Origin of the sequence: Kineosporia sp. R_H_3, from assembly GCF_002198675.1 — a bacterium.
GTDB lineage: Bacteria > Actinomycetota > Actinomycetes > Actinomycetales > Kineosporiaceae > R-H-3.
Genome location: NZ_MWLL01000125.1, coordinates 1 through 42,532 on the forward strand (window position 1 = coordinate 1; position 42,532 = coordinate 42,532).

The 42,532-nt window shown below is 74.2% G+C and carries 40 protein-coding genes and 2 tRNA genes; 30 read left to right on the plus strand and 12 right to left on the minus strand.

The annotated features are described in order from the left end of the window. Positions 1-173: 173 nt before the first annotated feature. Positions 174-947, minus strand: a complete 774-nt coding sequence (locus tag ECOMGDLI_RS12370) for a DUF4142 domain-containing protein (protein ID WP_088317141.1) — start codon at positions 945-947, stop codon at positions 174-176. 354 nt (positions 948-1,301) lie between these two features. On the opposite strand from ECOMGDLI_RS12370, the gene ECOMGDLI_RS12375 reads away from it, so the two are divergent. From ECOMGDLI_RS12375 to ECOMGDLI_RS12405, 7 genes are all read left to right on the plus strand, one after another. Further along, positions 1,302-2,249 carry a ferredoxin gene (locus ECOMGDLI_RS12375; RefSeq protein WP_088317142.1) on the plus strand — a complete coding sequence of 316 codons (948 nt, stop codon included), beginning with the start codon at positions 1,302-1,304 and terminating at the stop codon, positions 2,247-2,249. Continuing rightward, complete coding sequence (locus tag ECOMGDLI_RS12380; protein WP_088317143.1) at positions 2,246-3,547, plus strand: NAD(P)/FAD-dependent oxidoreductase; 1,302 nt, start codon at positions 2,246-2,248, stop codon at positions 3,545-3,547. Before ECOMGDLI_RS12375 ends, ECOMGDLI_RS12380 begins: the two co-directional genes overlap by 4 nt. A gap of 61 nt (positions 3,548-3,608) precedes the next feature. Beyond that, a complete protein-coding gene (locus ECOMGDLI_RS12385) occupies positions 3,609-4,322 on the plus strand; it encodes a response regulator transcription factor (protein ID WP_233153427.1) in 714 nt (237 codons plus the stop codon). Then, positions 4,319-5,629 (plus strand): hypothetical protein, encoded by a 1,311-nt coding sequence (locus ECOMGDLI_RS12390; protein ID WP_088317144.1) that lies wholly within the window; start codon positions 4,319-4,321, stop codon positions 5,627-5,629. The genes ECOMGDLI_RS12385 and ECOMGDLI_RS12390 overlap by 4 nt, the downstream gene beginning before the upstream one ends. A gap of 45 nt (positions 5,630-5,674) precedes the next feature. After that, positions 5,675-6,250, plus strand: a complete 576-nt coding sequence (locus tag ECOMGDLI_RS12395) for an AAA family ATPase (RefSeq protein WP_088317145.1) — start codon at positions 5,675-5,677, stop codon at positions 6,248-6,250. Positions 6,251-6,279: 29 nt separating this feature from the next. Then, entirely contained in the window at positions 6,280-6,819 is a 540-nt protein-coding gene (locus ECOMGDLI_RS12400; protein WP_088317146.1) for a DUF1697 domain-containing protein, read from the plus strand. 100 nt (positions 6,820-6,919) lie between these two features. Further along, entirely contained in the window at positions 6,920-7,180 is a 261-nt protein-coding gene (locus ECOMGDLI_RS12405; protein ID WP_088317147.1) for a hypothetical protein, read from the plus strand. A gap of 6 nt (positions 7,181-7,186) precedes the next feature. Here ECOMGDLI_RS12405 and ECOMGDLI_RS12410 read toward each other — a convergent pair whose 3' ends face one another. After that, on the minus strand, positions 7,187-7,702 hold the full coding sequence (locus tag ECOMGDLI_RS12410) for an HIT family protein (protein WP_088317148.1): 516 nt from the start codon (positions 7,700-7,702) through the stop codon (positions 7,187-7,189). Positions 7,703-7,962: 260 nt separating this feature from the next. On the opposite strand from ECOMGDLI_RS12410, the gene ECOMGDLI_RS12415 reads away from it, so the two are divergent. Then, positions 7,963-8,766 carry a phosphotransferase family protein gene (locus tag ECOMGDLI_RS12415; RefSeq protein ID WP_158220990.1) on the plus strand — a complete coding sequence of 268 codons (804 nt, stop codon included), beginning with the start codon at positions 7,963-7,965 and terminating at the stop codon, positions 8,764-8,766. Positions 8,767-9,027: 261 nt separating this feature from the next. Here the strand turns inward: ECOMGDLI_RS12415 and ECOMGDLI_RS12420 are convergent. After that, positions 9,028-9,098 (minus strand) — tRNA-Gly (locus ECOMGDLI_RS12420). Positions 9,099-9,265: 167 nt separating this feature from the next. Here ECOMGDLI_RS12420 and ECOMGDLI_RS12425 point away from each other — a divergent pair. The 6 genes from ECOMGDLI_RS12425 to clpX all read left to right on the plus strand — a co-directional run bounded on the left by ECOMGDLI_RS12425 (position 9,266) and on the right by clpX (position 14,466). Then, positions 9,266-9,339 (plus strand) — tRNA-Pro (locus ECOMGDLI_RS12425). Between the two features lie 41 nt (positions 9,340-9,380). Next, on the plus strand, positions 9,381-9,788 hold the full coding sequence (locus ECOMGDLI_RS12430) for a VOC family protein (RefSeq protein WP_088317150.1): 408 nt from the start codon (positions 9,381-9,383) through the stop codon (positions 9,786-9,788). Between the two features lie 122 nt (positions 9,789-9,910). Then, positions 9,911-11,347 (plus strand): trigger factor, encoded by a 1,437-nt coding sequence (gene tig, locus ECOMGDLI_RS12435; RefSeq protein WP_088317151.1) that lies wholly within the window; start codon positions 9,911-9,913, stop codon positions 11,345-11,347. A gap of 374 nt (positions 11,348-11,721) precedes the next feature. Further along, the gene (locus tag ECOMGDLI_RS12440) at positions 11,722-12,300 is read left to right on the plus strand and encodes an ATP-dependent Clp protease proteolytic subunit (protein ID WP_088282811.1); all 579 of its coding nucleotides are present in this window, start codon (positions 11,722-11,724) and stop codon (positions 12,298-12,300) included. A gap of 79 nt (positions 12,301-12,379) precedes the next feature. Continuing rightward, complete coding sequence (locus tag ECOMGDLI_RS12445; protein ID WP_088317152.1) at positions 12,380-13,054, plus strand: ATP-dependent Clp protease proteolytic subunit; 675 nt, start codon at positions 12,380-12,382, stop codon at positions 13,052-13,054. Between the two features lie 131 nt (positions 13,055-13,185). Continuing rightward, positions 13,186-14,466 carry an ATP-dependent Clp protease ATP-binding subunit ClpX gene (clpX, locus tag ECOMGDLI_RS12450; protein WP_088317153.1) on the plus strand — a complete coding sequence of 427 codons (1,281 nt, stop codon included), beginning with the start codon at positions 13,186-13,188 and terminating at the stop codon, positions 14,464-14,466. 69 nt (positions 14,467-14,535) lie between these two features. Here clpX and ECOMGDLI_RS12455 read toward each other — a convergent pair whose 3' ends face one another. After that, positions 14,536-15,597 (minus strand): hypothetical protein, encoded by a 1,062-nt coding sequence (locus ECOMGDLI_RS12455; RefSeq protein ID WP_088317154.1) that lies wholly within the window; start codon positions 15,595-15,597, stop codon positions 14,536-14,538. A gap of 110 nt (positions 15,598-15,707) precedes the next feature. On the opposite strand from ECOMGDLI_RS12455, the gene ECOMGDLI_RS12460 reads away from it, so the two are divergent. The 3 genes from ECOMGDLI_RS12460 to ECOMGDLI_RS12470 all read left to right on the plus strand — a co-directional run bounded on the left by ECOMGDLI_RS12460 (position 15,708) and on the right by ECOMGDLI_RS12470 (position 19,652). After that, positions 15,708-18,359 (plus strand): valine--tRNA ligase, encoded by a 2,652-nt coding sequence (locus ECOMGDLI_RS12460; RefSeq protein WP_088317155.1) that lies wholly within the window; start codon positions 15,708-15,710, stop codon positions 18,357-18,359. A gap of 116 nt (positions 18,360-18,475) precedes the next feature. Continuing rightward, on the plus strand, positions 18,476-18,997 hold the full coding sequence (locus tag ECOMGDLI_RS12465; protein ID WP_088317156.1) for a SigE family RNA polymerase sigma factor: 522 nt from the start codon (positions 18,476-18,478) through the stop codon (positions 18,995-18,997). 133 nt (positions 18,998-19,130) lie between these two features. Beyond that, positions 19,131-19,652, plus strand: a complete 522-nt coding sequence (locus ECOMGDLI_RS12470; protein ID WP_088317157.1) for a hypothetical protein — start codon at positions 19,131-19,133, stop codon at positions 19,650-19,652. A gap of 41 nt (positions 19,653-19,693) precedes the next feature. Here ECOMGDLI_RS12470 and ECOMGDLI_RS12475 read toward each other — a convergent pair whose 3' ends face one another. From ECOMGDLI_RS12475 to ECOMGDLI_RS12485, 3 genes are all read right to left on the minus strand, one after another. Further along, complete coding sequence (locus tag ECOMGDLI_RS12475) at positions 19,694-20,116, minus strand: VOC family protein (protein ID WP_088317158.1); 423 nt, start codon at positions 20,114-20,116, stop codon at positions 19,694-19,696. An 86-nt stretch (positions 20,117-20,202) separates the two neighbouring features. Beyond that, complete coding sequence (locus ECOMGDLI_RS12480) at positions 20,203-20,652, minus strand: AraC family transcriptional regulator (protein WP_088317159.1); 450 nt, start codon at positions 20,650-20,652, stop codon at positions 20,203-20,205. A gap of 17 nt (positions 20,653-20,669) precedes the next feature. Then, positions 20,670-21,866 (minus strand): MFS transporter, encoded by a 1,197-nt coding sequence (locus ECOMGDLI_RS12485; protein WP_088317160.1) that lies wholly within the window; start codon positions 21,864-21,866, stop codon positions 20,670-20,672. A gap of 349 nt (positions 21,867-22,215) precedes the next feature. Between ECOMGDLI_RS12485 and ileS the strand changes: the two genes are divergently transcribed. The 3 genes from ileS to ECOMGDLI_RS12500 are packed head-to-tail and all read left to right on the plus strand — an operon-like array spanning position 22,216 to position 27,131. Further along, positions 22,216-25,401, plus strand: coding sequence for an isoleucine--tRNA ligase (ileS, locus tag ECOMGDLI_RS12490; protein ID WP_088317176.1), 3,186 nt, complete (start codon positions 22,216-22,218; stop codon positions 25,399-25,401). Next, positions 25,398-26,744, plus strand: coding sequence for a folylpolyglutamate synthase/dihydrofolate synthase family protein (locus ECOMGDLI_RS12495; protein ID WP_198954798.1), 1,347 nt, complete (start codon positions 25,398-25,400; stop codon positions 26,742-26,744). Before ileS ends, ECOMGDLI_RS12495 begins: the two co-directional genes overlap by 4 nt. 9 nt (positions 26,745-26,753) lie before the next feature. Beyond that, positions 26,754-27,131, plus strand: coding sequence for a DUF4233 domain-containing protein (locus ECOMGDLI_RS12500; RefSeq protein ID WP_088317162.1), 378 nt, complete (start codon positions 26,754-26,756; stop codon positions 27,129-27,131). Positions 27,132-27,143: 12 nt separating this feature from the next. Here the strand turns inward: ECOMGDLI_RS12500 and ECOMGDLI_RS33810 are convergent, their stop codons facing one another. Both ECOMGDLI_RS33810 and ECOMGDLI_RS12510 read right to left on the minus strand, forming a co-directional pair. After that, entirely contained in the window at positions 27,144-28,388 is a 1,245-nt protein-coding gene (locus ECOMGDLI_RS33810) for a GGDEF domain-containing protein (RefSeq protein WP_143447678.1), read from the minus strand. 40 nt (positions 28,389-28,428) lie between these two features. Beyond that, entirely contained in the window at positions 28,429-28,608 is a 180-nt protein-coding gene (locus tag ECOMGDLI_RS12510) for a hypothetical protein (RefSeq protein ID WP_088317163.1), read from the minus strand. 249 nt (positions 28,609-28,857) lie between these two features. Here ECOMGDLI_RS12510 and ndk (ECOMGDLI_RS12515) point away from each other — a divergent pair, with 249 nt between their 5' ends. Further along, positions 28,858-29,283 (plus strand): nucleoside-diphosphate kinase, encoded by a 426-nt coding sequence (gene ndk / locus ECOMGDLI_RS12515; RefSeq protein ID WP_088317164.1) that lies wholly within the window; start codon positions 28,858-28,860, stop codon positions 29,281-29,283. A gap of 50 nt (positions 29,284-29,333) precedes the next feature. On the opposite strand, the gene ECOMGDLI_RS12520 is transcribed toward ndk (ECOMGDLI_RS12515), so the two are convergent. Beyond that, entirely contained in the window at positions 29,334-29,840 is a 507-nt protein-coding gene (locus ECOMGDLI_RS12520; protein ID WP_088317165.1) for a MarR family winged helix-turn-helix transcriptional regulator, read from the minus strand. A 104-nt stretch (positions 29,841-29,944) separates the two neighbouring features. On the opposite strand from ECOMGDLI_RS12520, the gene ECOMGDLI_RS12525 reads away from it, so the two are divergent. From ECOMGDLI_RS12525 to zwf, 3 genes are all read left to right on the plus strand, one after another. Continuing rightward, positions 29,945-32,101, plus strand: coding sequence for an MMPL family transporter (locus ECOMGDLI_RS12525; protein ID WP_088317166.1), 2,157 nt, complete (start codon positions 29,945-29,947; stop codon positions 32,099-32,101). An 85-nt stretch (positions 32,102-32,186) separates the two neighbouring features. Then, the gene (ndk, locus tag ECOMGDLI_RS12530; protein WP_088317167.1) at positions 32,187-32,630 is read left to right on the plus strand and encodes a nucleoside-diphosphate kinase; all 444 of its coding nucleotides are present in this window, start codon (positions 32,187-32,189) and stop codon (positions 32,628-32,630) included. 83 nt (positions 32,631-32,713) lie between these two features. After that, a complete protein-coding gene (gene zwf / locus ECOMGDLI_RS12535) occupies positions 32,714-34,213 on the plus strand; it encodes a glucose-6-phosphate dehydrogenase (protein WP_198954799.1) in 1,500 nt (499 codons plus the stop codon). Here the strand turns inward: zwf and ECOMGDLI_RS12540 are convergent. Then, on the minus strand, positions 34,155-35,120 hold the full coding sequence (locus ECOMGDLI_RS12540) for an AraC family transcriptional regulator (protein WP_088317178.1): 966 nt from the start codon (positions 35,118-35,120) through the stop codon (positions 34,155-34,157). The genes zwf and ECOMGDLI_RS12540 overlap by 59 nt on opposite strands. Before the next feature lie 115 nt (positions 35,121-35,235). On the opposite strand from ECOMGDLI_RS12540, the gene ECOMGDLI_RS12545 reads away from it, so the two are divergent. Both ECOMGDLI_RS12545 and ECOMGDLI_RS12550 read left to right on the plus strand, forming a co-directional pair. Further along, entirely contained in the window at positions 35,236-35,724 is a 489-nt protein-coding gene (locus ECOMGDLI_RS12545) for a DUF1772 domain-containing protein (RefSeq protein ID WP_088317169.1), read from the plus strand. A gap of 403 nt (positions 35,725-36,127) precedes the next feature. Then, on the plus strand, positions 36,128-38,083 hold the full coding sequence (locus tag ECOMGDLI_RS12550) for a TIGR03960 family B12-binding radical SAM protein (RefSeq protein WP_088317170.1): 1,956 nt from the start codon (positions 36,128-36,130) through the stop codon (positions 38,081-38,083). Positions 38,084-38,145: 62 nt separating this feature from the next. On the opposite strand, the gene ECOMGDLI_RS12555 is transcribed toward ECOMGDLI_RS12550, so the two are convergent. Then, on the minus strand, positions 38,146-39,453 hold the full coding sequence (locus ECOMGDLI_RS12555; RefSeq protein ID WP_088317171.1) for a hypothetical protein: 1,308 nt from the start codon (positions 39,451-39,453) through the stop codon (positions 38,146-38,148). A 305-nt stretch (positions 39,454-39,758) separates the two neighbouring features. Between ECOMGDLI_RS12555 and ECOMGDLI_RS12560 the strand changes: the two genes are divergently transcribed. From ECOMGDLI_RS12560 to ECOMGDLI_RS34615, 4 genes are all read left to right on the plus strand, one after another. Continuing rightward, complete coding sequence (locus ECOMGDLI_RS12560) at positions 39,759-40,607, plus strand: DUF4397 domain-containing protein (protein ID WP_158220991.1); 849 nt, start codon at positions 39,759-39,761, stop codon at positions 40,605-40,607. Between the two features lie 12 nt (positions 40,608-40,619). Next, positions 40,620-41,318 (plus strand): class F sortase, encoded by a 699-nt coding sequence (locus tag ECOMGDLI_RS12565; protein WP_088317173.1) that lies wholly within the window; start codon positions 40,620-40,622, stop codon positions 41,316-41,318. 50 nt (positions 41,319-41,368) lie between these two features. Further along, positions 41,369-42,151 (plus strand): TIGR03936 family radical SAM-associated protein, encoded by a 783-nt coding sequence (locus ECOMGDLI_RS12570; RefSeq protein WP_198954800.1) that lies wholly within the window; start codon positions 41,369-41,371, stop codon positions 42,149-42,151. Positions 42,152-42,302: 151 nt separating this feature from the next. Beyond that, positions 42,303-42,515, plus strand: coding sequence for a hypothetical protein (locus tag ECOMGDLI_RS34615; protein ID WP_088317174.1), 213 nt, complete (start codon positions 42,303-42,305; stop codon positions 42,513-42,515). Positions 42,516-42,532 lie beyond the last annotated feature (17 nt).

The window sequence follows — 42,532 nt, forward strand, 5'->3', positions numbered from 1 at the left end:
CACCTCCCTGCGCACCGCCGCCCTCGTGGCGCTCGGCGTAGGCCTGGGCGTCGGGGACGACGCATGGTTGCAACCTTCTTCGGTGTCGGTGCTCGGATGGTGCGGATGGCTCGAGGCCCGGAAGGCTCGATGGCTCTGACGCACGAGGTGGTGCCACGAGGCACGAGGTGGTGCTACTGCCGTCGGTGCGGCGGTGACGCCGGCTCCGGCGGCCGGACGACCCGGGTGCCCCGGGCCGGGAAGAGCACCCGGATCCCGAGGACGAGCGCGAGCAGCGCGGCGAGGCCGCCGGTGAGACCGACGAGCGCCTGCCGGACCTGCTCGTCGGTGCCGTCCCGGCCGGGGTGCCGGGGGTCGCCGAGGAGCACGAACCGGTGCTCCTCGGCCGCCGGTCCGGTGAGCGGCGGGAGGTGCCCGTAGTCGACGGCGCCGGTGCTGTCGAGCAGGTCGAGGTGGGTCTTGACGAAGTCGTTCGCGTCGTTGGCGAGCTCGCGGACGACGGGGTCCCGGGTGCCGGCCCGCACTGCCGCGATGGCGGGGAAGATCCGGCCGTGCGCCTCCCGCAGACGCTGCGCGAAGACCCGGTCGAACGTCGGCCCGGAGGCCGCCCGCATCTCGCGCAGCCAGTACGCCTGCTCCGGCGTCGGCTCGTCGGGCAGCTCGATGCCCAGCCGGCGTGCGGCGGTGACGGCGAGCTTGTCCAGGGCGATGTGCTGCGCCGAGATGAGCTTGCCGACCTCGCGGACCCGGGCCGTGGAGCCCTTGGTCTCGGCCATGTCACCGGCCGGGATCTCCCAGAGGCCGGCGAGCCGGACCCGGACGACGAGGTCCCGGTCGGCGGCGGTCAGCGAGGGTGCCTGGTCCGCCGCGGCCGGGCCGGTGCCGGCCCCGACGAGGGTGGCCATCGCGAGCAGAAACGCTGCGGCGCAGCGGGTCCGTCGGTTCATCGCGTCGGTCCTCCTCTCTGTCGCCGTCACCGTGCGTTGCCTTTCGGACCGCGCTCATTCAAGGAAGGCCGGGAGGTGGCGTCAACGCGCAGAGGTGCCGTTTAACGATTCCCTAACGTCTCGCTATGGTCACGGGGCAAAGATCGAGGTCTACTGTCGCCCCATGACAACCTCCGCCAACGCCTTGTCAGGGCTGGCGTTTCAGCGCAGGCCTCCAGGTCGCGGCCGGGATGCGACATCCTCCGGCCGCCGGGCGTCGCGAAGACTGCCCTTGAGACGCCACCGCACCGGGAGCCATCCGGCAGCCGGTCCACCGGTGTCGACCCGCACTCACGCTGCGTAGCAGGGCCGTCGATGATTTCGGGGATCACGACGGCACTGACCAGCACCGCGGCTCTCGCCGCACCGCCCGACAACGGTGTCCACGTCGTCGCCGCGTCGGCCGGGTTCGCCTCCTACCTGCTCGTCTGGGCAGCGGTCATGTGGGGCATGTTCCTGCGCAACGGCTGGGCGTCCACCCGCGTCCGGCACTCCACCCTGTACTCCACGCACATGGGGCTAGGGCTCACCGGGCTCTGCCTGGGCCTCGTCCACGGCGCCGCCCAGGCCGCGGCGCCCGTGACAGCGACCGGCCTGCTCGACGTGTTCCTGCCGTTCCGCAACCTCGACCACCCGGCCTGGGGCGACCTGCCGCGGCTCGTCCGGCTCGGGGAGGGCGTCGGGACGCTCGCCTTCGAGCTCATGGTCGCCGCGACGCTCGCGACCGCGGTGCGGCACCGGCTCGGCCAGAACCGCTGGCGGGCGCTGCACATGCTCAACTACGTCGGCTACCTGCTCATGGTCACCCACGTGCTCGTGAGCGGCAGCGACGCCGGCCGGCCCTGGGCCTGGGGCACGGTCGTCGGCACGACCCTCGTCACCGCGGTGACGTGGGCCTGGACGACGCGCTGGGCGACCGCCGCCCGGCGCCGCGGCGAGCGCACCCTGAGCATCAGCCGGCCCGGCAGCCGGCTGGAGATCGAGGTCGACGCCTCGCTGTGCCTGCGCTTCGGCTTCTGCGAGCACGAGGCGCCCGGGGTGTTCCAGCTCAGCGGTGACGGCCGGCTCACCTACGACGCGTCCGTCCCCGTGGACGCCGCGGACTCCGTCGTCCGGGCGGCCCGGGTCTGCCCGGCGCGTGCCATCCGGCTCGGCCAGGGCGCCACCGAGGTCGTCATGGCGGCACCCCCCACACCCCCGCACGGGTCGGTCGTCCCGCCGCCCGTGCCCATCGACCGTGCGAGCAGAAAGGTCCGGACATGACAGCGAGCCGCCAGCGGGCGGTCGTCGTGGGCGCCGGCCGCGCCGGGACGGCTGCCGTCGAGCAGCTGCGCGCCGCCGGGTTCGACGGCGAGGTCGTCGTCCTCCACGACGAGACGACACCCCCCTACGACCGGACGGCGTGCGCCAAGGGCGTCCTGTCCGGCAAGCAGCGTCCGGCCGACGTGGCGCTGCCGATGGACCCGCGGCTCGACGTGACGTGGCGGCTCGGCCGCCGGGCCGCGGCGCTCGACCCGTGGGCCAAGGTGCTGACGACCGACGAGGGCGAGGAGATCGGCTACGACGGGCTCGTCGTCGCGACCGGCGCCGCGCCCGTCGTCCCGCCCGGGTGGCCGGTCGGGCAGCCGGGCTTCCACGTCCTCTACACGCTCGCGGACGCCTGGCGGCTGCGCGGCGAGCTGCGGACGGCGTCCGTCGTCGCCGTCGTCGGCGGCGGGCTCACCGGGTGCGAGGTCGCGTCGTTCGTCTGCTCGAGCGGCCGCACGTGCATCCTCGTCGACCCGTCGGACCGCGTGCTCGGCCGTCCGCTGGGGCCGATGGCCGGGGCACTCGTCACCGACGAGCTCGCCCGGCAGCGGGTCGACCTGCGGCTCGGGCGCCGCGTCCGGCGGGTGGAGCCGGTCCGGCGGGGCTGGCTGCTGCTGCTCGACGACGGCACCGAGGTCGTCGCGGACGCCGTCGTCGCGACGGTCGGCGAGCGTCCCGACACGGGCTGGCTGGACGGCGTCCCCGGCCTGGACACCAGCGACGGCCTGCTGTGCGACGAGCGGCTGCGCGTCGTGGGCGCCCCGGACGTCGTCGCCGCCGGCACGGTGGCCCGCTGGCCGAACCTGCAGTACTCGCCCCGGCCCGTCCGGCTCGGGCAGTGGATCACCGCCTGGGAGCACGGCCGGGCGGCCGCGGCGACCCTGCTCGGCGGGGAGCCGCCGGGCGGCGCGGTGACGCACGTGCCGCGGTTCTGGTCCGAGCAGTTCGGGCTCCGGATCCAGGTGATCGGCATGCTGCCGTCGGACGGCGAGGTGCGGGTGACGTACCTGCGGCCCGGGCGCCGCGACGTCGCCCGCGGCGGCGTCCTCATCAGCCACTACGGCAGCACCGGCCTCGAAGGGGTCGTGGCGGTCAACGCCACCCGGGCCTTCACCTCCATGGCCCGCGGCCTGCTCGCGACGTCCGGCGCGGCGATCCACGCCGTGGCCGAGATCCAGGCACCGACCCACGCACCGATCCACGCAGGGATCCAGACACCGATCGAGGCACCGCGGCTGGCGGCCGTCGGCTGACGCGAGAGGCCCGGCCGCGGGACGACGAGGTCCCGCGGGCCGGGCCGAAGGAACCGGAGGCATGTCGGCGATGGCCCGACTGCTCGTGATCCACCAAGACATCGACGCACGTGCGTCGCTCATCCACCGGCTCACGGACGCCGGCCACACGGTCCGCAGCGTCCCGCGGGTCCGGGACTCGCTCGAGGAGCTCGTCTCGAACCCGCCCGACGTCGTGGTCATCGGCTTCGACGCGACCGACGAGGAGAGCGTCGAGTCCCTCGAGGCGGTCCGCCGGGTCACGTCCGCGGCGGTGCTCGCGGTGACCCGGCGCAGCGACGAGGCCGGCGCGACCCGGCTGCTGCGCGGTGGTGCGGACAGCGTGCTGCCCCGGCCCTGGGCGGCACCGCTGCTGCTGGCGCGGGTCCGCGCGCTGCTGCGCCGGACGAGGACCGTCGCCGCCCCGGACGCCGTCGTCGTCGGCGGCCTGCGGGTCGAGCCCCGGCGCCGGGTCGCCGTCGTCGACGGCCGCACGCTCTGCCTGACCCCGCGCGAGTTCGAGCTGCTGCTCTACCTCGCGCGCCGGCCCCGGCAGGTCGTCTCCCGGCGGACGATCCTCGCCGAGGTCTGGGAGAGCGCGTACGTCGACCCGCAGACGGTCGACGTCCACCTCTCGTGCCTTCGCCGCAAGCTCGGGGAGTCGGCGTCGCGCCCGCGGTACCTCTGGACGGTGCGCGGGGTCGGCGTCCGGCTCGAGCCCCCGGAGGACGACGCGCTCGCCGTGGGGACGTCGTGACCGCGCCGTCCGGCGGCCCGGTCCTCGCGACCCCGGCCGGCGGGGTCGGCGTGGGCCCGGGCGCCGTGCCCGGCGCGTGGACCCAGGGGACCGCCGTCGTCGACGCGCTGCGGGCGCTGCGGCCCGAGCACCGGCAGGTCCTCGCCGACACGTGGCTGCGCGGCCGCGGCGTCGTCGAGGCCGCGGCGGCGGCCGGCGTCCCCGCGGCGGTGCTCACCCAGCGGCTGCACGAGGCGCTGCGCGCGCTGGCCGCCGGCCAGGGCGGCCGGCGGGACTGGGCCGCCGGGGCGCACGTCGGGGTCGGGGCGTACCTGCTCCGGCTGCTCGACGCCGACGCCGAGCGGGTCTTCAGCGAGCACATGACGTCGTGCCCGGGGTGCCGCGCCGAGCTCGCCGGGCTGGCTCCGGTCGTCGTCATGCTCACCCGCGCCAGGACGCAGACCGACCAGGCCCGGAGCGGGCCGCGGGTGGCCCGGGCGATGGCGCCCGGCGCCGACGTCACGCCGCCCGTCGGCTTCCCGCGGCCGGACGGCGTCGCCGCCGTGCGCAGCCCTCCCGCCGGTGGTCCGGTGGTCGGCGCCCGGTCGTCGCCGGTGCCTGCGCACGTCGCACGGGGCGACGTCCGGGCCGTCGACGGCGTCGCCGGCGTCGCCGGCACCCGGCGCACGGCGCGGGCCGGGCTCCGGGCCCGCCGGGCGGGCCGCCCGAGGCTGCTCCTGCCGCTCGCGGCGACCGTCGCCCTGCTCGCCGCCGGCGGTGTCGCCGGTGCCGACGAGCTCGGGCTCGCCCCGGCGCCGGTCGTCGTGCCGCGGACGTCGGAGAGCGCGCCCGGACCTGCGTCCGGTCCGGCCTCCGACCAGCCGTCCGACGAGCCGTCCGACCAGTCGTACGACGAGCCGCCCGACAAGCCGTCGAGCGGGTCGTCGAGCGGGTCGTCGGGCGGGTCGTCGGGCGGGTCGTCGGGCGACGGCGTCCGGCGGGCCGACGCCGCCGACCCGAAGACCGGGGTGGCGGCCGAGGTCGAGGTCACGCCCGCACCGCCGGGCACACCGGGCTCTCGGGTGTCGCTGTCGCTGACGGGCCTGACGGGGCCGCGGTCGTGCCGGCTCGTCGCCCTGCGCGGCGACGGCGCGACGCAGGTGCTCGCGACCTGGCAGGTCCCGGCGTCCGGGTTCGGGACGTCCGGGCAGCCCGACCCGTTCACGCTCTCGGTCAGCGCGGCGGCCCCGGCCGCCGACCTCACCGGGCTGCGGGTCGAGTCGGTCGACCCGTCGGGCGGCGGCGTGCTGGTCCGGGTCCGGCTCTGAGCCCGGCGCGGGCGGGCTGTCCCCGCCGGGCGGCAGGATCGGACCGTGACCTCAGCGCAGCCCGCCGTGCCGCCGCGGCTCGTCCTGCTCAACGGCCTGCCGGGCAGCGGGAAGTCGACGCTCGCCGGGCGCTGGGCCGCGGAGCACCCGCCCGCGGTCGTCGTCGACGTGGACGTCGTCCGCGCCGGCCTCGACCATCCCGACCCGGCGGACGTCGACGCGGGCCTGCTCGCCCGCGAGGTCGCCGTCGAGCAGGCCCGGGGGCTGCTGCTGGCGGGCCGCGACGTCCTCGTGCCGCAGTTCCTCGCGCGGACGCCGTTCGTGGAGACCCTGGCCGCGCTCGCGGCGGGCACCGGCGCCCGGTTCGTCGAGGTCTGCCTCGACGTCGACCTGCCCGTGGCCGCCGCCCGGCTCGCCGTCCGCGCCGGTCGCGCCGAGCGGCCCGAGCACACGCTCGCGGCCGAGCTCCTCGCCCGGGCCGGCGGCCCGCAGGCGTTGGTGGACAAGCACTCCCGGATGCTGGACCTCGTCCGGTCCCGGCCCGGCACGCACGTCGTCCGCACCGTCGACGGCGACCCGGACGCCGGGTACCAGGTGCTGCTCGCGTTGCTGGCGGGCTGACCGCGCGACCGGGCGGATACCCTGCGGTCATGCCGGTCTGGGTGTCCCTGCTGCGCGCCGTGAACCTCGGTGCCCGCAACAAGGTGAACATGCCGCGGCTGCGGGAGGTGCTGTCGGACAACGGGTTCCGCGACGTCCGAAGCTACGTCCAGAGCGGCAACGTCATCACGACGTCCGGTCACCGTTCGCCGGAGCGGGTCGCCGCGACGGTCCGCGCCGTCGTCCGCGAGCACTTCGGTGTCGACACGCCCGTCGTCGTCCGGTCGCCCGCAGACCTGAGGGCGGTGCACGGCTGGTGCCCGTTCCCGGAGGCCGCTTCCGCCCCCACGCGGGTCCACGTCGTCCACCTCACGGCCGAGCCCGATCCGGACAGGCTCGCGGCGTTGCTCGCGGTCGAGCGGGGGCAGGACGGGCTGGCGGCCCGCGGCCGCGAGATCGTCGTCCGGTACGCGTCGTCGATCGACGGGAGCCGGCTCCAGCACGCGATGCTGCTCAGGCGGCTGGGCGTCGACGGCACCGCCCGGAACTGGCGCACCCTCACCGCCCTCGTCGACCTCACGAGCGGCTGATCCGGCCCGGATCGGCAGGCGCTCCGCGGCGGATCGCGGCGTACTCTCGAAGAGGGCGACGAGGCCCCCGGAGCGCCTCGTCGGCCACGGGGAGGCCCCCATGGACCTACGGCACCGCGTCGTCCTTCTGCGTGCGCACCTCGTCGTCGCACGGGCCGAGCGGCGGTGGCGCCGCGACCTGGCCCGCAGCCTCGGCGCCTACGCGACGCAGCGCGAGCGGGACGACCTGCTCGCGACCCTCGACCGTTACCCGGACGCCGAGACCCGGGTGTACCGGGAGGTTCTCATGCGCCCGGCGTCGCCGTCGTGGCCGGACCGCTGGCCCGCGACGGGCCGCGACGTCGCCGGCCGCCGCCCCTGACCCGGCTCACCGGGAGGCGCCCGCCCTGAGGCGCTCGAGGACCGCGCCGATCCGCTCCGCGAGGGCGTCCCGGTCCGCCTCGGTGACGTGCGCGGCCGGGTCCCCGCCGTGGTAGCCGAACACGTACGGACCCCTACGGTCGTCGGGGAGGTCCGCCGCTCGCGGCACGACATGGAAGTGCAGGTGCGCGAACCCCTCCGCCTCGGAGAACTGCATGACGTACGTCTTGACGCAGCCGACCGTCTCGCGGAGCGCGATCGACAGCGTCCGCAGCAGCTCTCCGAGCTCGCAGGCCTCGTCCGCGGTGAGGTCGGCGATCGTCGTCACGTGCCGTTCGGGGACGATGACGAGCCAGCCCGGCAGCGACGTCTGGAAGTCGTGGACGACGCGCCAGCGCGGGGTGCGGACGATGCGCTGCCAGCGGGGCAACGCCGCCGCAGCGGTGCGGTCGCAGACGTAGCACCCGGGCTCGAGCGCCCGGTCCTCGGTGGTGGGAGCGGTCGGGTCGTCGTCGGCGGCCATCCGTGGAGTCTCGTGCACCGGCCCCTGACCGTGCTGCCGCACCCATGCTCTGCTCTGCCCGCAGCAGCGAGCCAGAGCACCGGCCGGCGATCGATGCAGTGATCGATGCGCGGTTTCCGGGGTGATGACCCCGCGGACCGCACATCGATGCCTGCATCGATCGTGGCGACCGCGCGCGGACGGCGGGACGTCTACGGTCGGGGACCGGGATGCCCGGGACACGGCTCCGGTCATCGGTCGACGGTGGGAGGTGGGCGCGCGTGGAGTCGCCGCAGGACGGTCTCCGGGAGCGGGCCGCCGCTGCGGTCCGCCGCGTCGAGCCGGGCGCCACCGCACGGTCGCTCGACGTCCTCGGGTCCGGGCTCGACCACACCGCCTTCCGGCACGGCGACCTCGTCGTCAGGGTCGGCGCGTTCCCGGCGTGGGAGCCGGCGCTGCTCGTGCTGCTCCGCGAACGGCTCGGCTGGCCGGCCCCCGTACCGCGGCACGTCGAGGACGGCGCCATGGTCCTGGACCTCCTCCCCGGCGAGCCGCTCCTCGGTCGGCGGCCGCCGGCCGGTCTCGCTGCCGGTCTCGCCGCCCTGCTCACGGACCTGCACGCCGCGGACGGCGGGCTGCTCGAGGAGTTCGAGGCGCTGCTGCCGGACGACGACGCGGAGCCGGGGGAGTGGCTCGACGGTCTCGACGGCCCCGCCGACCTGCTCGCCGTCGTGCGGCGCGACGTCCCGCCTGCCGCGCCGGTGCGGGTGCCGGTCCACAACGACCTCGGGGCGGAGCACCTGCTCGTCGAGGGCGACCGGCTGACCGGCGTCCTCGACTGGTCCGACGCAGCGCTCGCCGACCCTGCCGTCGACGTGTCGCGGCTCCTGCGGGACCTCGGGCCGGGGTTCGTCGCCGGGCTCATGGCGCGGTACCGGGGACCGGTCGACCCCGGGTTCGACGACCGCGTGCTGTTCTACGCGCGGTGCGCCGCGCTCGAGGATCTCGCGTTCGGTGCGGAGACCGGGCGGCGGGAGTATGTCGAGAACGCCGTGCGTGCGGTGGGGTGGTTGTTCCCTGGGTGACGGGGCCCGCTCGTTCCTCGCGGGCCCGCTGCGCTCCGCCCGATCCCCGGCAGCGCTCCTGGTCCGGTCGTCGAAGGGGCGGGCCCGAAAAGCGTGGGCCCGCCCCTTCGACGACCAGAGCGGGTGACGGGATCCGTCGCTCCGCGGGCTCGCTCGTTCCTCGCGAGCCCGCTCCGCTCCTCCCGATTCCCGGCATGACCATTGGTCGTTGCGCGAGGAGGGCGCCCCCGAAAAGCGTGGGGGCGCCCTCCTCGCGCAACGAGCGGGTGACGGGAATCGAACCCGCATGACCAGCTTGGAAGGCTGGGGCTCTGCCATTGAGCTACACCCGCGCGATGGTCGGCAGCGGGGCGGAATGCGTGCCCGGCGTCGACCTCGCACGTCGTAGCCTAGTGCCTGCCGCCCGCTGGACGGGTGGCCGAACGGTTCCCGGCGGTGCCCCGGCCGTCGTCCTGGGCAGAGGCCACGGACGGTGCGCGGGGAGTGCGCCGGGCAGCCACGGGGTATGGCGCAGCTTGGTAGCGCGTCCGCTTTGGGAGCGGAAGGCCGCCGGTTCGAATCCGGCTACCCCGACCGGCAGGAGAAGCCCGCGACGCGGGTGCGGGAGGTACGGCATGCCGCTGCGGACGCGGTCCACCTGGTTCGGGGTCGTCCTCGACTCCACCGATGCCCGGGCCCTGGCCCGGTTCTACGCCGACCTGCTCGGCTGGCAGATCTTCAACGAGAGCGACACGTGGGTCGACCTCGCCCCGTCCGAGGACGCCGGCTACAACTTCGCCTTCGCGACCGACCCGCTGTACGTCCCGCCGGTCTGGCCGACGGTCGAGGGCCGCCCGCAGATGTCGATGCACCTCGACCTCGAGGTCGACGACCTCGCCGAGGGGGTCGCGCACGCCCTCGCGGTCGGGGCCCGGCTCGCGGACGTGCAGCCCCAGGACGACGTCCGCGTGCTGCTCGACCCGGCGGGTCACCCGTTCTGCCTCTACACGGACAGCCAGGGCGGGTCCGCCGCCGACGCCTGATTCGGACGCCCGCACGCAGACGGCTACGATGACGGGCGGCGCCGTCGCCGTCCGGGCGATGCGCACGCGTTCCGAGCGCGCGGTGCCTGACCCACGCCATCCATCCGCAGGAGAAGCCCGCAGTGAAGAGCGCCGTCGAGACCCTCAACCCGACCCGGGTGAAGCTCACCGTCGAGGTGCCGTTCGACGAGCTCAAGCCGAGCCTCGACGCGGCCTACAAGTCCATCGCGAGCCAGGTGAACATCCCCGGGTTCCGCAAGGGCAAGGTCCCGCCGCGCATCATCGACCAGCGGATCGGCAAGGGCGCGGTCCTCGAGGAGGCCGTCAACGACGCCCTCCCGAAGTTCTACGCCCAGGCGGTCGAGGAGAGCGACGTCCGCCCCCTCGGCCAGCCGACCGTCGACGTCACCGACGTCCCGGACCCGACCGCCGGTGGTGACCTCAAGTTCACCGCCGAGGTCGACGTCCGCCCGCAGATCGACCTGCCGGAGCTCGAGGGCATCGTCGTGACGGTCGACGACATCGAGGTCAGCGACGAGGACGTCGACACCCGCGTCGAGAGCCTGCGCGAGCGGTTCGGCACCCTGACGACCGTCGAGCGCGCGATCGCCGAGAACGACTTCGTCTCCATCGACATCACCGCGTCGATCGACGGCGAGGAGATCGACGCCGCGAACAACGTCTCGTACCAGCTCGGCAGCGGCACGATGCTCGAGGGCATGGACGACGCCCTCGCCGGCCTGCAGGCGGGGGAGACGACGACGTTCGTCTCCAAGCTCGCTGGCGGCGACCGCGCCGGCCAGGACGCGACGATCACGCTGACCGTCCAGGCCGTCAAGGAGCGCCAGCTCCCCGACCTCGACGACGACTTCGCCCAGCTCGCGAGCGAGTTCGACACCCTCGCCGAGCTGCGCGACGACCTGCGCGAGAAGACGGCCGAGAGCAAGAAGTTCGAGCAGGGCCTGCAGGCCCGCGAGCGGCTCCTCGACCACCTCACGGAGAGCGTCGAGGTCGCCGTCCCGGACGGCGTCGTCACCGAGGAGGTCAACCGCCACCTCGAGAACGAGGGGCGCCTCGAGGACGACGAGCACCGCGCCGAGGTCGAGGAGGAGACCCGCAAGGGCGTCCGCATGCAGCTCCTGCTCGACGCGATCGCCGAGAAGGTCCAGGTCTCGGTCGGCCAGAACGACCTGCTCCAGTACCTCGTGTCCTCCGCGCAGCAGTACGGCATGGACCCGAACGAGTTCATCCGCATGGTCGACCAGTCGGGCCAGATCCCGGCGATGGTCGGCGAGGTCGCCCGCCGCAAGGCGCTCGCCGCCGTCCTCGAGAAGGCCGTGGTGAACGACGCGTCCGGCAACGTCGTCGACCTCCAGGCGCTCTTCGCGCAGGACGAGGACGGGGACGACGGCATCCAGCTCATCTCCCCGGACGACGCGCAGGCCGAGGCCGGCGTCGAGGAGGCCGTCCCGGCCGCCGCGCCGTCCGCCGCCGACCCGACGGCGATCACCGTCTCCGACATCGGCGGCTTCGAGCCCGCCGAGGACCCGAAGAGCTGACCGCCCGCACCACCCGCACCACCCGTCCCGTCCGTCGCGCCGTCCGGAGCTCCGCCCCGGGCGGCGCGACGACTTTGTTCGCGCACGGCGCAGCCGTTCGGCGGGCCCGCGTGCGCCGTCAGCGAACATCGGTCGGGCCGGGAGCAAGACCTGCCGTAGTGGGCGTTAGGGTCGCTCGTAACGACGCCCCGCGCGTCGGCCGTCAGAGCTCGTGTGACACGCTCTGTCGACCGCCGCGACCAGCGTCACCGAAGACGTCGTCATCGCCGTCCGAGATCACCGGGAGTGCCATCGTGAGCCAGCTGATCGTGCCGGGGACGCCTTCCTTCGGCGAGCTCGCCGAGGGTCCGACCGCCCGCGGCCCGCAGCCCGGGATGGGTCTGGACGACCACATCTACAACCGGCTCCTCCGCGACCGGATCCTGTTCCTGGGGTCCGAGGTCCGCGACGAGAACGCCAACGCCATCTGCGCGCAGCTGCTGCTGCTCGCGGCGGAGGACCCCACCAAGGACATCTACCTCTACATCAACTCGCCCGGCGGCTCGGTCACGGCCGGCATGGCCATCTACGACACGATGCAGTTCGTCCAGCCGGACGTCGCGACGGTCGCCATGGGTCTGGCCGCGTCGATGGGGCAGTTCCTGCTCTCCGCCGGTGCAAAGGGCAAGCGCTACGCCCTGCCGCACGCGCGGGTCATGATGCACCAGCCGCTCGGCGGCATCAGCGGCACGGCCAGCGACATCAAGATCCAGGCCGAGCTGATCCTCCACATGAAGCGCCAGATGGCCGAGCTCATCGCCGAGCAGACCGGCCAGACGCCCGAGACGATCGCCCGTGACTCCGACCGCGACCGCTGGTTCACCGCGGAGCAGGCGCTCGAGTACGGCCTCGTCGACCACGTCGTCCGCTCGGCCGGTCAGGTCAGCGGCGGCGGCGGCACGACGGCGTCCTGACGCCCGACCAGCCCGCTGCGCGAGCCCTCACGGGTGCCGCGCCGACCGCAGCCACCAGACTCGTCCCCGGAGGACAGACATGAACGTGAACCCGCTCCGCGGCGGCCAGCAGATGCCGCAGATGCCCAGCAGCCGCTACATCCTGCCGAACTTCGAAGAGCGCACCGCCTACGGCTTCAAGCGGATGGACCCGTACACGAAGCTGTTCGAGGACCGCATCATCTTCCTCGGCGTCCAGGTCGACGACGCGTCGGCGGACGACATCATGGCCCAGCTCATCGTCCTGGAGAGCCAGGACCCGGAGCGGGACATCATCATGTACATCAACTCGCCCGGCGGCTCCTTCACGGCGCTCACGGCGATCTACGACACGATGCAGTACGTCAAGCCCGACATCTCCACGGTCTGCCTCGGGCAGGCCGCGTCGGCCGCTGCCGTCCTGCTCGGCGCCGGGGCCAAGGGCAAGCGCCTGGCCCTGCCGAACGCACGCGTCCTCATCCACCAGCCGGCGATGTCCGGCGGTGACTACGGCCAGGCGAGCGACATCGAGATCCAGGCCAACGAGGTGCAGCGCATGCGTGGTTGGCTCGAGGAGACGCTCGCCCGGCACTGCGGGCGGGACGTCGAGAAGGTGCGAACCGACATCGAGCGGGACAAGATCCTCACCGCCGAGCAGGCGGTGGAGTACGGTCTCGTGGACGTCGTGCTCGGGAGCCGGAAGACGGACACCCCCGCGTACGGCACCGAGAACTGACACGCCGATCCGTCAGGGTCATCCGCTGACAGGGGGGCTCGGGTGGCGTTCAATGGATACGGGGCCGTTCCACGCACGAGACGCCGCCCGTATCTCGCGACACACCCGGCCCCCAGGAGGAAGGACACCTCGTGGCACGCATCGGTGACGGCCCCGATCTGCTGAAGTGCTCGTTCTGCGGCAAGAGCCAGAAGCAGGTCAAGAAGCTCATCGCCGGGCCGGGCGTCTACATCTGCGACGAGTGCATCGACCTCTGCAACGAGATCATCGAGGAAGAGCTCGCCGAGGCGAGCGAGCTGGGCCTGGTCGAGCTTCCCAAGCCCAAGGAGATCTTCGAGTTCCTCGAGCAGTACGTGGTCGGGCAGGAGTCGGCGAAGAAGAGCCTCGCCGTCGCGGTCTACAACCACTACAAGCGCATCCAGGCCGGCGAGCCGGCGCGCCGTGGTGAGGACCCGGTCGAGATCTCGAAGTCGAACATCCTGCTCATCGGCCCGACGGGCTGCGGCAAGACGTACCTCGCGCAGACGCTCGCCAAGATGCTCAACGTGCCCTTCGCGATCGCGGACGCCACCGCGCTCACCGAGGCCGGCTACGTCGGCGAGGACGTCGAGAACATCCTGCTCAAGCTCATCCAGGCCGCGGACTACGACGTCAAGAAGGCCGAGACGGGCATCATCTACATCGACGAGGTCGACAAGATCGCCCGCAAGAGCGAGAACCCGTCGATCACGCGCGACGTCTCCGGCGAGGGTGTCCAGCAGGCGCTGCTGAAGATCCTCGAGGGGACGACGGCGTCGGTGCCCCCGCAGGGCGGCCGCAAGCACCCGCACCAGGAGTTCATCCAGATCGACACGACGAACGTGCTGTTCATCGTGGGCGGGGCCTTCGCCGGCCTCGAGCAGATCATCCAGTCCCGGGTGGGCAAGCGCGGCATCGGCTTCGGCGCGACGCTGCACAGCCCGCGCGCGGACGCGGACTCCTACGGCGACGTCATGCCCGAGGACCTGCTGAAGTTCGGGCTCATCCCCGAGTTCATCGGCCGGCTCCCGGTCATCACCACGGTGACGAACCTGGACCGCGAGGCCCTCGTCTCGATCCTCACCGCGCCGAAGAACGCCCTGGTCAAGCAGTACCAGCGGATGTTCGAGATCGACGGCGTCGAGCTCGAGTTCACCGAGGACGCCCTCGAGGCGGTCGCCGACCAGGCGATCCTTCGCGGCACCGGCGCCCGTGGCCTGCGGGCGATCATGGAGGAGGTCCTCCTCCCCGTGATGTTCGACGTCCCGAGCCGGGACGACGTGGCGCGCGTCGTCGTCAACCGCGAGGTCGTGCTCAACAACGTGAACCCGACGCTCGTCCCGCGCGAGGCCCCGACCCGCAAGCCGCGCGAGCGGCGCGAGAAGTCGGCCTAGCACCCGGTCCACCGAGACGACGGGCCGCCCTGCAGACGCAGGGCGGCCCGTCGGCGTTCGTGGACCCGGCTACGGCGTGGCGCGCAGCTCCACCGCGGCCCGGGCCTCCCGGGCGAGCGTGAGCGCCGAGCCGCCCGTCGCGGTCACCGTGACGCTCACGACGGCGCCCGCGTCGACGGCGAGGCACATCGTCGTGCGGCCCTTGTGGACGCCGCAGCCGAACCAGCCGCCGAGCTCGCCGGGGTCGCGTTCGGTGAGGACGACGCCCGACTCCGCGACGGCGCGGGTGAAGCCGGCCCGCACGAGCTCGCGCTCGTCCGCCTCGAGCGGGTGCTGCGGGCGGCCGACGACGACGACCACCCGGGTGCCGGCCTTGCCGCCGTAGACGGCGAGGTCGGTGATCATCTGCCCGGCGCCGGAGCCGAGCAGCCCGGTCTGGGCCGCCCTGGCCTGGGCCGTGGCGCTCGCGGTCGTGATCCGGGTCATGCCGGCGACCGTGCGCGGGACGTGCACGCTCGTGCGCTCCCAGACGACCCGGTCCTCGTGCTCGAGGTAGCGGGGCACGCCGACGACCGCGCCGTAGCCGGCGGCCCCGGCGAGCAGCGCGGCGAGCACCGACGCGACGGCGACCCGGCCCGGGCGGCGGCGGGCCCGCCGGCCAAGCGTCACGTCCTGCGGCGGTGCCGGGAGCGGTCGCGGGGACGGCGCCCGCCATGCCGCGTCCTGCCCGGCGGGCGGTGCGGGGCGGCCGGACACCGGCGCCGCGGCGTGCGCGGTGAACGCGGGCACCGGGCGGCCGGGCACGCCGGCCGGGGGCACGGCCAACGAGGGCCCGGCGGACGAGGTCACGGACGCCGGGGGAGCGGCGGCCGGGGACCGGCCCGACGAGCTCCACGGCCGCTGGTCGCCGGGCGGCTGCACCGGCCGCTCGAAGACCGGCGGCAGGTTGGGCGGCGGGGCGGACAGCCGGCCCGCGGGCACGAAGGGTGCGTCGGGGCCGTCGTCCTCGGGGGCGAGGGTCTGCAGGGGCCGTGAGCGCTGCGCGGGGAGACGCCCCGCGACGGGGGCCTCGGCGGCCCGGCCGGGGCGGCCCTGCGGGAAGTAGTCGTACCCGGGCTCCGTGCGTGCCACCGGCGTCCACCTCCCCGCGCTCGACGTTCGTCCCCGCTCTCCTCGGCACGACGCGCCCCGACCTTGAGCCCGGTTCGGAGCACACCCCGAACCTCCGTAGGATTTCGGCCATGCCTTCGACCAGCCCCGACGCGACGACGCGCCCGACCACCAGCCTCCCGCCGAAGTTCGTCCCGGCCGAGGTAGAGGGGCCGCTGTACTCGGGCTGGGTATCGAAGGGCTACTTCACCGCCGACCCGGCCTCCGGGAAGCCGCCGTTCTGCATCGTCATCCCGCCGCCGAACGTCACGGGCAGCCTGCACATCGGGCACGCCCTCGACCACACGATCCAGGACTCGGTGATCCGCCGCCGCCGGATGCAGGGCTTCGACGCCCTGTGGCTGCCCGGCATGGACCACGCCGGCATCGCGACCCAGAACGTCGTCGAGCGCGGCCTGCGCGCGGAGGGCAAGACCCGTCACGACCTCGGCCGCGAGGACTTCGTCGCGAAGGTCTGGGAGTGGAAGGAGGAGTCGGGCGGCACGATCCTCGGCCAGATGAAGCGCCTCGGCGACTCCGTCGACTGGAGCCGCGAGCGCTTCACGATGGACCCGGTGCTCTCGCGCGCCGTCCAGACCATCTTCAAGCGGCTCTACGACGACGACCTCATCTACCGCGCCGAGCGCATCATCAACTGGTGCCCGCGCTGCCACACCGCGCTGTCGGACATCGAGGTCGAGCACCACGAGGACGAGGGCGAGCTCGTCGAGCTCGTCTACGGCGACCCGGCCGGCGACGACCGGATCGTCGTCGCGACGACCCGGGTCGAGACGATGCTCGGCGACACCGCGATCGCGGTGAGCCCCGGTGACGAGCGCTACGCCCACCTCGTCGGGCGCGACGTCGAGCTGCCGCTCACCGGTCGCCGGATCCCCGTCGTCGCCGACGACCACGTCGACCCGGAGTTCGGCACCGGCGCGGTCAAGGTCACCCCCGCGCACGACCCGAACGACTTCGAGATCGGCCAGCGGCACGACCTGCCGATGCTCGACATCATGACCAACGAGGCCGTCATCGCGAACACGGGCACGCGCTTCGACGGGCTCGACCGGTTCGCCGCCCGGGTCGCCGTCCGGGAGGCCCTCGCCGAGCTCGGCCGGGTCGGCGCCGAGAAGCGGCCGTACGTGCACGCCGTCGGGCACTGCTCGCGGTGCGACACGGTCGTCGAGCCGCGGCTGAGCAAGCAGTGGTTCGTCAACGTCGCGCCGCTGGCGAAGGCCTCCGGGGACGCCGTGCGCGACGGCCGGGTGAAGATCCACCCGAAGGAGCTCGAGCCGCGCTGGTTCGGCTGGGTCGACAACATGCACGACTGGTGCATCTCGCGGCAGCTGTGGTGGGGGCACCGGATCCCGGTCTGGTACGGCCCGGACGGCGAGGTCCGCTGCGTCGGCCCGGACGACGAGGCGCCCACCGGCGAGGGCTGGACCCAGGACCCCGACGTCCTCGACACGTGGTTCTCCAGCGCGCTGTGGCCGTTCTCGACCCTCGGCTGGCCGGACGACACCGCCGACCTCGAGCGGTACTACCCGACGAGCGTCCTCGTGACGGGCTACGACATCCTCTTCTTCTGGGTCGCCCGGATGATGATGTTCGGCCTCTACGCGATGGACGGCCGGCAGCCGTTCGACGTCGTCGCCCTGCACGGCCTGGTCCGCGACCAGTTCGGCAAGAAGATGTCGAAGTCCCGCGGCAACGTCGTCGACCCGATCGAGTGGATGGACAAGTACGGCGCCGACGCGCTGCGCTTCACCCTCGCCCGGGGCGCCAACCCCGGCTCGGACCAGGCGATCAGCGAGGACTGGGCCGCGGGCAGCCGCAACTTCTGCACGAAGCTGTGGAACGCCACCCGGTTCGCGCTGCTCAACGGCGCGACCGTCGAGGGCGACCTGCCGCCGGCGGCCGAGCAGTCCGTCGTCGACCGCTGGATCCTCTCCCGGCTCGCGACCGTCACCGCCCAGGTCGACGCCGGGTACGAGGACTTCCAGTTCGCCAAGACCACCGAGGCGCTCTACCACTTCGTGTGGGACGAGGTCTGCGACTGGTACCTGGAGCTCGCCAAGCTCCCGCTCGCCGAGGAGGGTTCGGCCGCGCAGGTGACCCGGCGCGTCCTCGGTGAGGTGTTCGACGTCGTCCTGCGCCTGCTGCACCCCGTGACGCCGTTCGTCACCGAGGCGCTGTGGACCGAGCTCACCGGCGGCGAGTCGCTCGTCGTCGCGGCCTGGCCGCAGGTCGACCCGGCCCGCGCGACGGCCCCGCTCGACCCCGCCGCCGAGGCAGAGGTCGCCGACCTGCAGCGCCTCGTCACCGAGGTCCGGCGGTTCCGCGCCGAGCAGGGGCTGCGGCCCGGCAAGCGGGTCCCGGGCCGGCTGAGCGGTCTCGAGGCGACGGGTCTCGCGGCGCACGAGGGCGAGATCCGGGCGCTGTCGACGCTCGACCCGGCGGACGCCGGCTTCACGCCGTCCGCGAAGCTCGCGGCCGGCGCGGTCACGGTCGAGCTCGACCTCATCGGCGCGATCGACGTCGCCGCCGAGCGCAAGCGGCTCGAGAAGGACCTCGCCACCGCCCGCAAGGAGGCCGACGCCGCGCAGGCCAAGCTCGGCAACGAGCAGTTCCTCGCGAAGGCCCCGGCGGACGTCGTCGCGAAGATCGAGGGCCGCCTCGCCGCCGCCCGCGCCGACGTCGAGCGGCTCGACGCCCAGCTCGGAGCCCTCCCGGTCGCCTGACCGGACGAACGGCACGGACGACGGGGCCCGCGGGGAAACCTCCGCGGGCCCCGTCGCGTGTGGTGGGGTGAGGACGGCGCCCGCACGCGGAGCCGCGGGCGGTCAGGGGCGTCGGCATGGGTGACGGGACGGTCGAGGACTTCGACGCGTACGTCCGCGCGAGCGGCCCCCGGCTCGCCCGGCTGGCGTTCCTGCTCACCGGCGACCACGACACCGCGGAGGACCTGCTCCAGACCGCCTACGCCAAGGTGCTGCCGCGCTGGCGCCAGGTGAGCACGTACGAGGACCCCGACGCGTACCTGCGGCGGGTCATGGTGAACACCCGGACGTCGTGGTGGCGCAGGCACCGCGGTCGCGAGTCGTCCTGGGCGCAGGTGCCGGACGCCGCCGGTCGCGGGGACGTCGCCGACGACGAGGCCGTGCTCGACGAGGTGCTCGCGGCGCTGCGCCGGCTGCCGCGGCGCCAGCAGGTGGCCGTCGTCCTGCGGCACTACTGCGACCTGTCCGAGGCGGAGACGGCCGCGGTCATGGGCATCTCGGTCGGCGGCGTGAAGAGCACGACGAGCAAGGGGCTCACGGCGCTGCGCGCCGTGCTGCGCACCGACCCGACGGCGACGAGCGAGGAGGCGGCCCGATGAGCACCGACGACCTGGTGCACGACACCCCGGACGACCTCGGGCGGGCCCTGGACCTGCTCGCGCGCCGGGCCGACCGGCAGGCCCCCTCCGACCGGCTGCCCGCCGGTGGACGGCGGCCCTCGCGGCCGCGGTCGTGCTCGCCGTCGCGGGCGGCGGCGCGCTCGTCGACGGCGTGGCGCGCTCGGACCGGGGGAGCGGCCCGGCGGTCACGCCCACCCAGGCGCCGAACGGGCTCTTCGACGTCGTCCAGGTCACCGACCCGGTCGTCGTCGGGGCCGCGGCCGGGCCCTACGCCGGCACGGGCGCCCGGGTCGTCGTCGTCGACATCGTCGTCGACGGGGCGGTGCCGGGCACCGCCCCCGCGGGCGCCGCCGAGGGATCGGGGTCGTCGGAGGACCCGACGCCGTTCGCCGTCCGGGTCGAGCAGCCGGGCCTGGGGTTCCAGGGCAGCGGCGACGCGCCGCGGTGCCCGCCCGGCGCGCCCCTGGTCGACGTCACCGCGCGCGAGTCCGTGACACTCGTCTACGGCCCGGACTTCCCGGACGCGACGGCCGACGTGATCGTCACCCTGACGGCCTGCGCCCCGGTCGGCGCGGTGACCCGGGGCATCACCGTCCGGGTGCCGCCACCGACGACGGCGCCGCCGACCGGCTGACCGGTCGACGACGCCGTCACCTGCTGCCGTGCGGCCGGGCCTCAGCCCATCGGCGTCCGCTGCGACACCCGGACCGTGTTGCCGGACGGGTCGCGGAAGCCGAAGTCGATGCCGTAGGGCTGCTCCGTCGGCTTGTCGGTGAACTCGACGCCCTTGGCGGCGAGAGCGTCGTAGGTCGCGTAGGCGTCCTCGGTCGTGAAGAAGAGCGCGCCCGCGAACCCCTTGCCCATGAGCTGGGTGACCTCGGCGCGGGTCGCGTCGTCCATGACCGGCGCCCCGGGGATCGCCATGAGCACGACGGCGCAGCCGGACGAGCCCTTCGGTCCGACGGTCAGCCACCGGAAGTTGCCCATCTCGGGCACGGTGACGTCCTCCTTGACCTCGAAACCGACCTTCTCGGTCCAGAAGGCGAGCGCCTCGTCCTGGTCGTGCACCCAGAGCTGCGTGGTCGAGAGCGTGAGCATGTGCGTGAGCCTCCATCGTCGTTCGGTCGTCGTGGTGTGTGACGACCGTAGGCGCGGACGGCGGCCCGGGTCTTCTCCGTTCGTGCTCAGTCCCGGGGCGGGTCGGTCGGCTCCCCGGGCCCGTCGTCCGGACGGCCGCGGACCGGCCGTCCGTAGGCACGCAGCACGCACCCGGGGATCGGCACGAGCGCCGCGGCCGGCGGGAAGAACTCGCGGTACGCGGTCGGGGTGCGCCCGTACGCCGCCGTGAAGCTCGTCGTGAACGACCCGACGCTCGTCAGGCCGACCGCGACGCAGATGTCGGCGACGGACCAGTCGGTGCTGCGCAGCAGCGTCGCCGCCCGCTCGAGCCGGCGGGTCAGCAGGTAGGCGTGCGGCGACTCCCCGAAGGCACGCTTGAAGGCCCGGCTGAAGTGCGCCCGGGACAGGTGCGCCGCCGCGGCGAGGTCGTCGACGGTGAGCGGCTCGGTGTACCGCGCGTCGGCGAGGTCGCGGGCCCGCACGAGATGGCGCACGGGCGGCGTCGGGCTCGTCACGACGTCAGGGTAGGTGGTCAGACCGACGGTCTCGCGCGCACCGAGGCGACGGTGAGGAGCACGGCGGCGGCGACGGCCCCCGCGGCCGCGACGGTCAGGGACGCCGACATCGCCCGGTGGTACACGGGCAGCAGCACGAGCGGGGCGATCGCCGACCCGAGGAACTGCCACGACAGCGTCATCGACGTCGCGCCACCCCGGTTCTCGGGCGTGCTCGTCACGGCGAGGGTGTTGACGACGACCCGGGCCGCCGTCGACGCCGCACCCGCCGTGGCGACGGCGGCGACGAGCATCCACACCGCCGGCACGACCCCCGCGGCGGCCGTGACCGCGGCGAAGACGAGCAGGGCGGTGACCCCGGCCCGGCCGAGCCCGAACCGGTCGGCGAGCCGGCCGAGGACCCGGCCGGTGGCCAGCCCCGCGACGCCGAAGGACGCGATGACCAGGCCGCGGGCGTCCGGGCCGAGCCCGAACCGGTCGCCGCCGAGGAGCGCGACGAGCACCATGAGGCCCGTCGTCGACAGGTAGAGGCCGAACGCGACGGCGCAGGCGAGCGCGAGCGGCCGGTTCGCGAGCGCCTTGTAGCGGCCCCAGGCGGTGAGGGTGCCGGCCGCCCCCGGCTCGGCGGGCGCGGCGTCCGACGGCGGCACGAACGCCAGCCCGGCCGCGGCGAGCGCGCTCGCGACGAACGCCCAGCGGTAGTCGAAGGCCGCCGCCCCGCCGCCGACGAGCGGCGCGAACGCCTGCCCGGCGGCCTGCATGCTCGCGTACCACCCGAGCGAGCGGCTGAGCCGCTCGCGCGGGACGGCGTCCGAGATCGCCGCGACGAGCAGCGGGGACGTGAACGCGTTCGCCGCGCCCTGCAGGGCCCGGCCGCCGAGGAACAGGCCCGCGGTCGGGGCGAGCGCGCAGCCGAGCGAGGCGACGGCGTAGACGACGTAGGCGCCCCGCACGGTCCGTGCCCGGCCCCAGGACTCCGCGAGCGTGCCGGAGACGAGCATGATCCCGGCGAACGGGATGAGGTAGGCGGTGAGCGCCCAGGCGGCCGTCGAGAGCGACGTGTCGAGCCCGGAGGCGAGCTCGGGGAGCATCGGGGTGACCATCGCGCCGCCGAACGGGCCGAGGAAGCCGCCGATGTAGAACGCCCACATCCGCCGTGGGGCCGGTGCGCCGGCGCCGGGGGCGTGGGAGCGGCCCTCGGCGGTGTCGGTCACCGGATCAGGGTAGGCAGCGGCACCGGGCCGCGGCGCGCGGGGATATCGGTTCGGACGACGCGCGCACGGCGTCTACCATGGGGCGCACAGGCGTCGACCCGGCCATCACCGGCGAGCCTCCGGAAGAACGGGACGTCCGCCTCCCGCCCGCGGGTCGGCAGGCGTCCTCACTAGAACCGGACGGAACCGGCCCGTCAGCCGGCGAACGAGCGGTCGCCGCTCCTGGTCGTGAGGCCGGGACGGCGGCAAGCGAGGTGGTACCGCGGTGCCGTCCGGCCGGTCCGGGCGCGTCGTCCTCGCACGGAGCACCGGTGACGGTGCGGACGAGCGCGACGCGGAAGGCACGACGATGACGTACCCCAAGGCCACCCACGCCGCGGGCGAGAAGCCCGGCGCGGTGCCCACGAGCCCGAGCTTCCCGCGCGTGGAGGAGTCGGTCCGCGCGTACTGGGACGCCGACGACACGTTCGTCGCGAGCGTCGAGGCGCGCGAGGCGGGCACGGACGGCGCGAACGAGTTCGTCTTCTACGACGGCCCGCCCTTCGCCAACGGGCTGCCGCACTACGGCCACCTGCTCACCGGCTACGTCAAGGACGTCGTCCCCCGCTACGAGACGATGCGCGGCCGCCGCGTCGAGCGCCGGTTCGGCTGGGACTGCCACGGCCTGCCCGCCGAGGTCGAGGCGGAGAAGCAGCTCGGCATCACCCACAAGAACGAGATCGACGCGATGGGCGTCGCGGCGTTCAACTCCGTCTGCGAGTCCTCGGTGCTCAAGTACACCAAGGACTGGGAGGAGTACGTCCACCGCCAGGCCCGCTGGGTGGACTTCGAGAACGACTACAAGACGCTCGACCTGGACTACATGGAATCCGTCATGTGGGCCTTCAAGACGTTGTGGGACAAGGGCTACGTCTACGAGGGCTTCCGGGTGCTGGCGTACTGCTGGCGGTGCGAGACGCCGCTGAGCAACACCGAGACCCGGATGGACGACGTCTACCGGCAGCGCCAGGACCCGGCGGTCACCGTCGGCCTCACGCTGACGAGCGGCCCGTACGCCGGTGCGAAGGCGCTCATCTGGACGACGACGCCGTGGACGCTGCCGAGCAACCTCGCGATGGCCGTCCACCCGGACCTCGACTACGTCGTCGTCACCGGCCGCCCCGCGGACGGTGACCGCCCGGCCGACCCCGACACGTACGTCCTCGCCGAGGCCCGCCTGGGCCACTACGCGCGCGAGCTCGGGGACGACGCCGCCGACCGGGTCACGGCCCGGTTCAAGGGGGCCGCGCTCGTCGGCTCGACGTACACCCCGCCGTTCGCGTTCTTCGCCGGCCGCGAGAACGCGCACCAGGTGCTGCCCGCCGACTACGTGACGACGGACGACGGCACCGGCGTCGTGCACATCGCGCCCGCGTTCGGCGAGGAGGACAAGGTCGTCACGGACGCCGCCGGGATCGAGCCGGTCGTGCCCGTGGACAGCCAGGGCCGGTTCACCGCCGAGGTGCCGCCGTACGCCGGCGTGCAGGTCTTCGACGCGAACAAGCTCGTCGTCGCCGACCTCAAGGCCGCGGGCTCGCTGCTGCGCCAGGAGACCTACGACCACCCGTACCCGCACTGCTGGCGCTGCGACAACCCCTTGATCTACAAGGCGGTCTCGTCGTGGTTCGTCCGCGTGACGCAGTTCCGCGACCGGATGGTCGAGCTCAACCAGCAGATCCGCTGGGTGCCCGACCACATCAAGGACGGCTCCTTCGGCAAGTGGCTCGCGAACGCGCGCGACTGGTCGATCAGCCGCAACCGCTACTGGGGCAGCCCGATCCCGGTCTGGGTCAGCGACGACCCGACGTACCCGCGCACCGACGTCTACGGCTCGCTCGCCGAGCTGGAGCGCGACTTCGGCGTGGAGGTCACCGACCTGCACCGGCCGTTCGTCGACGACCTGACGCGGCCGAACCCGGACGACCCGACGGGCCGCTCGACGATGCGGCGCGTGCCCGAGGTGCTCGACTGCTGGTTCGAGTCCGGCTCGATGCCGTTCGCCCAGGTGCACTACCCCTTCGAGAACGCGGACTGGTTCGAGCACCACTACCCGGGCGACTTCATCGTCGAGTACATCGGCCAGACCCGCGGCTGGTTCTACACGCTCCACGTGCTCGCGACGGCGCTGTTCGACCGGCCCGCGTTCGCCACGTGCGTGAGCCACGGGATCCTCCTGGGCGACGACGGCCGCAAGATGAGCAAGAGCCTGAAGAACTACCCGGACGTCCGCGACGTGTTCGACCGCGACGGCTCCGACGCCATGCGCTGGTTCCTCATGTCGAGCCCGGTGCTGCGCGGCGGCAACCTCATCGTCACCGAGCAGGGCATCCGGGACGGCGTCCGGCAGGTCATGATCCCGCTGTGGAACGTGTGGTCCTTCTACGCGCTCTACGCCAACTCGGCGAACGGCGGGGCGGGCTACGACGCGACGTGGCGCACCGACTCCACGGACGTGCTCGACCGCTACGTCCTGGCGAAGACGCACGACCTCGTCGGCACCGTGACCGCGCAGATGGACGACTACGACATCGCCGGCGCGTGCCAGAGCGTCCGTGAGTTCGTCGACGTCCTGACGAACTGGTACGTCCGGCGCTCGCGGGAGCGGTTCTGGCGCGAGGACACCGACGCGTTCGACACCCTGTTCACGGTGCTCGAGACGACGTGCCGGGTCGCCGCGCCGCTGCTGCCGCTGGTCACCGAGGACGTCTGGCGCGGGCTCACGGGGGAGCGGTCGGTGCACCTCACCGACTGGCCGGACGCCGCGGCGCTGCCCGCGGACGACGCGCTCGTCGCGGCGATGGACCGCGCCCGGGACGTCGCCTCGACGACCCTCGGCCTGCGCAAGGCGCAGTCGCTGCGGGTCCGGCAGCCGCTGCGCTCGCTGACCGTCGTCACCGCGGAACCGGCTGCGCTGCAGTCGTTCTCGGCCGTCGTCGCGGACGAGGTGAACGTCAAGGAGGTGCGCCTGCTCGCGCTCGACGCCCCCGAGGCGGCGCAGGTCGGCGTCTCGCAGCGGCTCACCGTCAACGCCCGGGCCGCCGGTCCGCGCCTCGGCAAGGGCGTGCAGGACGTCATCCGGGCGAGCAAGACCGGCGACTGGACGGCGGACGACGCGGGGTCGGTCGTCTGCGGCGGGGTGCCGCTCGTCGAGGGCGAGTACACCCTCGAGACGGTCGTCGCCGACGACGACGGCTCGGCGCACCGTGCGGTGGCGGTCCTGCCCGGCGGCGGGTTCGTCGTCCTCGACACCGAGGTCGACGACGAGCTCGCGGCCGAGGGCTGGGCGCGGGACGTCGTCCGCGAGGTGCAGGACGCCCGTAAGGCGGCCGGGCTGCACGTCTCGGACGCGATCCGGCTGCGCCTGACCGTCCCGGCCGACCGGCAGGAGTGGGCCGCGCGGCACCTCGACCTCGTCACGGGCGAGACCCTGGCCCGCGAGGTCGAGGTCGCGGCGTCCGGCGACACCCTCGTCGTCGTCGTGGAGCGGCTCGCGTGACGCGCACCGCGCAGGAGGCGTACGCCGAGATCCTCGGCCGGGCGCCCGAGCACGACCTCGTACCGAGCCTGGACCGGATCGCCGCCGTCTGCGAGATGCTCGGCGACCCGCAGCGGTCGTTCCGGGTCGTCCACCTCACGGGGACGAACGGCAAGACGTCGACGACGCGGATGGTCGAGCGGCTGCTCCGCGAGCACGGCCTGCGGACGGGGCGGTTCGTGAGCCCGCACCTCACGGACGTCCGGGAGCGGATCGCCCTCGACGGCGAGCCGCTCTCCCCGGAGCGGTTCGTCGAGGTCTACGAGGAGGTCCTGCCGTACGTCGAGGTCGTCGACGCGCGCTCGGCGCAGACCGGCGAGCCGCGGATGACGTTCTTCGAGGTGCTCGTCGCCATGGCCTACGCGGCCTTCGCGGACGCCCCGGTCGACGTCGCCGTCGTCGAGGTCGGCATGGGCGGTGCGTGGGACGCGACGAACGTCGCGGACGGCGAGGTCTCGGTCGTCATGCCGATCGCCGTCGACCACGAGCGCTTCCTCGGGCACGACGTCGCGACGATCGCCGGCGAGAAGGCCGGGATCATCAAGAAGGGCGCGACCGCCGTCCTCGCCCAGCAGCCCGTCGAGGCCGCCGAGGCGCTCCTGCGCCGGGCCGGCGAGGTCGGCGCCCGGGTCGCCCGCGAGGGCCTGGAGTTCGGCGTCGTCCACCGCGACGTCGCCGTCGGCGGCCAGCTCGTCACGCTCTCCGGCCTCGCCGGCACCTACGAGGACGTCTACCTGCCGCTGCACGGCGAGCACCAGGCGCACAACGCGGCCTGCGCGCTCGCCGCCGTCGAGGCGTTCCTCGGGGCCGACTCGGAGCAGGCACCCGACGGTCTCGACCGGGACGTCGTCCGGGCCGGGTTCGCCGGGGTCGACTCGCCGGGCCGGCTCGAGGTCGTCCGGCGCGGCCCGACCGTGCTCGTCGACGCCGCGCACAACCCGGCCGGGGCCGCCGTCCTCGTCGACGCGATGCGCGAGGCGTTCACCTTCACCAAGCTCGTCGGCGTCGTCGGCGTGCTCCAGGAGAAGGACGCCGACGGCATCCTCGGTGCGCTCGAGCCGATCCTCGACGAGATCGTCGTCACCCAGTCGTCGTCGCCGCGCGCGATCCCCGCCGAGGAGCTCGGCGAGCTCGCCGAGGAGATCTTCGGCGAGGAGCGGGTGCACGTGCGGCCGCGGCTCGACGACGCCCTCGACGACGCGATCGGGATCGTCGAGGCCGGCGGCGCCGTCGGCGGGGGAGTGCTCGCGACCGGCTCGGTGACGATGGCCGCCGACGTGCGCACCCTGTTCAAGGTGCGGTAGGCAGGTCCGGTGCGTGCACCCAAGCGGGCCCTCGCGGCGAGCGTCCTCGGCCTGGAGTCGTTCGTCGTCCTCTTCGCCGGGCTCGTCGCGTTCGGCCTCGCCCGCCGGTCGGACGGCGCGGCGGCGACCGGTGGCGACACCCGTGCCCTCGTCGTCTGCGCCGTCCTCGCCCTGGCCTGCCTGCTCGGTTCGGGGCTGCTGCGCCGGCCGTGGGGCTACGTGCTCGGCTCGGTGCTCCAGGCCGCCGTCCTCGCGACCGGGTTCTGGGTGCCGGCGATGTTCTTCCTCGGCGCGGTGTTCGCCGCCCTCTGGGTGACGGCCCTGCGGGTCGGCGCGCGCATCGAGCGCGAGCGCGCCGAGTACGCCGCGAGCCACCCCGCCCCGTAGCCGGGGGCGGGCTCAGGACGCCGCGGCCTTCGCCGACACCGTCCGCCAGGCCTGCGCGACGACCTGGTTGACCCCTTCGCCGACGACCGCCTCGGCCTGCCGGCCGAGCGCCGCGGCGGCCTCGGCGCGGGCCTCGGCGGTCGGTGCGGGCGCAGGGGTGCCCAGGTTCGCGTGGATGTCCCGCTCGGCGGCGGTGAGCAGGGTGACGAGCCCGCCGTCGTCCCAGGGGTGCATGACGGCCCGGCCGAGGACGAGGCGGCGCGGCCAGACCTCCGGCGGGATCGGGCAGTCCTGCGCGAGCTTGGCCGCGATGCGCTGCTCGAGGACGTCCATCGGGGCGCCCTGGCCGTGGGTGACGACGACGAGCATCCCCTCGCGCCAGCGCCCGACGACGTCGGTGGCGCGCACGACGGACCGGGTGATCCCGCAGACGTGCCGCACGAGCGTGTCGACGCCCTCGCTACCGCCCCAGGCGTGGACGGCGGCCATCCCGTCGACGCCGACGAACGTGCAGCCGACGGCGCCGCCCTCGCGGCGGGCGATGGCCACGAGGTGCTGGCCGACGAGCTGCAGGCCGCGGCGGTCGGGCAGCCCGGTGAGCGGGTCGAGGACGGCGAGGCTCGCGCGGGTCTCCAGGGCCGCGACCCGGCCGCCGAGCGTCTCGAGCTCGCCCTCCAGGGTCTCGACCTCGGTCTCGAGGGCCTCCACCTCGGCGAGCGCGGTGAGCCGGACCCGGCGCATCGACAGCCCGCCGGCGCCGGCGACGAGCATCGTGAAGACGGCGTAGGGCAGCGTCGCGACCGGGCCGGTGAGCGCCGCCGCCCCCCATATGCCGAGCAGGAGCGCGAGCGTCCCGACGAGCCAGCGCCGGTCGAGCAGGACCGCGCAGCCGCCCGCGACGACGAGCACGAGGTCCGCCGAGCGCTCCAGGCCGCCGGTGGCGCGCTGCGCGACGAGCGCGTCGAGGGCGGCGAGGACGAGGCACAGCGCCAGGACGGCGTGCGCCCGGTGCCCGGTGGGCCGGCGCCGGCGCAGCACGAACGCGGCGACGCAGACGGCGACCCCGAGGGTGCCGGAGGCGAGCGCGAGAAAGCTGCCGACGACGTCCTGCACGGATGCCAGGTGGGCCAGTGACATCGAGGCGAGGAGCGCGCCGAGCACGGCGGGCGCGAGGGGCACGAGCCGGCCCGTCGCCCGGGCGTAGGCGTCCGAGGCGGGGTCGACCGCGGGCGTCGCCCGCGCTGCCCTGCGGATCACTGCGCCTCCGATCCGTGCGTGCGGCGGGTGGGGCTACCGGTCAGGCGGCCTGCGGGCGGTCCGGTCCGGGCGTGCCCGGGCGCGGGCGGAGCGGGACGACGGGGGCGAGGTCCCGGCCCGCGGCGACGAGCAGCGGGTGCCGGTCGCCGGAGGTGTCGAGGGCGGCGGACAGGACGCTCGTGAGGACGAGGGTGAGCGGCAGGTCGTCCGGCGGCGTCATGGCGGTCCCTCCGGGTGCTCGGTGCGGGTCGGTCACCCTGAGACAGTCGTCGCGGCAGCCGTCGTCTTGAGGGCTGCGACGTCCGGCGGGCCCGCGGGCCCCGAGGTTCACCCGACCGACGTCACCCGGCAGGCCCAGTGCGTGCGGAGCGTCACCACCTGGCTAGGCTTCGTGCTGCCGGCGCAGGGTGTGCCGTCACGCCGCGCGAGCAGCCCCTGCCGCGCCGGTCGAGCAGCAGTGGAGGATCCCGTGGCCAGCACCGAGCGGACGCTCGTCCTCGTCAAGCCGGACGGCGTGCGCCGCGGCCTCACCGGCGAGGTCCTGCGGCGCGTCGAGACCAAGGGCTACGCCGTCGTCGCGCTGGAGATGCGCGTCGCGACCCGGGACCTGCTCGAGCAGCACTACGCCGAGCACATCGGCAAGCCGTTCTACGAGCCCCTCGTCGAGTTCATGAGCAGCGGCCCCGTCGTCGCGGCCGTCGTCGAGGGCCAGCGGGTCATCGAGGGCTTCCGGTCGCTCGCCGGCTCGACCGAGCCGACGCTCGCCCCGCCGGGGACGATCCGCGGCGACCTCGGCCGGGACTGGGGCACGTCCGTGCAGCAGAACCTCGTCCACGGGTCCGACTCGGTCGAGTCCGCCGCGCGTGAGATCGGGATCTGGTTCCCGGGGCTCTGAGCCCCGCCCGACTGCCCTGACGCTGCCGCCCCGGTGCTGTCCGGGGCCGCTCAGGGGGCCGGTTCGTCGTCCAGCGCCCGGCGGTGGGCGGCGATGCCGTCCGCCATGCCCGTGAGGAACCGCCGGACGACGGCGAGGTCGGCGTCGGACATCGGGCCCATGACCTCCTCCTGGAGCGGCGCGAGGCGGCCGAAGAAGTCCATCGCGACCGCCATCCCGTGCTCGGCCCAGCGCAGGTGGAGCTTGCGGCGGTCGACGTCGTCCCGGTCCCGCCGGATGTGGCCCTGCTTCTCGAGCCGGTCGACGACGGCGGTCGTCGCACCCGACGAGAGCCGCAGCTTGGCGGCGAGCTCACCGGGCGTGAGCGGCGCCCCGGCGCCCTCGGCGTCCATGACGTGCACGAGCGCCTCGAAGTCCGTCGGGTGCAGGCCGTGCCGCGACGCGAACTCGTGACCGAGCCGCTGCGACTCGACCGTGACCCGGCGCAGCAGCGCCTCGACCTCCTCGACGAGGCGTTCGCGCTCGGTGCCGCGCGGGCCGTACCCGGGCTCGCCCACGCCGTCCCTCGCCTCCTGGTCGTTCGAGTTGCGGAGATCGCTCCACTCGTCGAAACTCTCGACTGTCGAGATAGTTTACCGCCGAGACACCTCGAGGGCATCCCATGTCCGCTGCATCCGCCGTCACCAGGGGCCGGCTCGCCGCCTGGCTCACCGTAGCCGCCGCCGTGGTCGTCGGCGCGGCCGTCTTCGGGCTCCCCGCGCCGGACAACCCCGCACCCGTCTCGTCGACGGGGCTGTCCGCGCAGTGGCAGTCCACCCAGGTCGAGAAGCTCCAGGAGCAGCTGCCGTCCACCGGGGTGGAGCCGGCGGTCGTCGTCGTGAGCCGCTCGGACGGCGCCGCGCTCACCGAGGCGGACCGGTCCGCCCTCGCCGCCGTCGCGCCCGACCTGGGCCGGTTCGCCGTCGGCGGGCAGGTCGCCCCCGCGCAGGTCTCGCCGGACGGCACCGTCGCCCTCGTCGCCGTCCCGATGTCCAGCACGGCGGACGACGTGACCACGGCGAAGAACGTCACCGACCTGCGCACGGCGCTGGACGTCCTGCCGGCCGGCCTCGTCGCCGAGGTGACCGGGGCCCCGGCGATCAACGCCGACCTCTCGGCGGTGTTCGACGGCGCCGACGTGACCCTGCTCGCCGTCACCGCGGGCGTCGTCGCCCTGCTGCTCCTCGTGACCTACCGCAGCCCGTTCCTCTGGTTCGTGCCGCTCGTCGTCGTCGCGGCGACCGAGCAGATCACCCTCAAGACCGTCGGCGTCGTCGTCCCGGCGCTCGGCATCAACCTCGTCGAGGGCGCCGTCACCGGCATCGCGAGCGTCCTCGTCTTCGGCGCCGCGACCGACTACGCCCTGCTCCTCATCGCCCGCTACCGGGAGGAGCTGCGCCGCGAGGAGGACCGCTTCGTCGCCATGCGCACCGCCGTCCGCCGCACCGCGGAGCCGATCCTCGCGAGCGGGTCGACGGTCGTGCTCGGCGTCCTCACGCTGCTGCTCTCCGAGCAGGAGACGAACCGGGCGCTCGCCGTCGCCTGCGCGATCGGCGTCCTGCTCGCGATGGCGTCCGCGCTGCTCGTGCTGCCCGCCGCGCTCGTGCTCTTCGGCCGCTTCCTGTTCTGGCCGTTCGTGCCCCGGGTCGGCAGCCCCGCCCGCGAGGGCCGGGTGTGGGGCCGGCTCGGTGCCGCCGTCCTGCGCCGCCCGGTGCCGGTCGCGGCACTGGCGACGCTGCTGCTCGCGGGGCTCGCGCTCGGCGGGCTCGGGATCCGCAGCGGGCTGTCGCAGAGCGAGCTGTTCCGGGAGCGGCCCGAGGCGATCGCCGCCGCGGACACCCTCGCGAGGGCCTTCCCGGCGGGCACGACGCAACCGCTCGCCGTCCTCACCACCCCGGCCGCGGCCCAGCAGGTCTCCGACGCCGCGGCGCAGGTCCCCGGGGTGGCGTCCGCGACGCCCGGCACGACCGCGGGCGGCATCGCCCAGGTCGACGTCGTCCTCGACGCCGAGCCGGGCAGCGAGGCGGCGCGCGACGCCGTCGAGGCGCTGCGCGCCGCGCTCGCCGACGTCCCCGGCTCCGCGCCGCCCGCGGTGCCCGGCGGGCCGGCCCCGGCCGGGGCGGTCGTCGGCGGCAGCGTCGCGGCGACGGTCGACCTGGACGCGGCGAACTCCGACGACCGCCGGCTCATCCTCCCGGTGATCCTGCTGCTCGTCCTGGGCGTCCTCGTGCTCCTGCTGCGCGGCCTCGTCGCCCCCGTGCTCCTCATGCTCACCGTCGTCGCGTCGTTCTTCGCGAGCCTCGGCGCCGCCTGGCTCCTGTTCGACCTCGTGCTGGGCTTCCCGGCGCTCGACAGCGGCGTCGTGCTCCTCGCGTTCGTGTTCCTCGTGGCGCTCGGGGTCGACTACAACATCTTCCTCGTGACGAGGGCCCGGGAGGACGCCCGCACGATGGGGACCCGCGACGGCATGCTCTCGGCGCTCAAGGTCACCGGTGGCGTCATCACGAGCGCCGGCATCCTGCTCGCCGCCGTCTTCGCCGTCCTCGGTGTCCTGCCGCTCATCACGCTGACCCAGATCGGCATCATCGTCGGCATCGGCGTGCTGCTCGACACGCTGCTCGTGCGGACGGTGCTCGTGCCGGCGCTCGCGTTCGTCCTCGGGGAGCGGTTCTGGTGGCCCGCCCGGGTCGCGGCCGGCCCCGGTGACGGCGCCGCGGACGGTGACCCCGGCGAGGAGCCGGAGGACGACCGGACCTTGGTCGCACCGGCACCGCAGTGACCCGCGCCTAGCCTGGCGGTGGTCGCCGGCGTCCACCCCGCGTGGACCCGTCGCGGCCACCGCCGGCGCTTTTGCGAGGGAGACCATGGACGGCGCAGCGACGCTCGAACGGACCCTGCTCGTCGTCAAGCCCGACGGCGTGGCCCGCGGCCACGTCGGCGAGATCCTGCGCCGGGTCGAGGCGAAGGGCTACCGGATCGTCGCCCTCGACCTGCGCGTCGCGGACCGGGAGACCCTCGCCGAGCACTACGCCGACCACGTCGACAAGCCGTTCTACCCCGGGCTCGAAGCGTTCATGGCCTCCGGGCCGGTCGTCGTCGCCGTCGTCGAGGGGGTCCGGGTCGTCGAGGGCCTCATGACGCTGTGCGGGCCGACCGACCCCACGGTCGCGCCGCCGGGCACGATCCGCGGCGACCTCGGGCACGACTGGGGGCACGGCAAGACGGAGAACGTCGTGCACCGCAGCGACTGCCCCGAGGCGGCCGAGCGCGAGATCAAGATCTGGTTCGGGGACGTCGCAGGCGTATGAGCGCGGGGTCGTGGGAGGACGAACCCTGGGTGTCCTACCCGTTCGAGGCGGCAGATGTAACAGAGGACTGTCACGATCATCCGGTGTCCACCGAACACCGTCCGCAGACGATCTCGTACCCCGCGCCCGGGTCCGTGCCGTACCACTCCAACGGCGAGCACGTCGACCCGCACGTCGTCGTCCTCTTCGGAGCGACCGGCGACCTCGCCCGACGCAAGCTGCTGCCCGGGCTCGCCCGGCTCGCCACGTCGGCGCTCGCTCCCGCCGTCCGCGTCGTCGCCACCTCCCTGGAGGACTACGACGTCGAGGGCTTCCGGGTCTTCGCCAAGCAGGCCGTCGAGGAGTTCGGCGGCGGCCGCCTCGACCCCGGGGCCTGGGAGGACTTCGCCTCCCGCCTGACGTACGTGCCGCAGGGCGCCGGCCCCGAGGCGCTGCGGGCCGCGGTCACCGAGGCCGAGGCCGAGCTCGGCGAGTCCGCGCTCCGGCTGCACTACCTCAGCGTGCCGCCGCGCGCGGCGCTCGCCGTCATCGCGATGCTGCGCGACGCCGGGCTCGTCGAGCGCTCCCGCGTCGTCATGGAGAAGCCGTTCGGCACCGACCTGCCGAGCGCCGTCGCCCTGAACACGCACCTGCACGAGACGTTCGACGAGAGCCAGATCTTCCGCATCGACCACTTCCTCGGCAAGGAGGCGGCGCAGAACATCCTCGCGTTCCGCTTCGCGAACGGGCTGTTCGAGCCGATCTGGAACCGCAACTTCATCGACCACGTGCAGATCGACATCCCCGAGACCCTCGGGCTCGACCGCCGGGCCGGGTTCTACGAGGCGACCGGTGCCTACAAGGACATGGTCGTCACGCACCTGCTCCAGGTGCTCGCCTTCGTCGCGATGGAGCCGCCGACGGCGCTCGAGCCGCGGGCCATCAGCGAGGAGAAGAACAAGGTCTTCCGCTCGATGATGCCGATCGACACCCGGGACGTCGTCCGCGGCCAGTACACCGGGTACCGCGGCGAGGAGGGGGTCTCACCGGACTCCGACACCGAGACCTTCATCGCGCTCAAGGTGGCCCTCGACAACTGGCGCTGGGCCGGCGTCCCGTTCTACCTGCGGACCGGCAAGAAGATGGCCGAGGGGATGCGGATCATCTCCATCGCCTTCCGGGAGGCGCCGCGCTCGATGTTCCCGGCGAACTCCGGCGTCGGGCAGGCCGGGCCGGACCACCTGACCTTCGACCTCGCCGACGCGTCCAAGGTGTCGCTGTCGTTCTACGGCAAGCGGCCGGGGCCGGGGATGAAGCTCGAGAAGCTCTCGATGCAGTTCTCCACCCAGGAGACCGACCGCGCCGGCGACGTCATGGAGGCGTACGAGCGGCTCATCCTCGACGCGATGCGCGGCGACCACACGCTCTTCACGACGGCCGACGGCATCGAGAGCCTGTGGGACCGCTCGACGGCGCTCATCACCGACCCGCCGCCGGTCAAGCCCTACGCGCCCGGTACATGGGGCCCGAACGCCATCCACCAGCTCATCGCGCCGCACGCGTGGCGGCTGCCGTTCGAGCGGGTCTGGCGCGAGAAGAGGTAGGGCTGACGCCGCGCTCGCGCTTGAACGCGGCGCTGAACGCGAACGGCGTCGCGTAGCCGACCCGGCGCGAGACGGCGGCGACCGTCGCGCCGGGCTCGGCGAGCAGGTCGGCCGCGAGCGCGAGCCGCCAGCCGGTGAGGTAGGCCATCGGCGGGCGGCCGACGAGGGCGGTGAACCGCCGGGCCAGTGTCGCCCGGGACACCCCCGTGGCCCGGGCGAGCGACTCCAGGGTCCACGGCGCGGCCGGGTCGTCGTGGAGCAGCCGCAACGCCCGGGCCGCGACCGGGTCCGTCCGGCCGCGGTACCAGCCGGGGGCGGCGCACTCCGGCCGTGTCAGCCAGGCCCGCAGGCCCGCGACGAGGACGACGTCGAGCAGCCGGTCGACGACGGCGTCCTGGCCCGGGGCGTCGCGCGCGGTCTCGGCCGCGAGCAGGGCCAGGGCGCCGGTGTCCCAGTCCTCGCGCGGCAGCACGGTGAGGTGGGGGAGGACGTCGAGCGCCGCCGCGCCGACGTCGCCGGCCGTCTCGTACGTGCCGACGACCATGGCGACACCGGCGTCGAGCCGGGTGCCCCAGGCCCGGACGCCGAGGTCGAGGTCGTGGCAGAGCGGGTCGCCGTCCAGGTCGGTGCTCACGTTGCCCGGCCCGATCACGGTCGTCGGACGCCGGTCCGGGGTGTCGGCGAGGGTCCACGGCCGCGGGCCGCGGGCCAGCACGAGGCCGCCCGGGTCCACCCGCAGGGTGCGGCCGTCGTCGTCCCGGGCCCAGGCCGTGCCGCGCAGCAGCGCCACGACGCAGAGCGCGGCGCCGTCCGCGACCCGGATCCCGAACGGCGGGTCGACGTGCGCGCGCAGCACCGCCGCCCGGCGGGCCCGCGGGCCGTCGAGCAGTGCCTCGAGGGCGTCCATGCGGTCCACGGTAGGTGCCGGACCCGTGCCCGGAGAAGGTCGTGTGAGACGAATGCGTATCCGTCTGCGACGCCGCATCATGGATCGTCTCGACCGTGCCGCGCAGAGTGGGCGCATGGACCTCCTTCGCAGGCTCGTCCTGCTCTTCTGCGCCGTCGGCTCCGGGCTCGTCGCCGGGCTGCTGTTCGCCTACGCGGTCTCGGTGATGCCGGCCCTCGCCCGGGTCGACGACCGGTCGTTCGTCGAGGTGATGCAGCGCGTCAACGTCGCGATCCTCAACGGTTGGTTCCTCGTCCCGTTCGTCGGCGTGCTCGCCGGCGGCCTCCTCGCGGTCGCCCTCCACCTGCCCGCCGCCGGGCGCCCCGCGCTGCCCTGGGCCGCCGCCGGCCTCGCCCTCTACGTCGCGACGCTCGCCGTCACCGGCCTGGTCAACGTGCCCCTCAACGACGCGCTCGCCGCGGCGGGGGAGCCGGCCGCGCTCGCCGACCCGGCCGCCGTCCGGGCCGCCTTCGAGACCCGCTGGGTGACCTGGAACGTCGTCCGCACGCTGACCGCGACCGGCGCCCTCGCCTGCTTCGCGTGGGCAGGCGGCATCGTCGGCTGACCGCTCTCGGTGACGTGCTCCGATGACCTGCTGCCGCGATGTTTGCTCTGCCCTCACTTGTGAGGGTGGGCCCGCCCGGCGCCTGCTCTGCCCTCACAGGTGAGGGTGCGGTGACGGGCGTGCGCCACAGCTTCGTCGTTGCTCCGCGACACGCGGCGAGCGCACCGGGGAGTCGTCAGGTGACGACGAACCTGTGGCGCGGACACCCTCACAAGTGAGGGCAGAGCAAAGCCTCCGGTACGGCACGTCTGGCCGGCGGTCGGGATCGGGCACCGGTGCGCCGCGCGCGTGCGCGGCGGTTACCCTGGAACGGCAGTTCCGGCGTCCGCGGGTGAGCGCCGCCGCGGGCCGCCGAGAGCACCGATGTCACCGATCGCCGTCCACCGGAAGGGTCGTCACGACCATGCCCGTCGAGTCCGTCTTCGACCGGCTCGAGCTGCTCCTGCCGCTCGTGAGCAAGCCGATCCAGTACGTCGGCGGTGAGCTGAACAGCCAGGTCAAGGACTGGGACGTCGCCGGTGACGCGACCGTCCGCTGGGCCCTCATGTACCCGGACGCGTACGAGGTCGGGCTGCCCAACCAGGGCGTCATGATCCTGTACGAGGTCCTCAACGAGCGGCCCGACGCCCTCGCCGAACGGACGTACGCGGTGTGGCCGGACATGGAGAAGCTCATGCGGGAGAACGCCGTCCCGCAGTTCACCGTCGACGGGCACCGCCCCGTCGGCGCGTTCGACGTCCTCGGGATGTCGTTCTCCACCGAGCTCGGCTACACGAACATGCTCACGGCGCTCGACCTGGCCGGCATCCCGCTGCTCGCGAAGGACCGCGACGAGTCGCACCCGATCGTCCTGGCCGGCGGGCACGCGGCGTTCAACCCCGAGCCGATCGCGGACTTCCTCGACGCGGCGGTCGTCGGGGACGGCGAGCAGGCCGTCCTCACGATGACCGACGTCATCACCGCGTGGAAGCGCGAGGGCCGCCCGGGCGGGCGCGAGGAGCTGCTCCTGCGGCTGGCGAACACCGGCGGCATCTACGTGCCGCGGTTCTACGACGTCGACTACCTGCCCGACGGCCGGATCCAGCGGGTCGCGCCGAACCGGCCTGGCGTGCCGTACCGGGTGCACAAGCACACCGTCATGGACCTCGACGAGTGGCCGTACCCGAAGCAGCCGCTCGTGCCGCTCGCCGAGAGCGTCCACGAGCGGATGAGCGTCGAGATCTTCCGCGGCTGCACCCGCGGCTGCCGGTTCTGCCAGGCCGGGATGATCACCCGACCGGTCCGTGAGCGGTCCCTGCAGGGGATCGGGCAGATGGTCGAGAAGGGCCTGGCCGCAACGGGTTTCGAGGAGGTCGGGCTGCTCAGCCTGTCGAGCGCCGACCACTCCGAGATCGGCGACCTCGCCAAGCAGCTCGCCGACCGCTACGAGGGCACGAACACCGGCCTCTCGCTGCCGAGCACCCGGGTCGACGCGTTCAACATCGACCTCGCGAACGAGCTGTCCCGCAACGGACGCCGCTCCGGTCTCACGTTCGCCCCCGAGGGCGGCAGCGAGCGGATCCGCAAGGTCATCAACAAGATGGTCACCGAGGACGACCTCGTCCGGACCGTCTCCGCGGCCTACGGCAACGGCTGGCGCCAGGTGAAGCTCTACTTCATGTGCGGCCTGCCGACCGAGACCGACGAGGACGTCCTGCAGATCGCCGAGCTCGCCAAGCGGGTCATCGCGACCGGGCGTGAGGTCTCCGGCAGCCGGGACATCCGCTGCACCGTGAGCATCGGCGGCTTCGTGCCGAAGCCGCACACCCCGTTCCAGTGGGCCGCCCAGGAGCACCACGAGGTCGTCGACGCCCGGCTCGCCAAGCTGCGCGACGCGATCCGCTCGGACCGCCAGTACGCCAAGGCGATCGGCTTCCGGTACCACGACGGCAAGCCGGGGGCGATCGAGGGCCTGCTCTCGCGCGGCGACCGGCGCGTCGGCAAGGTCATCCGCGCGGTGTGGGAGGACGGCGGCCGGTTCGACGGCTGGAGCGAGCACTTCTCCTACGAGCGCTGGGAGCGCTGCGCCCAGATGGCGCTCGCCGACGAGCCGGTCGACCTCGGCTGGTACACCACGCGCGAGCGCGAGTTCACCGAGGTGCTCCCGTGGGACCACATCGACTCGGGCCTCGACAAGGACTGGCTCTGGGAGGACTGGCAGGACGCCGTCACCGGTGTCGAGGTCGAGGACTGCCGCTGGACGCCGTGCTTCGACTGCGGGGTCTGCCCGCAGATGGGCACGGAGATCCAGATCGGCCCGACCGGCCGCCAGCTGCTCCCGCTCAGCGTCGCCCCGCCGACCGGCGTCCCGGTGGCCTGACCGGACGGCTGACCGGCTGACCGGACGGCAGCGCGTCCGGCTGTCCGGTCAGCCGACAGGGGTCAGCGCAGCGGCTCGACGTCCGCGACGACGATGGCGACCGGGCTGGCGTCCGACGGGAGCCTCGCGGTCCACGTCGTCCCCTCCCGGTCGGCGCAGATCGTCGTGCCGGCGGCCGCGCTGAGGCAGTTGAGGTTGAGGACGCGCGGGTCGCCGATCCGGATGACGACCGGGTCGGCGCTCTCGGACGACGCCCGGCTGGTGAACGACGGGACGCCGATGGTCCGGCGGATCGAGCCCGCCCCGTTGAGGTTCACGAACGTCCCGGACACCCGGTAGCGCAGGACGACCCGGGTGACCTGCTGGCCGGCGGGCGGGATGGCGAACCAGCCCCCGGCCTCCTGCCGAGGCCGGACGGCGCGGTCGTCGAGCTCGACCTGGAGGTCCTCGACGACGGGCTTGAAGCCGGTCAGCGTCGTGCCCCAGGAGGCGACGTCCGGCAGCACCAGGGAGACGCTCGGGCGGGCGGCCGAGAAGACGGCCCGCTCGTAGACGTCGATGTGCTGGAGGTCGCGGTCGATCGCGACGGTGACGTCGGTGCCGGGCGCGTCGATGCCGGGGCCGGTCGACGGGATGCCGGGCGGGACGAGGACCGGACCGTCGCGCCACGGCATCGGGGTCGTGGACACCGCGGGCGCGGGTGCCGACGAGGGGGCCGGCGGGACGGGCGCGGACGACGTCGCCACCGGCGCGGAGGATCCCGTCGCCGAGGGGCTCGGGGCCTGTGCGGACGCGGTCGGCGACGGGTCGGCGACGACCGCTCCGCCGCCCCCGCGGGTCAGGAGGAACGTGCCGGCGAGCGCCACGACGGCGAGCGCCGCGACGAGCAGCAGCAGGCCGCGACGGCGTCGCCCGCCGGTCGCCGGCGGCTCGTCGGCCGGCCGGTTCGGGGGAGTGGTGTCGTCGAGCGTGCGGCGCAGGGCGTCGAGCGCCTCCCGGAGCTCGTTGGTCTGCGCCTCCTTGTCGGCCAGCGACCGGCGCAGCTCGGCGGTGCCCTCCGACGAGGACGCGTTGCGCTGCCGGATCGCGGCGAGCGAGAGCCCGAAGGACGGGGTGCGGGCCGAGGACGGCCGGGGGAGCCGGGAGCGGCGGCCCGTCGGCTCGGCCTCGGCGACCTCGGCCGCGGACGGGGGCACGGTCTCGGGGACCGGCTGCGGCGCCGTCACGGGGACGGCGGGGCCGCCCGTCGCGGTCAGGTCGTGCGCCTCGGCCGTCGCGGCGGCGTCGACCGCCCCGGCCTCGGCGGGGGTGGCCCCCGTCGGGCTGGTGACGGTGTCGGCGGCGCGCTGAGCGCCGTCGCGGTGTGCCATCGATCATCCTCCTGGCCCGGCGATGACCCAGCTCGTGCAGATCGGAGCTGACTGCTTCCCCGTGGTCCGAATAGCTCTTCTCGTGCTCAGGACCTGTCCCCGTGCGGCCCTCGATTCCGCTCGCGCGTACAGGTTAACCCCAGAAGTGTCACGCACCGTGTGATCGACGCAATCCCTCCCGCACGGTCGCGACACGACTGACTACGCTGCGCACTTCCGACCACGTTCGGGGGCTCCGAGCACTAGGGTTCGTGACGATCAGTGCTGAAGCGGAGGGTGTCATGTCGGGCGGTTGGGTACGGCGGTTGCTGGCAGTCGTCGCAGTGGCGCTCATGGCGTCCGGTGCGACGATGGCGGCGGCGTCGACCGCGCGCGCGGCGGGGTCCACGGGCACGGTCTACGTCGTCCACGCGGTCGTCGAGGAGACCGTCGACATCTTCGTCGACGGCGAGAACGTCTGCCCCGACGCCGCCCCCAAGACGGTGGTCGGCCCGCTGAAGCTCGAGGCCGGCTCGCACGAGCTCCAGGTCAAGCAGGACGGCAAGACGCTGCTCACCACGAAGTTCACGGTCAAGGCCGGTGGGAGCACCGACGTCGTCGTCCACCCGAACGCCGACACGTCCGGCACGCTCGCGGCGACGGTCTTCCCGAACAACGTGAAGCCGATCGGTCGCGGCAAGGCCCGGATCGTCGTCACGCACGTCGCGCTCGCACCGCCGGCCGACATCCGGATCGACGGCAAGGCCGCCTTCCGGAACGTCGCGAGCGGCGAGTCGCTGTGGCTCGACGTCCCGGCGAAGACGTACAAGGTCGACATCGTCCCCACGACCGGCGGCCCCGCGATCCTGGAGCCCGTGTCGCTCTCGCTCCCCGCGGGCAAGCTGACCCGCGTCTTCGCCATCGGCGACCCGGCCAAGGGCACGATGGACGCGGTCGTCCAGAAGCTCGACCTCTCGGTCGTCGGCGCCGCGGCACCCACGAGCGTCCAGACCGGCACCGGCGGCCAGGCCGCCGGCCTGTTCGCCGACCAGGGCCTGCTGTCGCCCACCGGCTCGGCGGTCGTCGCGCTGGTCGGCATGGTGCTGCTCGCGGCGTCCCGCGTCGGCCGCGGCCGGGCGGCCGAGGCCGGCATGGGGAGCCGGCACGCCCGCTGAGCCGGGTCGACCGTGACCGGCACGTCCCGCGCCCTCCTCGCCGTCGGCGGGTACGGCGTCACGCTGCTCGCGACCGGCGCAGCGGTCCTGCTCGCGCCCGCAGGCGCCCCGGCGGCCGACAGCGGCGTGGCCCTGCCGACCCGCACCGTGAGCGCCGCCCCGGTCGTCGCACCGTCCGTCGGGCCGTCGTCCACGCTCGTACCCGCGCCGTCCGCGTCCGGGCCGGTGCCCGAGGCCTCCCAGGGCCGTGACGCCGCCGCCCGGGCCGCCTTCCGCCCGACCGGCCTCGCGCTGTGGAGCGGCCGCGGCGCCCCCGTCGTCCCGGCGGGCGTGCGCAGCGACGGCTCGCTCGTCGTCCCGGACGACCCGGCCGTCGTCGGCTGGTGGACCGGTGGTGCGCAGGCGGGGGAGGCCTTCGGCCACGTCGTCATCGCGGGCCACATCGACGACGCCCGCCTCGGCATCGGGATCCTCGCCGAGCTGACCCGGGCGAAGAAGGACCAGGTCGTCACGCTGACGGACGGCGGCCAGAAGGTCCGCTACCGGGTCGTCTCCACGCGGCAGATCAAGAAGGCCGACCTCGCGAAGGACCCGACGATCTTCGCCCAGGACGCCCAGCACCGGCTCGTCCTCATCACCTGCGGCGGCCGCTTCGACCCCGTCGCCCACCGCTACGACGACAACCTCGTCGTCGAGGCGGTCCCGGTCTGACCCCGGCCCGGGGCACGGGCCGCTCCTGCCCGCCCCTAGGCTGACCTCTCGTGGCTCGAACCCCTGACGGACCGCCGCCGCCCCCCGTGGTGCAGCGGCTGCGGCTGCGCTTCACCAAGCGCGGCCGGCTGCGGTTCACCAGCCACCGGGACTTCCAGCGCGCGCTCGAGCGGGCCGTCCGCCGGGCCGGTGTCCCGGTGGCGTACTCGGCCGGCTTCAACCCGCACCCGAAGATCTCCTACGCGGGAGCGGCCCCGACCGGGGCGGCGAGCGAGGCCGAGTACCTCGAGATCGCACTGAGCACGAAGGTCGAGCCGGACGCCCTGCGCGCCGCGCTCGACGAGGCGCTGCCCACCGGCCTGGACGTCGTCGAGGTCGTCGAGACCGCCGGCGGGGCGCTCGCCGACCGGCTCGTCGCCTCGGAGTGGATCGTCGAGCTGCCCGGGGTGACCCCCGAGGAGGCCGCCGGGGCGGTCGTCACGTTCCTCGCGGCCGACCGCGTGGAGGTGACGAGGCTCACGAAGAACGGCAACCGGACCTTCGACGCACGCGGCGCGGTGGTCCGGCTGGGGGTCGTCGACACGCTGCCGGACCTGCTCGTGCGCGCCGGGGCTCAAGTCCCCCCACCCCCCTGTGCGATACTCAACCTGGTTGTACGGCACACCACACCTGCCGTTCGACCCGACGACGTCCTCGCCGCCCTCCGGTCGCAGGCCCTCCTCGCGCCGCCGTCTCCGCCTCGGATGACGCGGCTGGCGCAGGGGCCGCTCGACGAGGCGGACGGCACGGTGGCCGATCCTCTGACCGCCGACAGGAACGCCGCCGGCGCCTGAACCGAGCCGCGCCGCACTGACGCCAGCGCGATCGACACGGCGAATACGTGACGACTTCCGTCACGCCGAGCCCGGCGTGACGAACCAGACGACCGCCCCGTGCGGTGCCGAGGGGTGTGGCTCTGCACCCGGGGCCGAACGGGAGCACCCCGTGTCGCTCGACGACGAGCCCACCGGCACCACCGAGACGTCCGGCACCGACACCGCGTCGGAGACCGCGACCACCCCTGCCCCGGCGACGAGGACCCGCCGCCGCGCGGCGTCCCGGCCCGCGGGGCCGCCCGCGGCCCCCGAGGGCGAGGAGACCCCCGCCGCCGAGGCCCCTGCGGAGGAGAAGCCCGTCATCGAGCCGTCCGGCACGTAGACGAGGTAGCGGCCGGG

What these genes read in the sequence shown, in the direction of transcription:
- ECOMGDLI_RS12370 (WP_088317141.1), bottom strand. Translation starts at nt 947, where the DNA reads ATGAACCGACGGACCCGCTGCGCCGCAGCGTTTCTGCTCGCGATGGCC.
- ECOMGDLI_RS12375 (WP_088317142.1), top strand. Translation starts at nt 1,302, where the DNA reads ATGATTTCGGGGATCACGACGGCACTGACCAGCACCGCGGCTCTCGCC.
- ECOMGDLI_RS12380 (WP_088317143.1), top strand. Translation starts at nt 2,246, where the DNA reads ATGACAGCGAGCCGCCAGCGGGCGGTCGTCGTGGGCGCCGGCCGCGCC.
- ECOMGDLI_RS12385 (WP_233153427.1), top strand. Translation starts at nt 3,609, where the DNA reads ATGTCGGCGATGGCCCGACTGCTCGTGATCCACCAAGACATCGACGCA.
- ECOMGDLI_RS12400 (WP_088317146.1), top strand. Translation starts at nt 6,280, where the DNA reads ATGCCGGTCTGGGTGTCCCTGCTGCGCGCCGTGAACCTCGGTGCCCGC.
- ECOMGDLI_RS12405 (WP_088317147.1), top strand. Translation starts at nt 6,920, where the DNA reads ATGGACCTACGGCACCGCGTCGTCCTTCTGCGTGCGCACCTCGTCGTC.
- ECOMGDLI_RS12410 (WP_088317148.1), bottom strand. Translation starts at nt 7,702, where the DNA reads ATGGCCGCCGACGACGACCCGACCGCTCCCACCACCGAGGACCGGGCG.
- ECOMGDLI_RS12430 (WP_088317150.1), top strand. Translation starts at nt 9,381, where the DNA reads ATGCCGCTGCGGACGCGGTCCACCTGGTTCGGGGTCGTCCTCGACTCC.
- ECOMGDLI_RS12440 (WP_088282811.1), top strand. Translation starts at nt 11,722, where the DNA reads ATGGGTCTGGACGACCACATCTACAACCGGCTCCTCCGCGACCGGATC.
- ECOMGDLI_RS12445 (WP_088317152.1), top strand. Translation starts at nt 12,380, where the DNA reads ATGAACGTGAACCCGCTCCGCGGCGGCCAGCAGATGCCGCAGATGCCC.
- ECOMGDLI_RS12460 (WP_088317155.1), top strand. Translation starts at nt 15,708, where the DNA reads ATGCCTTCGACCAGCCCCGACGCGACGACGCGCCCGACCACCAGCCTC.
- ECOMGDLI_RS12465 (WP_088317156.1), top strand. Translation starts at nt 18,476, where the DNA reads ATGGGTGACGGGACGGTCGAGGACTTCGACGCGTACGTCCGCGCGAGC.
- ECOMGDLI_RS12475 (WP_088317158.1), bottom strand. Translation starts at nt 20,116, where the DNA reads ATGCTCACGCTCTCGACCACGCAGCTCTGGGTGCACGACCAGGACGAG.
- ileS (WP_088317176.1), top strand. Translation starts at nt 22,216, where the DNA reads ATGACGTACCCCAAGGCCACCCACGCCGCGGGCGAGAAGCCCGGCGCG.
- ECOMGDLI_RS12510 (WP_088317163.1), bottom strand. Translation starts at nt 28,608, where the DNA reads ATGACGCCGCCGGACGACCTGCCGCTCACCCTCGTCCTCACGAGCGTC.
- ECOMGDLI_RS12525 (WP_088317166.1), top strand. Translation starts at nt 29,945, where the DNA reads ATGTCCGCTGCATCCGCCGTCACCAGGGGCCGGCTCGCCGCCTGGCTC.
- ndk (WP_088317167.1), top strand. Translation starts at nt 32,187, where the DNA reads ATGGACGGCGCAGCGACGCTCGAACGGACCCTGCTCGTCGTCAAGCCC.
- ECOMGDLI_RS12540 (WP_088317178.1), bottom strand. Translation starts at nt 35,120, where the DNA reads ATGGACGCCCTCGAGGCACTGCTCGACGGCCCGCGGGCCCGCCGGGCG.
- ECOMGDLI_RS12545 (WP_088317169.1), top strand. Translation starts at nt 35,236, where the DNA reads ATGGACCTCCTTCGCAGGCTCGTCCTGCTCTTCTGCGCCGTCGGCTCC.
- ECOMGDLI_RS12550 (WP_088317170.1), top strand. Translation starts at nt 36,128, where the DNA reads ATGCCCGTCGAGTCCGTCTTCGACCGGCTCGAGCTGCTCCTGCCGCTC.
- ECOMGDLI_RS12555 (WP_088317171.1), bottom strand. Translation starts at nt 39,453, where the DNA reads ATGGCACACCGCGACGGCGCTCAGCGCGCCGCCGACACCGTCACCAGC.